Below are 56611 nucleotides of genomic sequence, written 5' to 3'. Positions count from 1 at the left end.
TCGTGCTGGCCTGGCTGCTGTCGCAGGTGGTCAAGCTCGCGCTGTCGCGCTCGCGCGAATTCCTCGCCGATGCCGGATCGGTCGAGCTGACCAAGAACCCCGACGCGATGATCTCGGCGCTGCGCAAGATCGAGAACCGCGGCGAGCTGCCGGACGCCACCTCGGCCGTGATGGAACTCTGCGTCGACAATCCGCGCGAGGGTTTTGCCGACCTGTTCGCCACCCATCCCTCGGTGAAGTCCCGGGTCGATGCCCTGGTGAAATACGCCGGCGGCCACGATCCCGGACCGCTGGCGTTGCCGGACGAGACGGAGCCGCAGGATGAGCCGTCCGCGGCGGGCGACCAGCCTCCGCCGGCGACCCACGGCCCGTGGGGCGACAAGCCGCGTGCGCCGGCGAACAATCCGCCAGCGCTGCCGGGCAACAACTCCACGCAGGGACCATTGGGTCCTCTCCAAGGCCCTTGGGGACGACACCGCTAATCGCGCCCTAGCCTACTCAGTCCATTAAGGAAATTCCCACCAAACCGATCGCGGGCGCCTTAAGGAATTGAATTCTCCCTCGTTTCTGCCATGTTCGCGCCCAAAGCAGTGTGGGGACTTGCCGATCGCCATCGCGGTCGGGAGCGCGCTTTAAGGGACTTCCATGGCAAAGCCGGTTGTGATCGTGGTGGGCGCCGACAAGGGCGGGGTCGGCAAGACCACCGTCTCGCGGACGCTCCTGGACTATTTCAGTGCCAATAACGTGCAGACCCGGGCGTTCGACACCGAATCGCCGCGCGGCACGCTGAAGCGCTTCCATCCTGACATCACCGAGATCGTCGACATGACGACGACCGCGGACCAGATGAAGATCTTCGATACGCTGAACTCGGGGCCCTCGGTCACCGTGATCGACGTCCGCGCCGGCCTGTTGTCGCCAGCGCTGGCCTCGCTGCGCGATATCGGCTTCCTCGACGCGGCGCGCTCCGGCCAGATCACCTTCGCCGTGTTCCATATCCTCGGCCCGTCGATCGCCTCGCTGGACGAGATCGCCGAAACCGCCAACTTCATGAGCGGCGCGAAGTATTTCCTGGTGAAGAACTTCATCAACGACACCCAGTTCTTCCAATGGGACCAGGCGACCTACAATTCCTACTTCCATCGCATCAAGGACGCGACCGACCTCACGATCCCTAAGCTCAACGAAATGGCCTATGAGCAGGTCGAGGTCTCCTCGGTTCCGTTCCTGAAATTCGTCGCCAACAAGGGCAAGGAAGACGAGGCCGCGAACTACTCCTTCGTGCTGCGCGGCTATGTCCGGCACTGGCTCGCCAATGTCTGGAGCGAGTTCGACCGGATCAAGCTGACCGACTTGGTCGGCGCCAAGTCGGCCAAAGGCGAAAAATAGTCAGACCTTCGACCTTGATGGGGCTGGATTAGGCGAAAATTTGGCCTGATATAGCGGGCGATGTCGTCCACGCCCGTTTACATCATCTGCTCGCCCCGCCCGCAGGTCGGCAAGACGCTGATCGCGCGGCTGCTCGGCGAATTCCTGCTGCTCAAGAACGGCGACGTGGTCTGCTACGACATCAATCTGAAGGAGCCGTCGCTGCTCGACTACCTGCCGCGGATCACCGAAACCGCAGATGTGATCGACACCTACGGCAAGATGCAGCTGATGGACCGCGTCATCGCCAATGACGGCATCGGCAAGGTGATCGACCTCGGCTACCACGCCTTCGACGAATTCTTCAAAATGTGCGACGAGATCGGGCTGATCAAGGAGGCGCTGCGCCGCCGCGTCGCGCCTGTGATCCTGTACGTCGCCGATACCGACCGCGCCTCGGTGCGCGCCTACCAGACGCTGCACGGCATGATCCCGCCGAATGCGCTGATCGTCATCGACAACGAGTTCGTGGTGCGCGGCGAGTTGCCGCCTGTCATGACCGCCAGCCGGGTGCTGCGCTTCCGCGCGCTGCCGGTGTTCCTGAAGACCTATATCGACCGGTTGAACTTCTCCTTCACCGGCTATCTGCGCCAGGAAAAGGATTCATCGACCGAGCTGCATCAATGGATCCGGCGGAATTACACCACGTTCCGCGATCTTGAATTGAGCGTGCTGTTGCAGCGGGGATGACTCTGCTCCCTCGCCCCGCTCTTGCGGGGAGAGGGTCGGGGTGAGGGGCTGGTTCCGCAAATTCGACCGAGATTGGAGTGCGCGGAGAGTCCCCCTCACCCGGAACGCATCTTCGATGCGATCCGGCCTCTCCCCGCGTGCGGGGCGAGGCTAAGAGATCAATGCCCCTCGAACGCCATCAGCGTGCGCACCGGAACGTCCATCGCGCGCAGCTTGGCGGCGCCGCCGAGATCGGGGAGGTCGACGATGAAGCAGGCGGCGACCACATTGGCGCCGATCTGGCGCAGCAGCTTCACCGCGCCCTCCGCAGTGCCGCCGGTCGCGATCAGATCGTCGACCAGGATCACGCGCTCGCCCGGCTGCACGGCGTCGGCATGCATTTCCATCTCGTCGATGCCGTATTCCAGCGAGTAGGCGATCCGCACTGTGGTGTGCGGAAGCTTGCCCTTCTTGCGGATCGGCACGAAGCCGGCGGAGAGCTGATGCGCCACCGCGCCGCCGAGGATGAAGCCGCGGGCCTCGATGCCCGCAACCTTGTCGACCTTCGCCCCCGCCCAGGGATGCACCAGCTCGTCGACAGCGCGGCGGAAGGCCCTCGCATCCGCGAGCAGCGTCGTGATGTCGCGAAACAGGATGCCCTTCTTCGGGTAGTCCGGGATGGTGCGAACGGTCGCCTTGATGTCGTGGTCGAAGGTCATTGGTCTCGCAATCCTCAATTGGCCGGCGGATTAAGCCGGAATGCATTCTCGACAATGCGCAGGCCGACGTCGTTGCCGAGCGACATCAGCGATTCCGGATGGAATTGCACGCCGCCGACCGGCAGGGTCTTGTGCTCGATCACCATCGCGACGCCGTCTTCGGTGGTCGCGGTCACCGCCAGCACCTCGGGCACGCTGTCGCGCTCGACAAACAGCGAGTGGTAGCGGCCGATCACGATCTCATTGGGCAGGTTCCGCATCAGCCGGCCGCCGCGCACCTGGACCCGCGACGGACGGCCATGCGCGGGCTGACCGAGCTGGCCGAGCTGGCCGCCGAAATACTCGCCGATCGCCTGCACGCCGAGGCAGACGCCGAAGATCGGCAGCTGCTTCTCGAGCGCGGTATCGATGGTTTTCGCGATGCCGAAATCCTCCGGCCGACCCGGTCCGGGCGACAGCACCAGGAGGTCCCAGCCCTTCTTCTTGAGCATGTCCTGGGCATGGACGTGCCTGACCACGGTGACGTTGGCACCGACCTGGCGGAAGTAATCGGCCAGCATGTGCACGAAGCTGTCGTCGTGATCGATCAAGAGCACGTTCTTGCCGGAGCCGGTGGCGTCGGGCGCGAAATCCGACAGCGGCTTCGGCGGATCGCCGCGCAGCGCCTGGAACAGCGCCGCGGCCTTGACCTGGCACTCGCGGTCCTCGGCGGCGGGATCGGAGTCAAACAGGCAGGTCGCGCCGACGCGCACCTCGGCGAGACCGTCCTTCATGCGGATGGTGCGGATGGTGAGCCCGGTGTTGATGCTGCCGTCGAAATTGACGCAGCCGATCGCGCCGGCATACCAGCGACGCGGCGACCGCTCATGGTCCTCGACGAACTGCATCGCCCACAGTTTCGGCGCGCCGGTCACGGTGACCGCCCAGGCATGGGTCAGGAAGGCGTCGAGCGAATCGAAGCCCGGCCGCAGCATGCCCTCGACGTGATCGACGGTGTGGAACAGCTTTGAGTAGGTCTCGATCTGACGCCGCGCCAGCACCTTGATGGTGCCGGGCACGCAGACGCGCGCCTTGTCGTTGCGGTCGACGTCGGTGCACATGTTGAGCTCGAACTCGTCCTTCTCCGAGTTCAGCAGCTTGCGGATCTGCTCGGCATCGCCGATCGAGTCCGAGCCGCGTGCGATCGTGCCCGAGATCGGGCAGGTCTCGACCCGGCGGCCGTCGGAACGCACGAACATCTCCGGCGACGCGGAGACCAGGAATTCACCGTCGCCGAGATTCATCAACGCACCATAGGGCGACGGATTGATCCGGCAGAGCCGCTGGAACACTTCCGCCGGCGAGCGCTCGCAGGGCTCGGCAAACAGCTGCCCGGGCACCGCCTCGAACAGGTCGCCGCGGGCAAACGCCGCGCGCGCGACCTCGACAGTCGCCTGATATTCGCCGGGAGCGTGATCGGCAAAGCCCTGCCGCCCCGCCTTGGCGTAGAGGCTCGGCGCGGTCTCCTGCGACTGGCTAGCGGTGGATTTGCCCTTCCACGCGAACTCGTAATTGAGCGCCACGCCGCGGCCGGTGGCGCGGTCGTAGGCCAGCAGCCGGTCCGGCACGTAGAGCACGATGTCGCGCTGGTCGGCCTCGCGGGTCCGCTTCTGCACCAGGTCCTCGATCTGGAACACGAGGTCGTAGGCGAAGGCGCCGAACAGGCCGAGCAGCGGATCGGCATTGGAGGTAAACGCCGCCACCATGTCGCGCACCAGCGACATCACGCTGGCGCGGCGGGTACGTTGGTCTTCTTCGACCGGCGCGGCGCCGCGGATGATATGGCCGGCGAGCCGTGTTGGGGTCCGCTCCGATATCACGACGCAGGGCTCGCGCAGCACGTCGCCGAGGAAAGCGATCAGGACCTCGCCGCGCGGGTTCAGCGCCTGCAACGAGAAATCGGTGCCTGACGTCTCCAGCACCAGCGGCGGATCGGCAAAGCCGAGGTCAAAGCTCTCGTAGCGGCCCGGTACCGTCGTGCCCGAGGACAGCACCACGCCGCGGCGGCGGTCCAGCAGCGCGATCAAATCGTCGAGGCGGTTGGCGCCGCCGGTGAACTGCTCGACCACGCGCGCGACCGCAAGGCCGCCATTGGTCAGATATTCGCTCTTGGCCGGCAGGGAGAAGACTGTCCTGTTCATGTGATCCTCTTACGAGACTTGCCGAGAGAGCGCCACACAGGACAAACGAAGGGCAAATAAACTAACCATCGGTCGCACTGAGATGGCGACCTTCGACGTTTGTGAAAAAAGAAAACGCACCGGCCACCTATGAGAAGGTGGGCCACCAACGACGGGATGGGCTGGCAACGGTGCTCATGCCCGTTACTCACCACCCGGCGCGGGCCGTGTCAAGAGATGGCCCGGCACCCCTGCCCCAAGGCGGGACGCCCCTCTGGGCGGCATTTTCGGGGTTTGAAGGGGCAAGAAACCGCGTAGCATTTGCCGAAATGGCGGCCGGCCGGCCGCCCAAAAAACAGACAGATGGCGGAGGCGCAGATGACGATTTTGGGTCTCGGATATGCCGGCTTCGGCTCCGACGCGCTCGACGACTGGCGGCAGTTCGGCACTGGCCTCGTCGGGCTGCAGGCGGTCGAGCGCGGCAACTCGTTGCTCGCGTTCCGGATGGACGACCGCAAGCAGCGCATCGTGATCGACCGCGCCCAGGGCGAAGGCACCCGGTTCTTCGGCTGGGAGGTGGCTGACCGTGCGGCCCTCGACGCGCTGGCGGCACGGCTGGAACGTGCCGGCGTCGCCGTGACCGCGGAGCCGCAGGCGCTCGCTGACGCAAGGCGGGTGCGCGGCCTGATCTCGTTTCGGGATCCCGCCGGCAATCGTCTCGAGGCGTTTCACGGCGCCGAGATCGACGACACGCCGTTCAGGCCTGGGCGCTCGATCTCCGGCTTCCGTACCGGGCCGCTCGGCCTCGGCCACGCCGTGCTGACGGTCGAGCACATCGCCCCCGTGATGAGCTTCTATGTCGACGTGCTCGGCTTCGGCTTAAGCGACTACATCGAGAAGCCGTTCCGCGCCTATTTCTTCCACGTCAATGCCCGCCATCACTCACTGGCGCTGATCGAGACCGGCACGAACGGCATGCATCATCTGATGGTCGAGCTGTTCTCGCTCGACGATGTCGGCCAAGCCTATGACGCCGCCCAGCAGGAAGACCGGGTCAACGTCACGCTCGGCCGTCACACCAATGATCTGATGACGTCGTTCTACGCCAGGTCGCCGTCCGCCTTCATGGTCGAGTGCGGCTGGGGCGGCCGCGAGATCGATCCGGTGAACTGGACACCGTTCGAGATGCATGACGGCCCGAGCCTGTGGGGCCACGAGCGGGTCTGGCTGTCGCCGGAGGACCGCGCCGTCGCACGCGAGATGCGGATGCGCGCCGCCGCCGAGGGCAAGCGCGCACCGGTGCAGGTGATGGAAGGCAATTTCAGGCTGATGTCGGGGACCTGCCCGTGGTGGGACGGGGTGAAGAAGAGTTAAGTCTCGCCGCCGTCCCTGCGAAAGCAGGGACCCATAACCACCGGATGCAGTCATTTAGCGAGATCACTGCCCGAGTGCCTGTTACGACAGCCGTAGCGTATGGGTCCCTGCTTTCGCAGGGACGACATCTAGCTTGAGGATGCCTCTACCCCAGATGCTTCTTGAAGAAGTCCGTGGCGCGGCCCCAGGCGAGTTCGGCGGCCTCGCGGTCGTGCACCGACTGGCGCTGCTCGTTGACGAAGGCGTGCTCGGCGTCGTAGCGGAACAGCTCGAGCGACTTGCCGGCGGCCTTCATCGCCTTCTCGAAATTGCTGACAAGCTCGGGCGTGCACCAATCGTCCTTGTTGGCGAAGTGCGCCTGCAGCGGAATCCTGACGTCGGCGGGCTTGGCGGCCTGCTCCGGCGGGATGCCGTAGAACACGACGCCCGCGGTCAATTCCGGCACATGCACCGAGCCGATGATGGTCACCGCGCCGCCGAGGCAGAAGCCGGTCAGGCCGACCTTGGCGCCGTTCTTGGCGAGATACTGCGCAGCGCCCCGCACCGTCTGCGTGGTGGCGTCCATGAAGTCGAGCGAGTTCATCTCTTTGCCCGCGGCATCGGTGTCGTGATACGGCACCACCTTGCCCTTGTAGAGATCTGGCGCCAGCGCATCGAAGCCGGCCACCGCGAAGCGGTCGCACAGGCCCTTGATCTGGTCCGACAGGCCCCACCATTCCTGGATCACGACGACGCCGGGTGCGTTGCCGCGCGCCGCATTGGCGAGATAGCCCGACGCTTCCTTGCCGTCCGGACGCTTGAAGCTGATGCTGGTACCCATGAGTTCCTCCGCAATGTTTGCCGGCTGATTGGCCGGCATCTTGTCCGCACTCGGCGGCCGACGCAATTGACGACACTGTCATTCCGGGTTCGATGCTACCGCGTCACCCCGGAATGACGGAGAGATTGCAAACAAAAAAGCCCCCGAAGGGGCTTTTTCAAACTCGCTATACCGTACCCGAGATCAGTGGGCGTTGGCCCAGACCTTGCGCTTGGTGAAGTACATCAGGAAGGCGAAGACGACCAGGAAGAAGAACACCTGCATGCCGATCCGCTTGCGCTCCTCCATGTGCGGCTCGGCGGCCCACATCAGGAACGTGGTGACGTCATGCGCGTACTGCTTGACCGTCGCCGGCGAACCGTCGTCGAAGGTCACCTGTCCGTCGGACAGCGGCTTCGGCATCTTGATGGCGTGGCCGGGGAAGTACTTGTTGTAGTAGGATCCCTCCGGGATCGTGACGCCTGCCGGAGCCTTGTCCTCGAAGCCCTGCAGGATGGCGTCGACGTAATCAGGTCCCTGCTCCTGGTACTGGGTGAAGAAGTCGATCGCGAACTGCGGGAAGCCGCGCTTGTAGGACCGCGCCTTGGTGATCAGCGAGAGGTCGGGCGGCGCCGCGCCGCCATTGGCCGCGCGCGCGGCCTGCTCGTTCGGGAACGGCGACGGGAAGTAATCCGCCGGACGGCCCGGACGCTCGAACATCTCGCCCTGGTCGTTCGGACCGTCCTTGATCTTGTACTCGGACGCGAACGCCGCCGCCTGCGCCGGCGAATAGCCGGGGCCGCCGGGATCGGCGAGGTTGCGGAACGCGACATAGGACAGGCCGTGACAGGCGGCACAGACTTCCTTGTAGACCTTCAAGCCGCGCTGCAGCGAGCCACGGTCATAGGTGCCGAAAGGACCGGAGAACGACCACTTCTGGGCCGGCGGCGCGTTGCCACCCTCCTCGGCCTTGGCGTTCTGGGAGCCGCCGACGAGTAGGCTGCCGGCCACCACCATCGCGAGCATCACAGAGGCCGCGGTCGCGGCCCTGCCCTTGCTCTTCGCCAGCACGTCGTCGGCGATCGAGTTCGGCACCGGACGCGGGGTCTCGATGCGGGCGAGCAGCGGCAGCACGATCAGGAAGTAGGCGAAGTAGCAGACCGTCAGGATGCGGCCGGCGATTACATAGATGCCTTCCGGCGGCTGCGAGCCGAGGTAGCCGAGCAGGATGCAGACCACCACGAAGATCCAGAAGAACTGCTTGGCCAGCGGACGATACTTCGACGAACGGGTCCGTGCGCTGTCGAGCCAGGGCAGGAAGCACAGGATGATGATCGCCGAGAACATCGCCACGACACCGGCGAGCTTGTTCGGGATCGAACGCAGGATCGCGTAGAACGGCAGGTAGTACCATTCAGGCACGATGTGCGCCGGCGTCACGCCCGGGTTCGCCGGGATGTAGTTGTCGGCGTCGCCGAGATAGTTCGGCATGTAGAAGATGAACCAGGCGAAGAAGATCAGGAAGCAGGACACGCCGAACATGTCCTTGATCGTCGCATACGGCGTGAACGCAACGGTGTCCTTCTCGGTCTTGGCCTCGACGCCGGCCGGGTTGTTCTGACCCGCGACGTGCAGCGCCCAGACGTGCAGCACGACCACGCCGGCGATCACGAACGGCAGCAGATAGTGCAGCGAGAAGAAGCGGTTCAGCGTCGGGTTGCCGACCGAATAGCCGCCCCACAGCAGGGTCACGATGCTCTCGCCGAAATAGGGCACGGCCGAGAACAGATTGGTGATGACGGTGGCGCCCCAGAAGCTCATCTGGCCCCACGGCAGCACGTAGCCCATGAAGCCCGTCGCCATCATCAGGAGGTAGATGATGACGCCGAGGATCCACAGCACCTCACGCGGCTCCTTGTACGACCCGTAATAGAGGCCGCGGAACATATGGATGTAGACGGCGAAGAAGAACATCGACGCGCCGCACGCATGCATGTTGCGCAGCAGCCAGCCGTAATTGACGTCGCGGACGATCAGCTCGACCGACTTGAAGGCGAGGTCGGCGTGCGGCGTGTAGTGCATCGCCAGGATCACGCCGGTCAGGATCTGCAGCGCCAGCATCATCGAAAGGATGGCGCCGAAGGTCCACCAGTAATTCAGGTTGCGCGGCGTCGGATAGGCCACGAACGAGGAGTGGATCAGGCCGAAGATCGGAAGGCGCCGTTCGATCCACTTCAAGGCGGGGTTGCTCGGTTGGAAATCAGATGGTCCGCTCATTGATGCGATCCTGAAGAAGAAAAACGACGCGATGGGTCCAAGTGGAAGCCGAAATCCCGGAGGGGCCGGGACTTAGCCGATCTGGATTTTGGTGTCGGAAAGGAAGGCGTAGGGCGGCACCGCCAGGTTGGCGGGCGCCGGCCCCTGGCGGATACGACCGGAGGAGTCGTACTGCGAGCCATGGCAGGGGCAGAAGAAGCCGTCGTAATTGCCTTCATGGGCGATCGGGATGCAGCCGAGATGGGTGCAGATGCCAATCACAACCAGCCACTGGTCGTGGCCGGCCTTGACGCGGGCCGAGTCGGGCTGCGGATCGGGCAGGCTCGAGAGCGCCACGCTCTGGGCCTCCTGGATCTGCTTCTTGGTGCGATGGCTGATGTAGATCGGCTTGCCGCGCCAGAAGACCTTGACGTCCTGGCCCTCGGCGATCGGCGTCAGATCGACCTCGATCGGCGCGCCGGCCGCGATCGTCGCGGCATCCGGGTTCATCTGGGCAACCAGCGGCCAGACGGTGGCGGCTGCGCCGACCGCGGCGGCAGCTCCGGTTGCAACAAAGAGAAAATCACGGCGTGTCGGATGGTCCGCCGAAGACGCTGTCGTCACGATTCCTAGCCCTTTCTTTTCTGCAGCCGGTGGAACCGCCCTGGAGACGCAGGACGCGCCCCAAGAAAGGCTGCCGGCGCCCGCGGCCCCCGCGGCGGCAGAAAACCGCTATTCCCCACCCCAAATGGCGGAACAGCAGTCCAGAATCGTTCTATTGGCACCCTTGCCGGACGAGCGCAAGCCCGCTATCGGCTCGCACACGTGCAATGCACGAAATCCGCGCCGAGCGATGTTTTATTGAGACAATTTCATCCGGATTTCACAGGCCGCCCGCACCATGCAGATCGCGCTGTTCCAGCCCGACATCCCCCAGAATACAGGGACGATTCTGCGCCTCTGCGCCTGCCTGGACGTGGCGGCCCATATCATCGAACCGGCGGGATTCGACACCTCGGATCGGAATTTCCGCCGGGCGGGTATGGACTATCTCGACCATGTGCGGTTGAAGCGTCACGACTCATGGTCGAAATTCGAGGAATGGCGGGCCGAGGCCGGATGCCGGCTGGTGCTGTTCACGACCAAGGCGGCGAAATCCTACCTTGATTTCGCGTATACGGCCTCCGATGTCCTGCTGTTCGGGCGCGAGACGGCAGGGGTGACCGACGCGGTGGTGGCCGCAGCGGATGCGCGGCTGGTAATTCCGATCCGGCCGACCATGCGTTCGCTCAATGTGGCCGTCACGGCGGCCATGGCCGTCGGCGAGGCGCTGCGGCAGACCGGTTCAGGAATTGCCGGTTCGGCAACTTAAGGGATTTTTGGTGAGCTACGCGGTCAAGGAGATATTTCTCACCCTGCAGGGCGAAGGCGCCCATGCGGGCCGGGCCTCCGTGTTCTGCCGCTTCGCCGGCTGCAACCTCTGGAGCGGCCGCGAGCAGGACCGCGCCGGCGCCGTCTGCAAATTCTGCGACACCGATTTCGTCGGCACCGACGGCACGCTGGGCGGCCGTTATGCGACCGCGGAAGAGCTTGCCGGCACCATTGCCGCGCAATGGACCGGAGGCGAGGCCGCCCGCTACGTCGTCCTGACCGGCGGCGAGCCGCTGCTGCAGGTCGACGCGGCCCTGATCGAGGCCCTGCACGATCACGGCTTTGCGATCGCGATCGAGACCAACGGCACCATCGCCCCGCCCGACGGGCTCGACTGGATCTGCGTCAGTCCCAAGGCTGCATCCGAACTCGTGGTGCGCAAGGGGCACGAGCTCAAACTGGTCTATCCGCAAATGGAGAACACTCCGGAGGATTTCGCGGGCCTCGCCTTCGAGCGCTTCTCGCTGCAGCCGATGGACGGCCCCGATGTGATCGAGAATACCGAGCGGGCAATCGCCTATTGCCTGAAGCACCCGCAATGGCGCCTTAGCGTGCAGACGCACAAGACACTCGGGATTAGATGAACTAACAGAATCGGATTGTTGAACGAGATGTGGGAATTGACGAAAGCGTTTCGGTTCGAGGCTGCGCATGCGCTGTCCGGAACGACATTTGGCACCGCCAGCGAGGAGATTCACGGCCACTCCTTCCGCGCCGAAGTCACGGTGCGCGGCACGCCCGACCCGAAAACCGGCATGGTGATCGATCTCGGCCTGCTCGAACGCGCGATGGCCGAGGTGCAGAAGACGCTCGACCATAAGTTCCTGAACAAGATCGAGGCGATCGGCGTGCCGACGCTGGAGAATCTGTCGCGCTTCATCTGGGAGCGGCTGCAACACGCAGGCAAGCTGAGCCGCGTCAGCGTCCATCGCGACAGCTGCAACGAGAGCTGCACATACTTCGGCCCGCAAGGTTAGTCATGCTGCCAACAGACCCCGCCATCATCGAGGACCGCAAGGCGCGTGCGCGCGGCTGGTTCGAGGCGCTGCGCAACGACATCTGCGCGGTCTTCGAGAAGCTCGAGGACGACGCCCCATCCAGGCTTTATCCCGGCGCCGCCGGCCGGTTCGCGCGCACCCCCTGGGACCGCACCGACCACACCGGCAAGCCGGGCGGCGGCGGCGTGATGTCGATCATGAAGGGCCGGCTGTTCGAAAAGGTCGGCGTGCACTGCTCGACCGTGCACGGCGAGTTCGCCCCCGAATTCCGCGCGCAGATTCCAGGTGCCGCCGACGATCCACGATTTTGGGCGTCGGGCATTTCGCTGATCGCGCATTTGCGCAATCCGAACGTGCCTGCCGTGCACATGAACACCCGCTTCGTCGTCACCACCAAGGCCTGGTTCGGCGGCGGCGCCGACCTGACGCCGGTGCTGAACCGCAGGCGCACCCAGGAGGACCCCGACACGGTCGCCTTCCACGCCGCGATGAAGGAGGCGTGCAACGGGCCGAACGGCGTCGCCGACTACGACAAGTACAAGAAATGGTGCGATGACTATTTCTACCTGCCGCACCGCAAGGAAGCGCGCGGCATCGGCGGCATCTTCTATGACTGGCACGACAGCGGCGACTGGGAGGCCGATCTCGCCTTCACCCAGGACGTCGGGCGCAGCTTCCTGAAAATCTATCCCGACCTGGTGCGGCGCAATTTCGAGGCCGCCTGGAGCGCGGAGGATCGCGACGAGCAGCTGGTCCGCCGCGGTCGCTATGTCGAGTTCAACCTGCTCTATGATCGCGGCACCATCTTCGGCCTGAAGACCGGCGGCAATGTGGATTCGATCCTGTCGTCGCTGCCGCCGGAGGTGAAATGGCCGTGATGAACCTGCCGCGCGCGATGCTGATCGACATGGACGACACCATCCTGTCGGCCTATGGACGCCCCGAGATCGCCTGGAACACGATCACCACGGAGTTCGCCGCGGAGCTGGCTCCCCTGCCCCCGGATCAGGTCGCGACGGCGCTGTTGGCCTATGCGCGGCAATTCTGGTCAACCGCCGAGCCGATCTGGCGGATCAAGCTCGGCGAGGCGCGACGGCTCACCGTGAAGGGCGGCTTCGCGGCGCTTGCGGCGGCCGGTCACCGCGCGCTGCCGGACGATCTCGCGGACCGCATCGCCGATCGCTTCACCGCCTATCGCGAGGAGGAGATGTTCGTCTTCCCCGGCGCGCATGAAGCGATCGATGCCTTGAAGGCGCTCGGCATCAAGCTCGCGCTGGTCACCAACGGCGCCGCCGACATGCAGCGCGCCAAGGTCGAGCGCTTCGCGCTCGGCCATCGCTTCGATCACATCCAGATCGAGGGCGAGCACGGCTTCGGCAAGCCGGAGGAGCGCGCCTACCTGCACGCGATGGAAGCACTCGGCGTCACCGCATCCGACACCTGGATGATCGGCGACAATCTCGAGTGGGAAGTCGTGGCGCCGCAGCGGCTTGGCATCTATGCGATCTGGATGGACGTGCACGGTGTCGGGCTGCCGCCGGGATCGACCATCAAGCCCGACCGCATCATCCGCTCGCTGAGCGAACTGGTTCCTGCCGCGCGCAAATAGCGCATCGCGGCCGTTTTCCACGTCAATTCCATTCAAGCTGCCGCCGGCCGTGATTTGACTGTCATCACCGGTCGCTAGCCTGCCGTCCGCGTCATCCAGCGCGGAGGGAAAATCATGGAACTGAAACCAGGCGATGTTGTCATGCTGAAGTCCGGCGGCCATCCGATCACGGTCGTCGAAATCGACGAGGACAAGGTCGCGTGTCTGTGGATGGGCACGGACGGCGACCTGTTTCGCGAAACCTTGCCGCTCGTCGCACTCGAATCGACCGAGCTCGATCCGGAGGACGATGAAGAGGAAGACGACGAAGACGAGGACGACGAGGAAGAAGACGACGAGGACGAAGACGACGACGGCGACCGCAAGAAGAAGCGCAAGGCGGCGTGAGATCCGTTGGCGCGATGCTGACTGGCAGGCGCCGGCAGCATCGCCTCCGCCTCCCGTCAGAGCGCGCGCAGCGCGCTTGCAATCATCACCACGCCGCCGGTGACCACGGCGGCATCGAGGATCGCGGTGTGGATATGCACCGGCATCCGCTCGACAAAGGCCTTGGCCAGGAACGCGCCGGGTATGGCGACCAGGCCGATCAGCAGCGCAAGCGCCAGCACCTGCGCGGTGATGACGCCGGTCAAGCCGAACACCGAAATCTTGACCGCGGCACTTGTCAGTGAAATCACCGCATCGGTCGCGACCACCGCGGCGCCTTCGAGCCCAGCCGCCATCAGCAGCGACAGCAGGATGACGCCCGAGCCCGCGGTGCCGCCGACCACGACGCCATAACCGATGGCACCGGCCGCAAGGCCCCGCTCACCGATCCTGACGCTGTGCTTGCGCAACAGCCGCCTGAGCGGCACACTCAGGATCAGCATGCTCCCGATCACGAGCGAGGCGCCGGCACTGGTCAGCCTTGTATAGCCGTATGCGCCGAGCGCCGTGGAGCATAGCGCCGCCGCGATCACGATGATTGCCTTGCGGCGGTCGGCAAACCTGACAAAGGCAATGAAGCGGCTGGAATTGGTGAAGATCGATGAGATCGCGATGATCGGCACGACCGGCTCGGCGCCAACCATCGGCACCAGCACCAGCGGCATCAAGGCGCCGGTGCCATAGCCGGCAAGACCACCGATCACGGAAGCAAACAGCGCGACGGCTGCGACAAGCAGAATTTGAAAGAGCGAGATATCTGCGAGGCCGGAGAGGAAATTCAAAGCCGATGATCGCGGGTGAAGCGGGAAACGGTCTGGTCGGCGATGCCAGACAACACCTGCGGATCCAGCGGGAAATCCGCGGCTAGCCAAGCATCCTCGGCCAAGGTCAGTACATGCCCCAGTGCCGGTCCCTCGGCAATGCCGCGCGCGACGAAATCCGACGCCCTCAAGGGAAAGTGAGGCGCGCGCCAGCGCTCTGGCAGCGTGGCGAGCGCGCGCCATTGATCGACATCCTGGCCCGCGCCGGTGCGCGCCCAGGCGAGCAGCAGCCGGTCGCGATAGGGCTCCTCGTCGAGCCGGTAGAGCCTGCGCTTGGCATGGGCCTCGTCCATGCCGGGCAGACGCCACCAGCGATGGCCCATCGAATCGAGCGCCTTGGCCTCGGCGTTGGAGAGCCGCAGCCGGCCGGCGATGCGACGCGCGTCCTCGGTCACGGCGACCGTCAGCGCGGCCAGCCTTCGCATCGCGCTCGGCGCGAGCTTCATCAGTTGCTCGATCTCGATCATCGCCGCGAACGGGCCGGTATAGGCGACGCCGCCGAACAGCGGCTGCAGCAAGCCGCCGTCACTCATCGCGACCACTGCACTCGCGGCGCCGTTCGCGACCACGAGCTTGAGCATCTCCATGCGAATCCGCTCGGCCGAGAGGCCGGCCAATCCGGCGCGCCCGCTGACGCAGGCGAGATAGCCGGCGCGATCGACCTCGTCCGCGCCATAGGCGGCATGGAAACGGAAGAAGCGCAGGATGCGCAGATAGTCCTCGGCAATCCGCTGCGCGGGATCGCCGATGAAGCGCACGCGCCTCGCCTCGATGTCGGCGAGGCCGCCGACGTGATCGTGCACGACGCCGGAGGCGTCGACCGACAGGCCGTTGATGGTGAAGTCGCGCCGCTCGGCGTCGCGCACCCAGTCGCGCCCGAACGCCACCCTGGCCTTGCGGCCGTAGGTCTCGGTATCCTCGCGCAGCGTCGTCACCTCGAAGGGGTGGCTGTCGACGACCAGGGTCACCGTGCCGTGCTCGATGCCGGTCGGCACGCTCTTGATGCCCGCCCGCTTGGCGCGGCGGATCACCTCCTCCGGCAGCGCCGTGGTGGCGATGTCGATGTCGGCGAGCGGAATCTGCATCAAGGCGTTGCGCACGGCCCCGCCGATCACCCGCGCTTCCTCGCCGTCGGCATTGAGCAGGCCGAGCACGTGCGCCGCGGGCCCGGAAGCGAGCCATGGCGCGTCGGACAACAGGCGCACCTCGCTCATTTCTCAACTCCCGGCACCAGCTTGCCGTTCTCGATATGGGCGGGAACGTAGGTCGAGTTCGGCGGCGCGCCGGTCAATTCGGCCAGCAGCACGAAGCTCACGATGACCATCACCAGCGCCACCAGCGTCAGCTTCGCCAGCATGTCGAGCGGCCATGACGCCGGCAGCGTCACGCCGGACCGCGTCGCGATGAGGAAGATGGCATAGACCGCGAACGGGACCAGAAAGATTCCGATCTCGGTCAATACCGTGCGGATCATGACAGATAGATCCGCTCATACAACACGCGCAGGATGCCCGCGGTCGCGCCCCAGATGTAGCGCTCGGCGAACGGCATCGCGTAATAGGACCGGTCCATGCCGCGGAATTCCTTGGTGTGGATCTGATGATTCTCGGGATTCATCAGGAAGGCGAGCGGCACCTCGAACGCATCGACCACCTCCGCCTCGTTGATCGCAAGCGTGAATCCCGGCTTCACCTTGGCGACTGTCGGCAGGATACGGAAGCCGAACGCGGTACCATAAAGGTCGAGATAGCCGACCGGGTCGATGAATTCCCGCTTCAGCCCGACTTCCTCGCAGGCCTCGCGCAGCGCGGCATCGAGCGGCGAGGCGTCGGTGGCGTCGATCTTGCCGCCGGGAAACGAAATCTGGCCGGCATGGCTCGACAGATTGGGCGAGCGCTGCGTCAACAGCACGGTCGGCTCGAGGTGATCGACCACCGGGATCAGCACCGCGGCCGGCCGCACCGGCTGCTCCTGCGCCACGATCTCGAGCATGCGGTCGTTGCCGGAGTCTCCGGTGCGCGGAATGATATGCGGATCGACCAGGCCCGGCGGCACATCGAAAGTGAGCCGCGTGCGGGCCCGCGCGAAGAATTCCGTCGAGCTGATCGTCGCCGGCTCCACCTTCAGCAACGGCTCGTTCAAAGTGCGTCCCTCACCTGACTGGCATCGGCCATCGCGAAGAACTCGCCGCCGGACTCGATGCCGAACATCTCTTGACCATCGACCATCCGCTGCTCGCCCATGTCAACCAGATCGTAATAGAGCGCGCGGGTGACCTTGGCCCACAAATCGGCGCGGACATGCAGATAGGGCGTCAATCCGCCGTCCTCGGCAGCCTCGAATCTGAGGCCGTGGCCTTTCTCGCAATCGACCCAATCGTCGACATTGGTGCGGAACCTGAGCAGGCGGCCGCGCGCGTCTTCCCCGGTCTGCATTTCCACGGCAAGGAACGGCGCGTCGTCGACGCGGATGCCGACCTTCTCCACCGGTGTCACGAGAAAGTGCTTGCCGTCCTCACGCTTCAGGATCGTGGAGAACAGCCGCACCAGCGCGGGGCGGCCGATCGGCGTTCCCATGTAGAACCAGGTGCCGTCAGGCGCGATTCGCATGTCGAGATCGCCGCAGAATGGCGGATTCCACAGGTGAACCGGCGGCAGGCCCTTGCGTCCGGCCGCACCGGATGTCGCAGCTTGATTGGCGGCCGTGGTGAGCCCTTCGAGACCCTTGCTCCCGAGGCCCGTAGTTTCCCTGCCGGAATCGCTCTGCCCTTGCTTCGCCATTGTTTGCCTTAAGGTTTCCTACCTTCAATCTGGCACGTTTGGTGCACATATCCTGAGATGTGGTCGGGATGTCATTCTCGCCACATCGTGATGCCGTTCATACCCTGAAACACCGATAAGGTGGGGATAGTTTAATTCAACGAATACATGGCCTTCGCTGAGGTTTAGCATGAGGGCCAAGATGACGACAGATGACGACGACAGATGACGGCGCGCCAATGTGCGCGCATCGTCAAGAAGGAGCGGATCGAATGGCTGGTGCAGACAGCGTCGAGAAACTGGAGGATGTGATCGTCCGTTCGGCCGAGCAGGTCGCGGGGCAGATCAAGGCCGCCAAGGAAGCGGTCTCCACCGTCATCTTCGGCCAGGAGCAGGTGATCGAAAACACTCTGGTGACGATCCTGTCCGGCGGCCACGCGCTGTTGATCGGCGTGCCCGGCCTCGCCAAGACCAAGCTGGTCGAAACGCTCGGCGTCACGCTCGGCCTCGATGCCAAGCGCATTCAGTTCACGCCGGACCTGATGCCGTCGGATATTCTCGGCGCCGAAGTGCTCGACGAGAGCTCGGCCGGCAAGCGTTCGTTTCGCTTCATCGCAGGTCCCGTGTTCGCGCAGCTGCTGATGGCCGACGAGATCAACCGCGCCAGCCCGCGCACCCAGTCGGCGCTGCTGCAAGCCATGCAGGAGCAGCACATCACCATTGCCGGCGCGCGGCATGATTTGCCAAAGCCGTTCCACGTGCTCGCGACCCAGAACCCGCTCGAGCAGGAAGGCACCTACCCGCTGCCCGAAGCGCAGCTCGACCGCTTCCTGATGGAAATCGACGTCGACTATCCCGATCGCGACGCCGAGCGGCGCATCCTGTTCGAAACCACCGGCGCCGAAGAAGCGCGTGCCACGCCGTCGATGGACGCGGAAACGCTGCTCACCGCACAACGCCTGGTGCGGCGCCTGCCGGTCGGCGATTCCGTGGTCGAGGCGATCCTGACGCTGGTCCGCGCCGCGCGCCCCGGCACCGAGGGCGGCGAGGCCGGCAAGCTGATCGCATGGGGACCGGGTCCCCGCGCCAGCCAGGCCTTGATGCTCGCGGTGCGCGCCCGTGCATTGCTCGATGGAAGACTCGCGCCGTCGATCGACGATGTGCTCGATCTCGCCGAGCCCGTGCTCAAGCACCGCATGGCGCTGACCTTCTCGGCACGCGCCGAGGGCCGCACCATTCCCGACGTGATCAAGCAACTGAAGACCCGGATCGGTTGATGGCCGCAGACAACAGGCACCAGAACGAGGAGATCCTTGCGGTTCGACGTGCCGATGGCGAAAGCCGAACGCTCGCCGCGTCGCTGCCACGTCTGGTGCTTGAGGCCCGCCGTGTCGCCGCCAACGTCATCCATGGCCTGCACGGCCGCCGCCGCGCCGGCTCGGGCGAAAATTTTTGGCAATACCGCCGCTTCGTCTCCGGCGAGCCGTCGCAGCGCGTCGACTGGCGCCGCTCGGCACGCGACGACCATCTCTATGTCCGCGAGCAGGAGTGGGAAGCCGCGCACACGGTGTGGATCTGGCCCGACCGCTCGCCGTCGATGGCCTTTGCCTCGCGCGAGGCGCGCGACAGCAAACTGGAGCGCGGACTGATCGTAGCCTTCGCGCTCGCCGAGTTGCTCGTTGCGGGCGGAGAACGCGTCGGCATTCCCGGCCTGATGAACCCGACCGCAAGCCTCAACGTGATCGACAAGATGGCGGAAGCGATGTTGCACGACGAGAAGACGCGCGCGAGCCTGCCGCCGTCCTTCGTGCCGTCGTCGCTGGCCGAAGTCGTCGTGTTGTCGGATTTCTGGTCGCCGATAGCAGAAATCACGACGATGCTGGCCGGGCTTTCCTCCTCCGGCGCGCACGGCGCCATGATCCAGGTCGTCGATCCGGCCGAAGAGACCTTCCCTTATTCCGGCCGTGTCGAATTCGTCGAGCCGGAGGCCGGCAGCGTCATCACCGCAGGCCGCGCGGAAAGCTGGGCGAACGACTATGTCGCGCGCGTCGCGCTGCATCGCGACCAGATCCGCAATGAGACCAACCGGCTCGACTGGCTGTTCTCGACCCACACCACCAGCCGCTCCGCGGCCGAGCTGCTGTTGTTCCTGCATGCCGGCATGATGGTGAGCAAGGGCGGCGGCCGCTCAACAGTCAAGGCGGGACGCAGCGCATGATCGCAGGCCTCCCCCTCTCCTTTGCCGAACCGCTGCTGCTGCTGGGGCTGGTCAGCCTGCCGGTGCTGTGGTGGCTCTTGCGCGTGATGCCGCCGCGGCCGCGCCGGATCGAATTCCCGCCGACGCGGCTATTGTTCGACATCGCGCCCAAGGAGGAGACGCCGTCGCGCACGCCGTGGTGGCTGACGTTGCTGCGGCTCGCCGCCGCCGCGCTCGTCATCTTCGCCGCCGCCGGCCCGATCTGGAATCCGCAGACCGGCGTCGCCGCCGGTAAATTGCCGCTGGTGATCCTGCTCGACGACGGCTGGAGCGCGGCCTCGAGTTGGGATGCGCGGATCAGGGCCGCGGACGAACTGGTCGCCAACGCCGACAGCGACCGTCGCGGTGTCGCGCTGGTGCCGCTGTCCGAGCCCGCGCGCGACATCACGCTGATGCCGGCCGGCGCCGCGCGCGTCGCGCTGCGCCAGCTCGCGCCAAAGCCCTACTCGGTCGATCGGGTTGAAACCCTCAGCGCGCTGGAACGTTTCCTCAAATCGACCGGCGACTGCGACATCGCCTGGCTGTCCGACGGCGTCGACACCGGCCGCGGCAGCGAGTTCACCGAGGGGCTCGGCAAGGTGATCGAGAGCCGCAATCTGACGATCTATGCGGGCGGAGCGCAGTCGGCGCAGGCGCTGGTCGCGGCCGAGAACGCCGCCGCCAAGATGACGGTGAAGGTGCTGCGCACCGAGAGCGGCATCGCGGCGGGAACGGTGCGTGCGGTCGACGCCAAGGGCTCGCCGATCGGCGAGGCCCGCTACACATTCGGACCGCAGGATCGCGAGACCGACGCCGCCTTCGATCTTCCGGTCGAGTTGCGCAATGACATCGCACGACTCGAAATCTCCGGCGAGCATTCGGCCGGCGCCGTGCAGCTGCTCGACCGGCGCTGGCGCCGCCGCGCCATCGGCGTGGTCTCGGGTGCGAGCAACGACACCGCGCAGCCGCTCTTGGCGTCGACCTTCTATCTCTCCCGCGCGCTGTCGCCATTCGCCGATGTCAGGCTCGGCGATCGCGGCGCGCCGCAGCAGGTGATCGGGCAATTCCTCGACCAGCGGCTGCCGATGATCGTGATGGCCGACGTCGGCACGCTCTCGCCGGAGATCCGCGACCGCCTCAATGCCTGGATCGAGCAAGGCGGCGTGCTGGTGCGCTTCGCAGGTCCCCGCCTCGCCCAGGCCGATGACGACCTCGTTCCCGTCAAGCTGCGCCGCGGCGGACGCACGCTCGGCGGCAGCCTGACCTGGGAGAAGCCGCAGCACATGGCCTCGTTCGCCGCCGATGGCCCGTTCTCGGGCCTCACCGTGCCGAAGGATATTACCGTCAACCGCCAGGTGCTGGCCGAGCCCGACGCCGTGCTCTCGACCAAGAGCTGGGCCTCGCTGGAGGACGGCACGCCGCTGGTCACCGGCGAGCGTCGCGGCAAGGGCGTGGTCAGCCTGTTCCATGTCGGCGCCGACATGCGATGGTCGGATCTGCCGATGTCCGGCACCTTCGTCGAGATGCTGCGCCGGCTGATCGACATGTCCGGCTATACCTCGAAGCCCGGCCCCGGCGTCGCCAGCGATCCTAACGCCGAGACCGTTGCGCCGCTGCGCACGCTCGACGGCTTCGGCGTCTTCGGCCCACCGCCCTCGAGCGCCAAGCCGATGTCGGCAGACTATCGCGATCGCGGCACGGCCGACCATCCGCCCGGCTTCTACGGCACGGCCGAGAGCCCGATCGCGGTCAACACGCTCGCCTCCGCCGATCGCATCGCGCCGCTCGACACCTCGGCCCTGCGCGCGACGCGTGCGAGCTACACCAACGCCGAGCCGCGCGACCTGCGCGGCATCATGCTGTCGACGGCGCTGGCGCTGTTCCTGCTCGATGCGATCGTGGTCGCCATGCTCGGCGGCGGCCTCGCCGCGCTGATCCGGCGGCGCGCGGCACCGGCCGTGCTCGCCTTCGCCTTGATACTCGTGACGTTCGCGCCGTCGTCGACACGGGCGGAGAGCAGCGACGACTTCGCCATCAAGGCGGTGTCGCAGACGCGGCTTGCCTATGTCGTCACCGGCAACGCCGACGTCGATTCCATCGTCAAGGCGGGGATGTCCGGACTGACGCTATTCCTCGGACAGCGCACCGCGCTGGAGGCCGGCGATCCGGTCGGCATCGATCCCGCGCGCGACGAGCTGGCGTTCTTCCCCTTGATCTACTGGCCGATCGTGCCGGGCGCGCCGAAGCCGCCGCAGGACGCCATCAACAAGATCGACGCCTACATGAAGCAGGGCGGCACCGTCATCTTCGATACCCGTGACGCCGTCGAAGCGCCGCCGGGTGACAACGGCTCATCGCAAACGCCCGGCATGCAGACGCTGCGCGAACTGCTGTCGACCCTCGACGTGCCCGAGCTCGAGCCGGTGCCGCGCGAGCACGTGTTGACCAAGACGTTCTATCTGCTGCGCGACTTCCCCGGCCGCTTCAACTCCGGCCAGACCTGGGTCGAGGCATTGCCGCGCGAGGACGACGACGAGACTGCACAGCGCCCGGCACGCGGCGGCGACGGCGTCTCGCCGATCATCATCACGTCGAACGACCTCGCCGGTGCCTGGGCGATCCGCCCCGACGGTCAGCCGATGCTGCCGCTGACGCCGGGCGAGCCGCGCCAGCGCGAATTCGCCTTCCGCGCCGGCGTCAACATCGTGATGTACACGCTGACCGGCAACTACAAGGCCGACCAGGTGCACGCGCCTGCTTTGATCGAGCGGCTGGGACAGTAGAGATGCGAGTGATTCAGCTGCCAACACCGTCATTCCGGGATGGTCCGAAGGACCAGACCCGGAATCTCGAGATTCCGGGTTCGATGCTTTCGCATCGCCCCGGAATGACGGAGTGACGTCATGAACTACGGCATCGCATTCACACCGCTGGTTCCTTCGCTCGTGCTGTGGCTCGCGCTCGGCGCGATCGTCGTCATCGCCGTGCTGCTCCTGGTGTCGCGCGCACGGGGCGCTGCGGTGCGAGTCGCGGCGCTGGCGCTGATCCTGCTGGCACTGGCCAATCCCTCCTTCACCCGCGAGGACCGCGAGCCGCTGTCCTCGGTCGCTGCCGTCGTGGTCGACAAGAGCCCGAGCCAGAACTTCGGCACGCGCAACCAGGAGACCGACAAGGCGCGGCAGGCGCTGGTCGACAGCCTGAAGCAGATCAAGGGCCTCGAGGTCCGCGTCGTCGAGGCCGGTCAGGCCGATGGCGAGACCGACGGTACAAAACTGTTCGGCGCGCTGACGTCGGCGCTGTCGGACGTTCCGGTCGAGCGCGTCGCCGGCGCCTTTATGATCACCGATGGCCGCGTGCACGATATTCCGGCCAACGCCCAGGCGCTCGGCTTCCAGGCGCCGGTCCACGCGCTGATCACCGGCCGCAAGGACGAGCGCGACCGCCGCATCGCGATCACAGCCGCGCCGCGCTTCGGCATCGTCGGCCAGACCCAGACCATCACCTTCCGGCTCGACGACCAGGGCGTCACCGGCGAGCGCGCCAAGGTCACGATCCGCCGCGACGGCGAAGTGATCAACGAGCGCACGCTGACCAGCGGCCAGACCTCGAGCGTCGACATCGACATCAAGCACGCCGGACCCAACATCGTCGAGATCGAGGCCTCGCCGCTCGAGAACGAGCTGACGCCGGTCAACAACCGCGCCGTGGTCGCGATCGACGGCGTCCGCGACAAGCTGCGCGTGCTGCTGGTTTCCGGCGAGCCGCATTCCGGCGAGCGCACCTGGCGCAACCTCTTGAAGTCCGACCCCAGCGTCGATCTCGTGCACTTCACCATCCTGCGTCCGCCGGAGAAGCAGGACGGCACGCCGATCAACGAGCTGTCGCTGATCGCATTTCCGACCCGCGAGCTGTTCCAGCAGAAGATCAACGAATTCCAGCTGATCATCTTCGACCGCTACGCCCGCCAGGGCGTGCTGCCGATCGCCTATTTCGACAACATCGCGCGCTACGTCCGCGCCGGCGGCGCGGTGCTGGTCTCCGCCGGCCCCGACTACGCCTCGACCACCAGCATCTGGCGCACGCCGCTGGACTCGGTGCTGCCGGCCGAACCGGTCGGTGTGACCGAGAAACCGTTCTACGCGCATCTGAGCGATGCCGGTAAGCGTCATCCGGTGACGCGCGGGCTGGAAGGCTCGAATGCCGAGCCGCCGCATTGGAGCCGGTTCTTCCGCACCGTCGATACCCGCAACGCGATCAATCCGCCGGTCATGACCGGCGCCGACGGCAAGCCGCTGCTGCTGCTGTCGCGCTTCGGCGAAGGCCGCGTCGCGCTGCTGCTCTCCGACCACATCTGGCTGTGGGCGCGCGGCTACGAGGGCGGCGGCCCGCATCTCGATTTGTTGCGGCGGGTGTCGCACTGGCTGATGAAGCAGCCCGACCTCGATGAAGAGGCGCTGCGCATGCAGGTGCAGGGCAAGGATCTCATGGTGGTGCGCCAGACCATGGCCGACACCGTCTCGCCGGTCACCGTGACCTCGCCGAGCGGCACCACGCGCGAACTGACGCTCACCGCCGGCGATACCGGCGAGTGGCGCGCGACGCTGCCCGCAAACGAGCTCGGCCTGTGGCAGGCCACCGACGGCACGCTGAAGGCGCTGATCAATGTCGGCCCGACCAACCCGAAGGAATTCTCGGAGGTCACCTCGACCACCGAGATGCTGAAGCCGCTGGCGCAGACGACCGGCGGCGATGCACGGCGCATCGTCGACGGTTCGAGCCTCGACATGCCGCGCGTCGTGCCGGTGCGCTCCTCCTCGATCTTCCGCGGCGACGGCTGGCTCGGCGTCAAGATGCGCGACGCCAGCGTCGTCAAGGGTGTCGGCGTGCTGCCGATGTTCGCCGGACTGGTCGGCCTGCTGCTGTTGCTCGGCGCATTCGCGGCAACATGGCTGCGCGAGGGACGCTGAGCCCGGCCGGGCTCACGTCTGCGTTGCATCAAGCACACACAGGCAACGCATCGACACGGTTTGTCTGAACGCTGGTTGACATCGCGTACGCCATCCGATGTTATAATGTAACATCGGGGCGCTGGGGTGTTGATGCGCTCCCGATTGGGTGGGCGTTATCGGCATGCAGTGGTTCCGGCGACACATCAAGACTGGCTCGCGGCTGGCGCTGTTCGCGCTCGCCGTCCAGTTCACGCTGTCGTTCGGGCATTTCCACCCGATCGCGGCCGCGCAAGCGGCGCCTGCGGTCCAGACCGGGCTGTCGCTGGTCGATCTCGCCTATATCGGGACCTCGGCGACGCCGGACCTCGCGGTCCAGGTGACCGGGACGCCACAGCCCGCCAATCACGACAACGACCGGCATCCGGCCGACAATTGCGCGATCTGCGCCGTCATCTCGCTTGCGAGCAGCATGCTGTTCACGGCGCCGCCGGTGCTGTTGCTGCCGGAAGCGATCGAGCTTCTGTTCCGCACCACCAATGCCGAATTCGCCCATCTGAAATCGGCGCCGGCGGCCTTCCACTCCCGCGCACCTCCCCTGTCCTGACATCGACTGATTGCTGCACGCCCTGAGCGGACGGCCGCGTCACATTTGCGGCCTGCGCCAGCGGGGCAAATCGGAATCGATCCGTTATTTCGACGGGCCTGGATCGGGACAATGACACTTCAGAAGAAACGAGCACTCCACATCGGGAGCGTGAGCTGGCTATTGCTGGGCGCGATGAGCCACAATGCGCTGGCCGACGACACGCCGACGCAACTCCCTGACATCACCGTGACGGCACCGAGCCCGATCCAACGGCACCGGACCGCGCCAACGCGCACGCCGAGCCATGTTGTCCGGGCCGCGCCGAGCCGCAACCGCGAACGCGCCGCGGCCGTGCAACCGGCGCCTGCGGCACCCGCGCCGGCACCGCAGCAGGGCGTGCTGCCTGTGGTTACCGATCAGTTCGCCACCGTCACCGTGATACCCAACGAGGAACTGCGGCGATCCGGCGCCGCCACGCTCGGCGATCTCCTGTTCTCCAAGCCCGGCATCACCGGTTCGAGCTTCGCGCCCGGCGCGTCGAGCCGGCCGATCATCCGCGGCCTCGACGTCAACCGCGTCGGCATCGTCGAAAACGGTCTTGGCGGCGGCGGCGTGTCGGATCTCGGCGAGGATCATTTCGTCCCGATCGATCCGCTCTCGACCAACCAGATCGAAGTGGTGCGCGGCCCGGCCGCGCTGCGCTACGGCTCTACCTCGATCGGCGGCGTCGTCAGCGCCACCAACAACCGGATTCCCGATGCGATGCCGACCTGCGCGGCGACGCCGTTTCAGTCCTACGGATTGCCGGTGAAGGCTCCGCTGGCCGACGCCGGCGCGCCGGGTTGCCTCAATGTCGAGACCCGCACCTCGGTCAGCTCGGTCAATCGCGGCGTCGAGGGCGGCATGCTGCTGGACGCCGGTGGCAACAATGTCGCCGTGCATGCCGATGTCTATGGCCGCACCACCAGCGACTACAGCATCCCCAGCTATCCTTATTTATTTGTGCCCGGCCAGCCATTCAACGGCCGTCAGCCGAACTCCGCGACGCAGTCGGACGGCGCGTCGGTCGGCGCCTCCTATTTCTTCCAGGGCGGCTATATCGGCGCGGCGATCACCCAGAACGACTCGCTCTACCATATCCCCGGCATCGACGGCGCCGATCATCAGACCCGGATCGACGCGCACCAGACCAAGATCGCCGTCAAGGGCGAGTACCGGCCCGACGCTGCAGCGATCGACGCCGTGCGGTTCTGGGTCGGCGCGACCGACTATCACCACAACGAGCTCGGCCTTGCCGATCCGACCGACCTGTTCAGCGACGGCGTGCGGCAGACCTTCACCAACAAGGAGCAGGAAGCCCGCGTCGAGGTGCAGATGATGCCGTTCAACGCGCGCTTCGCCACGGTGACGACCGCGTTCGGCGTGCAGGCCGGGCATCAGGAACTGACCGCGCCGAGCCCGGACGATCCGACCTCGCTGTTCAACGGCCTGTGGAGTCCGAACAACAACAACCGGGTCGCCGGTTACGTGTTCAACGAGTTCAAATTCACGGATTCGACCAAGGCGCAGATCGCCGGCCGCATCGAGCATGTCGACCTGCACGGATCGATGCCGAACTTCCCGGCGGACTATCTCCCCGACGGCGCACCGCAGAGCTCGATCGCGCGCAATCCATCCTACACGCCGGTCAGCGGCAGCATCGGGCTGCTGCAGAACCTGCCCGGCGATCTCGTCGGCAGCATCACGGCGCAATATGTCGAACGCGCGCCGAAGCCTGCGGAGTTGTTCTCGCGCGGCGCGCATGATGCGACCGCGACTTTCGACATCGGCAATCCGAACCTGACCATCGAGACCGCGAAATCGGTCGAGATCGGCCTGCGCAAGGCGACCGGACCGTTCCGCTTCGAGGCCACCGCCTACTACACCCGCTTCAGCAACTTCATCTATCGCCGCCTGACCGGGGTGATGTGCGGCGACGATTTCGACTCCTGCGGCAATGGCGATCCCAACAACGAGGCGCGGCAGGCGGTTTATTCGCAGCGTGACGCGATCTTCCGCGGCGCCGAATTCCAGAGCCAGTTCGACATCGGCCCGCTCAACGGCGGCATCTGGGGCATCGAGAACCAGTTCGACGTGGTGCGCGCCACCTTCACCGACGGCAGCAACGTGCCGCGGATTCCACCGGTGCGGCTCGGCGGCGGTTTCTATTGGCGCAACAGCAACTGGCTGACCCGCATCAATCTGGTGCACGCCTTCGCGCAGAACGACATCGCTGTCATCGGAGAGACTCCGACCGCGGGCTACAATCTCCTCAACGCGGAGATCACCTACAACACCAAGCTGAATTCGTCATGGATCGGCGCGCGCGAGATGACGCTTGGTCTGGTCGGCAACAATCTGCTCAACCAGAACATCCGCAACTCCGTCTCCTACACCAAGGACGAGGTGCTGATGCCGGGCCTCGGCGTGCGAGCGTTCGCCAACCTGAAGTTCTGAGCCAAGCGGGTCCCTCTGCCGTTCGCGGCAGAGGGATTTATCGCGTAGCCCGGATGGAGCGCAGCGCAATCCGGGAACAGCGCAATCCGGGAACACTGTGTCCGCGGTTGCCGATCCCGGATTTCGCTTCGCTTCATCCGGGCTACGAACATGTCCGATGGACGAGCGTGTGAGCCTTGCCGCCCGCGTCGACGATCAGTGGCCGACGACGACTTCGCTGATCTGGATCACCGGTTGCTGATCGGTGTAGTTCGGGATGTCGCCCATGATCTCCTGGGCGTGCTTGCCCATGCCGGCCGCGAAGGCCTCAACCGAGTCGCAGAAGATGTGGCACATTCCGACATAGGTTGCGGGTTGCCCTGGGGCGCCGCCGGCGAGCCCCTTGTCGACGGTGTAGTATTTGCATGCGTCGCCGAGGCGCGCCTTCACCAGCGGCATGTGCTTGTCGCGATAATAGTCGTGATCAAAGCGTGCGCCTGGATTGTTCGGATACATCACACTGACCTTGATCATGACGCGCACTCTCCCTGTTGATATGACATGCGCCGGTCTTGTCCCGGCGCTTGCCTCAACTGTGCTTTAGTTTCCGATAGCGCGCAACAGTTCCGGCGACGCTCGCGAGAACGTCAGATCGCCTTGCTCCAGTCAGGCTGGATCGGTCCGGACACGCCCTCGGCCGCGCCGTCGACCAGTTCCATGACAAGCAGGCGACTGTAATCGACCGGACCGGGCATGGTCATTTGCCCCTTCGGGACCGGCTTGAAGCCGACCCGCGCGTAGTATGGCTCGTCGCCGACCAGCACGATCAGCCGGTGGCCCTTGGCGCGGGCGTCGTTGATCGCACGCTCGAGCAGCGCACGGCCGACGCCGCGGCTGCGAAACGGCGGCTCGACCGTTAGCGGCCCAAGCATCAGCGCCGGCGTATCGCCGATCGTGATCGGCAGCTGGCGCACCGAGCCGACCAGCAGCGTGCCGATCCGCGCCGTGAAGGAGACATCGAGCAGATGATCGACATGCTCACGCAGCCGGTAGGCGCTGAGCACGAAGCGGCCGGGCCCGAAGGTGCGCTCGTGCAGGCGCTCGATCGCCTGGGCGTCTTTCGGGGTCTCGGGCAAGATGGTCAGGGACAATTCGGTCATTGTGGGGCGCGGGATAGCATCTGGCGCAGGCGCGGTCCATCACCGCCATGTCGCCGTCGGCGGCCTGCCTTCGAGCACCTCCGCGATCCGCAGCCGCGTGCCGGGGGTGGTCTCGTCAGGCAGATCAGCCGGATCGAAGAAGCCGCAGGCCACGATCTCGCGATTCGGCTCCGGCAGGCGGTCCTGCCGGTAGTTCCTGACGACGTAGACCGCGACATGATCGCGCGGCGAAACGTGGCTGTTGTGGAAGATGCCGTGCAGCACCGGCTCGCCCTTGAGCTCGATCCGCCCCTCCTCCTCCAATTCGCGCCGCAGCGACTCGATAAAGCTTTCGCCGACCTCGACCCCGCCGCCGGGCAGATACCAGCCATGGACGTAGCTATGCTTGACCAGGAACACCCTGTTGTCGGCATCGAGCACGACGGCGCGGACCCCGAGCGTCATGCTGCGGACCAGCCGCCAGTAGAAATGAAACACCCACCTGATCTGCGGCTCGTAGCGCTTGCGTAAATCGAGCAGGACCGTCACTGAACCCTCGACATCATCGTGTTTGATCCGTGCTTTGATCCTTGCGCGCCTGCGCAGCTCTTGCCAATACAGGGCAGGACGTTCGGGATAGCACGACATGACCGGCTGCCGGCCACTTTTCGCGGACAATCCGAAGGGAATCGCATGATGGCGGCGTTCCGCCTCGCGCATCTGTCGGACCCGCATTTGCCGCCGCTGCCGGCGGCTCGGCTGCGCGATCTGGCCGGCAAGCGCGCCTTCGGCTACCTGAACTGGACGCGCAACCGTCACAAATATCACCGCCGCGACGTGCTCGACGCGCTGGTGTCGGACATGCAGGCGCAGCAGCCGGACCATATCGCCGTGACCGGCGACCTCGTCAATCTGGCGCTGGATGCCGAGTTCAATCCGGCCCGGCAATGGCTGGAGGGCGTGGGTTCGCCTGCCGACGTCACCGTGATCCCCGGCAACCACGACGCCTATGTGCGCGCGACCCGGCATCGCTTCGTCAGTCACTTCGGCGACTATCTGCGCGGCGACGCCGATGGCGCGGCAACGCATTTTCCGTTCGTGCGCCGTCGCGGGCCGCTGGCGCTGATCGGCGTCTCCTCGGCGGTGCCGACGCCACCGCTGATGGCGACCGGCTGGCTCGGCCATCCCCAGCTCGATGCGCTTGATGCGATCCTCGCGCAGCTGTCGCGGGAGGACGCCTTCCGCGTCCTCCTGGTGCATCACCCGCTGCACTCCGACGGCCGCGCCAAGCGCCTGACCGATTCGCATCAGCTGCTCGCGCTGCTCAGGCGCCACGGCGTCGAGCTGGTGCTGCATGGCCACGACCACATCCATTCGACGATGTGGTTCGACGGCCCGGAGCGGAAGATCCCGGCGATCGGCGTGCCGTCGGCATCGGCGCTTGCGCGCAAGCACTATCCGGCGGCGGCCTACAATTTGTTCTTGATCGAGCGTGACGGCAATGCCTGGCGCTGCGAGCAGACCGTGCGCGGCCTCGGCGATCACGACGGCATTCGCGAATTGAAGCAAGTACGACTGTCCTAATCGCCGCCCCCGCCGCCGCCACACCCACCGCCGCAGCCGCCTCCGCTGTCACCGCCGCCACCATCGCCGCCGCCGTCACCGCCATCGCTGCCACCACTCCCGTCGCTGCCGGCATCGCCGAAACCCGCTGACGATCCGTCGATCGACGCGTCGGAGAAATCGCCGCCGCAATAGGGACTGCTACCGCCGATGCCGCTGCGGCGCAGCGCCTCGCAGTCGGTGTGATAGATGAAGCCGTTCGCGATGTTCAGCTTGGCGTCGAGCGCAAACAGCAGCGGCAGCCGGGTCGGCCTGACCGGATCGATGTTCTCGTATTTGCAGCAATACCACCAAACCCGCCGCAGCCCCTCATTGCTCCTGCGCCGCTCCTTCACCAGAACGACCGCGGGGGTGTGATGCAGGAAGCTGCCGAAGGCGCGGCGGCAGAACGCATCATACTCGCGGGTGTAGAGAATGAATTCGTGCCAGAGGTCGTCGGCCGCTTGCGAGGGCATCGAGACGTAACGCTTGCCGCTCATCAGATAGGCGAGCAAGAACTGCCGCAGGCCGCGCGAGACCAGCGCGCTGTCCTTGCGGGTGAAGCCGGGGTGACGCTTCTCGAGCCGCGCCAACAGGCCCGCGGGCCAGTGAAAGGTGCGGATGTATTCGGCGCGCCGCAATGTCTGCCACTTGCCGAACAGCACGGCGCTGCCGACCACCGCGGCGGCCGCCAGGACGCCGAAAAATGCCGAGGCGGGTGTTATGACCACGATGCCCCCGCCCGTTGAGCGGCTAGAAGTTTTGCAAGCTCGCAAACAGCGCGAGACCGAACAGCGCGAGCGCGCCCATGACGAAGCCGAACACGAACATGCCGATCCCGCCGCGGCGCTTCGGCGCCACCACCGGGACGGGCGGCGGCGCCGGCGGCTCGGCAACCGGAAGCGGCGTTGCCACCATCGCATGCTCGCGCTCGATCAGGCGGCGCGCGACATAATCAGTGACGGCATCGACGATCGCGGCGACGTCATGCGATTCGGCGAGCACGATGCGGCCGAACCTCGTGTCCTGCACGAAGCGGTAGATCCGCTTGTCGCGCCCCATCAACACATGCGCGACGACGTCGATCCACAGCCGCGGCGTCTCGCCCTGGCTGATGCCGCGGTCGAACAGATCGACCTTGTCCGGCACCTGCGCGAACAGCGGATCGAGCGCATCGTTGAGGATCTCGAGCCGCGCCACCTCGGCGTCGCGCAACTCGACGACGACACCGGTGCGATCGGCCGCCTCGATCCGCGCCCGCCGCAGCGCCTCTCGCAGCGTCGGCCGCATCTCGCGCGCCTCGCTGCCGGTGTTCTGCGGATCGGACATGCCTTGCGGTCTCGTGGTGACGGGTTTCCTGCGCATTAACCTATCAGCAACCAAGATGTCCGCAAAGGGCGTTGGTTCCCAAGCACTTAGACCTCCACTTATCCCCAGATCAAAGACCTGACGCTGTCCCAAAAGCGGTCGACCCCACCCGGATGAAACCGGATGGGGCCGCCGTCCTTGGACGTTTTCTCAGCTGCGTTAGGATGCGATTGCGTATCGCGACGTCATCTCTTGTTTGAGCATGATCTCCGCGCAAACGCTTGCGTTAGTCGCGAGGGAAAACCGGTTCCCACTTTTCCCGATCATGCTCGTTCAGGCCGAAACCCGCGACGGCTCCTCGACGATGGAGAAGCGCACACCAGCCTTGTGGCGGCTCTCTTCCGAGACTTCCTTCCAGCACTCTTCGGCTTCCTTGCGGGTCTTGAACGGACCCCGGACCTGGGCTGAGCCTTCGACCAGCTTGTGGAAATTCATCGACCCGAACTCGCCGCCGATCACCCAGAAATTGCTGCCCTTGCTCATCGTCAGTCTCCTTCAAAAAATCGGGCTGCCTTTGCCCAGCCGCCTGCACCTGATCCCCGCAACCTGTTCGCATCGACATTCTTGACATGGCATTGCGAACTGCGTGTCAGGAGATAAACGCGAAAACGCGAAGTTCGTACAGATGCCTTGTTTTTTATTGGTGATGTCATGTAACATCTGAACTTGTAATAAATGTCGATTTGTGAATTTTGTCACAAAATAGGTCAGGAAGCCTGCCATGCCCGGTGAGTCCGGAAAGAAGCTGTTCGTCGGTCCGCGCTTCCGGCGGATCCGCCAGCAATTGGGGCTGTCGCAGACCCAGATCGCCGAGGGGCTCGGCATCTCGCCCTCCTACATCAACCTGATCGAGCGCAACCAGCGCCCGGTAACGGCGCAGATCCTGCTGCGGCTGGCCGAGACCTACGACCTCGACTTGCGCGACCTCGCCACCGCCGACGAGGACCGCTTCTTCGCGGAACTCAACGAGATCTTCTCCGATCCCCTGTTCCGCCAGATCGACCTGCCGAAGCAGGAGCTGCGCGACCTCGCCGAGCTCTGCCCCGGCGTGACGCATGCGCTGCAGCGGCTCTATGCCGCCTACACCGAGGCGCGCCGCGGCGAGACGCTGGTGGCGGCGCAGATGGCCGACCGCGAAGGCTCGCAATTCGACGCCAATCCGATCGAGCGGGTGCGCGACCTGATCGAGGCCAACCGCAACTATTTTCCGGAGCTCGAGACCGCCGCGGAGAGTTTGCGCGACGAACTCAACGTGCCGACCGAAGGCCTGTTCACGGCGCTGACTACGCGCTTGCGCGAAAGACATTCGATCCTGACCCGCGTGATGCCGGTCGACGTGATGCGCGAGACGCTGCGCCGCTTCGATCGGCACCGCCGGCAGCTCTTGATCTCCGAACTGGTCGACAGCTCCGGCCGCAGCTTCCAGCTTGCGCTGCAGATCGGCTTTGTCGAGTGCGGCGCCGCGATCGACGCCATCGTCAGCCGCGCCGGCCCGCTCGACGACACCGCGCGCCGGCTCTACCGCATCACGCTCGCCAATTACTTCGCAGCCGCCGCGATGATGCCCTATCAGGCGTTTCATTCCGCAGCTGAAGCCTTGAGCTACGACGTCCATGTGCTGGCGCAGCGCTTCAACGCCGGCTTCGAGCAGGTCTGCCACCGCCTCACCACGCTGCAACGGCCGAACGCGCGCGGCGTGCCGTTCTTCCTGCTCCGCGTCGACAATGCCGGCAACGTGTCGAAGCGGTTTTCCTCGGGCACCTTCCCGTTCTCCAAGTTCGGCGGCACCTGCCCGCTCTGGAACGTGCACTCGACCTTCGACATGCCGGATCGCCTGCTCAGCCAGGTGATCGAATTGCCGGATGGCACGCGCTACTTCTCGATCGCGCAGATGGTGCGCCGGCCGGTGGCGCCCTACCCGCAGCCGCAGCCGCGCTTTGCGATCGGGCTCGGCTGCGAAATCCGTCATGCGGCAAAACTCGTCTATGCCACCGGCATGGATCTGGAAAAGGTCGAGGGCACCCCGATCGGCGTCAACTGCCGGCTTTGCGAGCGCGAGAATTGCAGCCAGCGCGCCGAGCCGCCGATCACGCGCACCCTGATCCTGGACGAGACCACGCGGCGGGTGTCTTCGTTCGCGTTCTCGAATGCGCGGGAGTTGTGAGCCAAGGCTCAATCCATCGCGGCAAAGGCCCTGCACCAGCCGTCCTTGCTGATCGCGCCCTCGACCACCTTTGCAGCCATCGGGCGCGACGAACAGCGTGCACATCGCCTGCACGAGGCGCTGGTCCGGCGCGGCGCCTGGCCGCCGAAAACGGAGGAGGATTCGACCGAGGACGACGTGCGCTAAAGCAGGATCCGGAAAAGTGCGAAGCGGCTTTCCCTCGCGACAACGCGTTTGCGCGAATCACACACCAAACTAAAGCGCGATGACGATTCGACCCAGCGCGTGTACTCGACGCGACTAATCCGTTGACGTCGTGACCTGACCGCAGGTTCACCCAATGAAAACGGCGGGAGGAACTTTCGGTTCCGCTGCGAGTCATATTTGTGACGCGATGTGGCCTGGGCCGCCAAGGGAGAGACCGAGGGAGAGATCATGTCAAAGTCCCGCCTTGGAATGGCTGCGGCCGGCGTTGCAATTGGCGTTCTGGGAGCGCTGCCGAGCGCGGCCGACGCGGGTTTCCGCCTGCGCGTTGGCGGCCCCGTGAGTGTCGCGCGCTTCGCGATGGCCGGCGTGCTGTCGGTCGCAGGTCTCCGCCACGCACGCATGGCGGCGCGCCACAGCCGCGTCCGCATGGCTGCTCTAAGACCGCAAGATCTTCGCCCCGCCGCCGAGTCGATCGGCCCGAGTGAGCGCGCGCAGCTCACTGCCGTCGCCGCGCTGGCCGGCTGGCAGGGCGGCCGAGCTGCGCAAGGCTGGTGGCAGCACTCCGACGGTTCATACGGCTGGGTCGGTCCGCTCTTCTGGCCGTTTGCCTATAGCGATCTCTATGACTACGTGCTTCTCAATGATGGCAGCGGCTTCTGGGCCTATGGCTACGGCGATCTCTACGCCGCGATCTTCTCGCCTTACGCTGCGAGCGATCTCTCAGCGTTTGCGGCCGAGCGCCCCGCCGGGAGGCGGCATCGCAAAGCGCCCTCGGTGCAGGAATTCTGTAGCGGCGACACCGCCGAGACGACCGGCCTTCCCCTCGAGCGGATCGGCCTGGCGGTCGCGGCGAACGAGGCGCAGCGCGCAGCCTTCGACGAGCTCGCGAGCGCCTGGATTTCCGCCGGCAACACCATCCGCGCTTCCTGTCCAGCACAGACCGCAACCACCGCGCTGGAGCGACTCGCGGCCATGCAGAGCCGCGTCAACGCGATGCTGAGCGCAGTTGCGACCGTTATGCCGCCATTTCAAAAATTCTACGATCTCCTAAGCGATGAACAGAAGGCCCAGCTCAACACGCCCGAACGCGACCGCCGCGCTAACGCTGCGGCCGCGAAGCTGAAGGAGATGCAGGACGCCGCCTGCCAGGCGAGCCGTGAACCGCAAGACGAGCAACAGGCCGAAAAGCAATACCGCCAGCTCGTCGCCCAGCAATGGCCCCTCGACGACATCGTCGCCAGCCTGAAACTGAACGATACGCAACGGGCCGCGCTCGAAGTGGTGCAGGATACCACGATGGGCACCATGGAAGCCTTAAACCCATGCCCGCCAAAGGACGCGCTCACCCCGCCGGCCCGCCTTAAGGCCGCAAAGGCGCGGTTGGAAGCGATGAGAGAGGCGATCATCAGCGTGAACGACGCGGTCGACGATTTCCGTTGGAACCTGAGTGACGAGCAGAAGACGCAGTTCGAGGGGCTCGGTCTGAAGAAGCGGGGGGTGTGATTTTTCCATCCCCAAGCGGCGCTGGTCGGCCAAGGCGATACTTCGCATCCCCTGTCGCATTTGCTAGTCGTCCGCTAAGAAGGGCTGTACATGCGGGCATGCGTTATAGGGGCGGGCTCTAAGTAGTTCGGTCGCGCGACCGAGACGCCGTTCAACATGAACTTTGAGGCCCGCACATAGTCAACTGAACTTCTTTGGATGTTGCTTATTGGCCCAAGGCCGACATGCGGCGATGTCGGCCTCAACCTCAGCTTCCGAGATCAAAGCGGACGCGAAGAATTCATGAGTACACGCCCTGATCTCATCGCGCCTTAGCGCGTACCGCGCTCGACTTGCCCAAGCGGAGGCCGAGCGAGGCGGCGGACGTCATGCGACGGCACAACCAGCCGGGGCTTGCGAGCCGGCATGCGCGCAGGACATCCGCCTGAGCGACTGCCCATCCGTCGACCGCGCCCCGGATCTGTGGCGCGCAACGGCCCTCGCCTTCGCGCGGCGCGCCGGAAAGCGCAGCCGCGCGAGAGAGACGACAGCGTCAGATCAATCTGCGCCGTTTTGGATCGCTCGGCCTGCTAACCGCCGGGCGGCGTGTAGGCGGCCTTGAGCTTGGTCGCGTGCTGACGCACCACCTTGATCTCGTCCTGGGTAAAGAGCCGGATCAGCCGCACATTCTGCATGGCGCCGGCCGCGACGACCACGCCGCTGACCGCAGGCGCGAAGCTCGGATCCGGCACGTCGAAGATCACCATCACGCCGGGGCCATCGGTCGCCGTGCTGTACATCGAAATCAGTTTCCCGCCGGCGGCCTCGATCAACTTCTTCGCGGCCTCGTATCGATTGGTCGTCGGGTTTTCCATGATGTTGTTCAGGGAACGCGGGGTGTATTCACCAGAGAAGCAGAAATGCATGGCAATCGCTCCGTTTGGTTGGAATGAAAAAAACATTCACCCAGGCACGCGGCCCGGGCAGAGCATTTCGTACTGAAAAATGGGAAGAAATGGCCTGCCGATGGCCAGTCGCGCTGCCGCTCATTCTCCGGATTTCGGCGCAACCGGTGGCAGCTCACTGCGCAATCTACATCAAATAGCCGGCAAATGAAATCGCGCTCTATCGAGACCGCCTGTAGGGCAGCCTGCCTGACACACGAGCGAGCATGGTGTGTCCACGACCAACCCCGACCTCACCCGCACCCTTTGCCTCACATCATGCGACAGGCACAACGCCTTGCAAACAAGGGCGATCTGCCTCAGTGTCCGGCGCCCGCCACCAAGAACAAGCGAAAGAAAACTCATGAAGCATCGCGCGCTCGGCCGCTCCGGCCTCACTGTTCCTCCCCTGTGCTTCGGCTGCAATGTATTCGGCTGGACCGTGGACGAGACGTCGTCGTTTCGCCTGCTCGACACCGTGCTCGATCAGGGGCTGACCTTCCTGGATACGGCGGATGTCTATTCACGCTGGGTGCCGGGCCACAGCGGCGGCGAATCCGAGACCATCATCGGCAAATGGATGAAGGCGCGCGGCAACCGCAACCGCGTCATCCTCGCCACCAAGGTCGGCATGGACATGGGAGACGGCAATGTCGGGCTGAAGCCGGACTACATCGCGCGCGCCGTCGAGGATTCGCTGCGGCGGCTGCAGACCGATTTCATCGATCTCTACCAGTCCCACAAGGACGATGAGACGACACCGCAGGAAGAGACGCTCGCGGCCTACGACAGACTGATCAAGGCCGGCAAGGTCAGGGCGATCGGCGCCTCGAACTTCTCGGCGGAGCGGCTCCAAAGTGCGCTCGACATTGCCAAGGCGAACGGGTTGCCGCGCTACGAGAGCATGCAGCCCGAATACAGCCTGGCGGAGCGCTCGAGCTACGAAGGCGCGCTGCAACGTGTCTGCGAGGCGAACGACGTCGGCGTGATCACGTTCTTCTCGCTCGCCGCAGGATTTTTGACCGGCAAATATCGCTCGGAGAGCGACTTCGCCAAGAGCCCGCGCGGTGCACGCAGCATTCCGAAATACATGAACCCGCGCGGCATGCGCATCCTGGCCGGTCTCGACGAGGTCGCCGCGGAAACCCGCGCCGAGCCGGCCGCGGTCGCGCTCGCCTGGCTGATGGCAAAACCCTCGGTCACCGCGCCGATTGCCAGCGCCACCAGGCCCGAGCAGGTCGCAACGCTGGTCGCGGCGACCAAACTTGAGTTGAGCAAGGACCAGGTCGAACGGCTGGACGCCGCGAGCGCGTAGCGCGGCTCCACTTCACCTCGCCCCGCGTGCGGGGAGAGGTCGGAACGCATCGCTAGATGCGTTCCGGGTGAGGGTGAGCCTCCGCGAATGCAGCTATCGCCGGATCTGCGGAGACAGCCCCTCACCCCAACCCTCTCCCCGTAAGAACGAGGCGAGGGAGCACACCGCCTTCGCGGCTGCCGTTCAATCCCGCCTCACCTCGCCTATCCCCACGGGCCGCGCTGGCTCGACGATCCGCCCCACGGGCTGCGCGGCGGATAGCTTCCACCGGCCGGGCGCGGCGCGGTTTGGGTGCCGAGCTCGGCGGCGAGCTGCTGCAGCGCGGCGATGCGGTTCGCGGTCGAGGGGTGGGTCGCGAACAGGTTGTCGACGCCGTGGCCCGACAGCGGGTTGATGATGAACATATGCGCGGTGGCCGGATTGCGCTCGGCTTCCATGTTCGGCACCTGGTGAGCGGCGTTTTCGATTTTCGCGAGCGCCGAAGCCAACCACATCGGCTGGCCGACGATGCGCGCGCCGTAATTGTCGGCGGCGTATTCGCGGGTGCGGCTGATCGCCATCTGCACCAGCATGGCGCCGAGCGGCGCCAGGATCATCATCGCGATCGAGCCGACGATGCCGGGGCCGTTGTTATTGCGGTTGCCGCCGAAGAACATGCCGAACTGTGCCAGCATCGAGATCGCACCGGCGATCGTCGCCGTGATCGTCATGGTCAGCGTGTCGTGGTGCTTGATATGCGCAAGCTCATGCGCGATCACGCCGGCAAGCTCCTCGCGGCTGAGCTGCTGCATCAGGCCTGTGGTGACGGCGACCGCCGCGTTCTCCGGATTGCGGCCGGTCGCGAACGCATTCGGCTGCGCCTCGTCCATCACGAACACGCGCGGCATCGGGAGCGCGGCGCGCTGCGCCAGCTCGGCGACGAGATTGTAGAGTTCGGGCGCCGAGCCCGCATCGACCTGATGGGCGCCGTACATCGACAGCACCATGCGATCGGAATTCCAGTAGGCGAACAGATTTGTCGCAGCCGCGACCATCAGCGCGATCACGGCGCCGGTGCCGCCGCCGATCAGATAGCCGACCCCCATGAACAGGGCGGTGAGGCCGGCAAGCAGGAGCGCGGTGCGGAAATAGTTCATCGTGGTTCCCTGACGGCAGACGGAATGCTGCCACAACTGACGCCGCTCAGGTAGGGATTTTGACGCTGAAGCCGCAAGGGGAACCAGTGCGTCGCAGCGACGCGGCGCGGGTTAACAATCGGTCACCTGCAAGCAGTCACCCGCAGTTCGTAGCCCGCATGAGCGAAGCGACATGCGGGGGGCACCGCCCCGGATATCGCTTCGCTCATCCGGGCTACGAGATCGTGCCTCCGCCGCCGGTTCGGAAGCACGCTACGCCGCCGGCTCCTGCGCGATCACCGCTTCGTCCTCGCGCAGTGCGATGCGCAACATGCGGGCGAGCTCGGCGCGGCTGTAGGGTTTTGCCAGGAACAGGATGCCCTGTTCGAGCTTGCCGTCCTGGTCGATGGCGTCATCGGTATAGCCCGACGTGAACAGTACGCGGAGACCCGGGCGGCGCTTCCGCGCCTCGGTGGCAAGGTCGCGCCCGTTCATCGCGCCCGGCATGATGACGTCGGTGAACAAGAGATCGATCGGCGCGCCGCTGTCGAGCACGGCAAGGGCTTCGCGGCCATTATTGGCCGACAGCGTGGTGTAGCCGAGGCTCTCGATCTGGGTCAGCACATAAGAGCGCACCAGCTTGTCGTCCTCGACGACGAGCACGATTTCCCGCGCGCCGCGCGCGTCCGGCTGCCGCCGCTCGGGCACTGCTGCCGGCGAGACCACCGCCGCGCGCGGCAGATAGAGCATCACCCTGGTGCCGCGGCCGACCTCGCTGTCGAGCACGACGTGGCCGTTGGATTGCCTGACGAAGCCGTAGACCATGCTCAGCCCGAGCCCGGTGCCCTTGCCGACGTCCTTGGTGGTGAAGAACGGCTCGAACACCTTGGCCAGGTCGGCTTCCGCAATGCCCCGGCCGTTGTCGGTCAGCGCGATCGCGACATAATCGCCGGCGGCAAGCCCGTCATGGCCGTTCACGTCCGATGGCTTGAGCTCGGCGGTGCGGGTCTCGATCGTCAGCCGGCCGCCCTTCGGCATCGCGTCGCGCGCGTTGAGCGCAAGGTTGATGATCGCGGTGACGAGCTGGTTGCCATCGACCAGTGCGCGCGGCAGATCGGGTGCGGAGCGAAAATCGATGTCGACATGGTCGCCGATCGTGGGCCGCAGCAGCTCGATGGTGTCGACCATCAACGCGTTGACGTCGACGTCGCTCGGCTGCAGCGGCTGCTTGCGCGCGAAGGCGAGCAGATGCCGCGTCAGCGATGCGCCGCGCTCGGCGGCGTCGCGGATCAGCGAGGTGATCTCGGTGAGCTGACGGTTGTGGGTGACTGCCTCGGCCAGGATGTCGATGGTGCCGGTGATGACGGTGAGGATGTTGTTGAAGTCGTGCGCGATGCCACCGGTGAGCTGGCCGACCGCTTCCATCTTCTGCGCCTGGCGGGTCTTGTTCTCATTGGCCTCGGCCTCGCGGAAACGCTCGAGCAGGAATTCCGAGCGCTGGCGCTGCCGTCCCTCCTCGGCGAGCGCGACATGCGCCTCGCGCAACTGCTCTTCGGTCGGGATCGCGAGGATCCGCGGGATCAGCGGCCAGAGCAGCACGGCGGTGAAGATCGAGGCGACAGCGGTGAGCGCCTTGAGCAGGCCCTCGATACCGTAGATCGGCACCCACAGCGTGTAGATCGAGAACACATGGGTGAGGCCGCAGGCGAGGATGAACGCGGCGAACGGCCAGGCCATCCAGCCGAACTGGAAATCGCGCCGCTTGGAGACGAGGATCGCCAGCGCAAACGGGATCGAAAAATACGAAGCGGCAATGATTGCGTCTGAAATCACGTGGAGCCAGATCAGCTCCGGTTCCCACAACAGGCAGATGCCGTGCGGCGAAAACGTCGACGAATCCAAGAGACGCTCGAGAAAACTCCACATGGGTCCCTCCGGGCGTGATCGATCCGCCGACACCCCTGCCCGCGAATCACCGGCCGATCATAGCGGCGGCGGCTGAACCTACCTCAGCTCAATTGGTCTAAGAGCGGCACCCCCGTTGTTGCCCGGTGTCGCCCTGGTGTATGCAGATTGGGCTTCAATTCCCCTTTTTCCAGCCGGTGACATCGATGCCAGCCTCTCCCCTCCGTGCCCCGATCATGATCGCAGCGATCGCGGGGGCGCTGGCGCTCTCCACCCTCGCCTCGGCTCAGCAGCCGCTGCCCAGCCCCTTGAATCCCGCGCCAGTCAGGCCGCGCCCTGCCGCCGTCGCCACGCCGAGGGCTGCGTCCTGCCACAACGGGCAAAACTTCGATCGCTTCCTCGCCGAGCTGAAGCAGAAGGCGATCGCCGCCGGCGTCTCGCAGCGCACGATCGCGGAGGCCGCGCCCTACCTGATCTACGATCAGGGCATCGTCAACCGCGACCGCGGCCAGCGCGTGTTTGGGCAGATCTTCACCCAGTTCGCGGGCCGCATGGCCGCGAACTATCGCATGCAGCAGGGCCAGCAATACATCCGGACCTATGCGGCCGCGTTCGCGCGCGCCGAGAAGGAGTATGGCGTGCCGCCGGCGGTGATCGCCGCGTTCTGGGGACTGGAGAGCGATTTCGGCGTCCAGATGGGCAATCTGCCGACGCTGAAATCGCTGGTGTCGCTGGCCTATGATTGCCGCCGCTCCGAGATGTTCCAGGGCGAGACCATCGCCGCGCTGAAGATCATCGAGCGCGGCGATCTGACGCCCGACGAGATGATCGGCTCATGGGCCGGCGAGCTCGGCCAGACGCAATTCTTGCCGACGCATTATTTCAACTACGCTGTCGACTATGACGGCGACGGCCACCGCAATCTCCTGCAAAGCGGCCCCGACGTGATCGGCTCGACCGCGAACTACATCGCCACCGGATTGAAGTGGCGGCGCGGCGAGCCGTGGCTGCAGGAGGTGCGCGTGCCGCAAGCCGCGAATTTCGCAAATTTCCCTTGGGACCAGGCCGACCTCACCATCAAGCTGCCGCGCTCGAAATGGGCGTCGCTCGGCGTCACCTCGACCGACGGCAAGCCATTGCCGAATGACGAGATGCCGGCCTCGCTGCTGCTGCCGATGGGCCGGATGGGTCCGGCGTTCCTGGCCTATGCGAATTTCGCCGCCTACACCGAGTGGAACAACTCGCTGATCTATTCCACCACCGCCGGCTATCTCGCCGGCCGCATCGCGGGCGCACCACCGATGCAGCGGCCGCACGCGCCGGTCGCGCAACTGCCGTTCGGCGAGATCAAGGAGCTGCAGGGACTGCTCGCGCGCGCCGGCTACGACGTCGGCAAGATCGACGGCGTGCTCGGACAGGCAAGCCGCAGCGCGGTGAAGGCGATGCAGATGAAGTACGGGCTGCCGGCGGATTCCTGGCCGACCGCGGAGCTCCTGGCGCGGATGCGCGGCGGGCCCCGCACACAGCCTGCCGCGGACGCCGCGGCACCGGGGATGCGGTAGAGCAAGTGCCGCTCGCTCTTCCCGTCACCCTGAGGTGCGAGCGGAGCGAGCCTCGAAGGGTCGACGGCCACCAGCCGGGCCGTACATCCTTCGAGGCTCGCTGTGCTCGCACCTCAGGATGACGGGTCCAAGACAGGTGCTGCGCGAAATATTTGACCAAGTGTTACAGCCTCCCGCAGTTGTATTCTTCCCCTTGCCGCCCCACTTGCAGCATCGCCGTTCGGTAACATCCGGATTTCATCAAAACAGGGAGCATCACATGTCCTTTCATGACGCCGTCGTCCCCGCCTACCTGCAGATCCTCAACAGCCTCACCGGCGAGCTGACCAAGGCCGAGGCGCATTGCGAGGCCAAGAAGATCGCGCCCGAGGTGCTGCTGGGATCGCGGCTCTATCCCGACATGCTGCCGCTGACCAAGCAGGTGCAGCTGGTCTGCGACCACGCCGCACGGGGCTGTGCGCGGCTGACCCATAGCGAGGTGCCGTCGACGCCCGACACCGAGAAGAGCATCAGTGAACTGAAGCAGCGGCTCGCCAAGACCATCGACTATGTGAAGTCGTTCAAGCCGGCGCAGTTCGACGGCGCCGACGCCCGGGACGTCACCTTCCCGATCGGCCCCGATCGCACCATGACCCTGAAGGGCCAGCAATTCCTCAGCGCGTTCTCGTTCCCGAACTTCTACTTCCACGCCGTGACCGCGCACGACATCCTGCGCCACAACGGTGTCGAGATCGGCAAGCGCGATTTCCTCGGCGTGAGCTGACGCGCTTCGTTCCCTCATGGTGAGGAGCGCGTCTTCGCGCGTCTCGAACCATGAGGCCCACTCGGGCCACATCCTTCGAGACGCCGCTTCGCGGCTCCTCAGGATGAGGACCTACAAGGGCCGGGGTGATCGATATTCCCCGGTGCGGGATTTTCCGCTTTAGCCAAGGCTTCGGCGCGACACGTCGCCTCACATGCTCAGCCGTGCTACTGCTCCCTGACAACAACAAGATGTCAGGGAGCACGCCATGTCGACCACAACCCACGCACCGAAAGCCATCGATCCGTCCGCCTCGCTGCATGCCGAAGCGCTGGGACTGGCGAAGAACCACGGCCGCCTCGCCGGGCGGCGCATCATTGTGGTCGGCGCGGGACAGCGCACGACGGTGGATGAAGCGCCGCCGATCGGCAATGGCCGCGCGATGAGCGTGCTGTTCGCGCGCGAGGGCGCTGCGGTCGCCTGCCTCGACGTCAACAAGGACGCTGCCGACGACACCGTCGCGCAGATCACAGGCGAAGGCGGCAAGGCCTTCACCGATGTGGTCGATGTCTCCGACGTCGCGGCGATCGCACCCGCGGTCGAACGCTGCGCGCAAAGGCTCGGCGGGCTCGACGGGCTGGCGCTCAACGTCGGCATCTCCTCCGGCCTGTCGCTGCCCAAGATGACGGCCGAAGCCTGGGACCGCGACTACGCCGTCAATGTGCGCAGCCACATGCTGTTCGCGCAGAAGGCGCTGGAGGTGATGGCGCCGGGTGGCACGATCATCCTGATCTCCTCGATGGCGAGCCAGCGCGCCGGCGGCCGCAACCCGGCCTATGAATCCTCCAAGGCGGCGCAGATCGCGCTGGGCCGGGCGATCGCGCGGGCCGGCGAGGACAAGGGAATTCGCTGCAATGTGATCGCGCCCGGCTTCATGGACACGCCGATGGGCCGCGACGCCAGCCGCAGGCGATCGGACCGCGCCGTGACAGTGCCTTTCGGCCGCCAGGGCACCGGCTGGGAGGTTGCCTATACTGCGCTGTTCCTGGTTTCGAATGAATCCTCCTACGTGAACGCGCACACCCTGTTCCTCGATGCCGGCCACATGGGCGGAATTGTGCGCAGCTAGCCTGCGGAGCGCGAATACCTCGGGCATTGCGCTCGTCGCGGCAATGCACAATTCTCCTCCATCAGTCATCCTCTGGAACATTTACATGAGCCAATCGACCAAACTTCTCGAGCCCTACAAGCTCGGCGCGCTGACGCTGCCGAACCGCCTGGTGATGGCGCCACTGACGCGCAACCGCGCGGTGCCGCCCGGCATGGTGCCGAGCCCGCTCGCGGTGGACTATTACAGCCAGCGCGCCTCCGCCGGCCTTCTGATCACCGAGGCGAGCCAGGTCTCGCAGCAGGGCCAGGGTTACCAGGACACGCCCGGCATCTATTCGAAGGAACAGGTCGAGGGCTGGCGCAAGGTCACCGATCGCGTGCATGAGCGCGGCGGCCGCATCTTCATCCAGCTCTGGCATGTCGGCCGCATCTCGCATGTCGCACTGCAGCCGAACGGCGGCGCACCGGTGGCGCCGAGCGCCATCAAGGCCAAGACCAAGACCTTCGTAAACGGCACGTTTGCCGATGTCTCCGAGCCGCGCGCGCTCGAGCTGTCGGAAATTCCCGGGATCATCGAGGACTTCAAGCGCGGCACGGCGAATGCGCTGGCGGCCGGCTTTGACGGCGTCGAGATCCACGGCGCCAACGGCTATTTGCTCGACCAGTTCGCCCGCGACGGCACCAACAAGCGCACCGACGCTTATGGCGGCGGAATCGAGAACCGCGCCAAGCTGATGCTGGACGTGTCCAAGGCGGTCGCCATCGAGGCCGGCGCCGATCGCACCGGCATCCGGATCTCGCCGGTGACGCCGGCCAACGACATCACCGACTCCAATCCGCAAGCGCTGTTCGACTACATCGTCGACCAGCTCAGTGCGCTGAAGCTGACCTATCTCCACGTCGTCGAGGGCGCGACCGGCGGCCCGCGCGATATCGCGCCGTTCGACTACGCCTCGCTGCGCAAGCGCTTCAAGCAGGCCTATGTCGCCAACAACGGCTACGATTTCGCGCTGGCGGAGAAAGTGCTGGAGGCCGGCGCGGCCGACCTGATCGCGTTCGGCAAGCCGTTCATCTCCAACCCCGATCTGGTCGAGCGGCTCAAGACCGGCGCGACGCTCAACGAGTGGGACAAGGCGACCTTCTACGGCGGCGGCGCCAAGGGCTACACCGACTATCCGACGCTGAAGGCGACCGAGGCGGCGGAGTAGGGAGCGCTCCTCTCTCCACATCGTCATTCCGGGGCGATGCGAAGCATCGAACCCGGAATCTCGAGATTCCGGGTCTGGTGCTTGCGCACCATCCCGGAATGACCTGGCAAACAACAAAAAGGCCGGGATCGCTCCCGGCCTTTCGTCGTTCTCGGATGGCGTGGGCTGGTACGCCTTACTTCGCTTCGGCGCGCTTCGGCGGGTTGGCCGGCCACGACTTGATCAGCGTGTCGTAGTCGATCGTCTCGCCCTTCGGCTTCTCGTTCGCGAGCTTGCGCTGCGGAGCGATGGTGCCGTCCTTCTCGGCCTTCTTGTACCAGAACTCGGCGGATTCCTTCTTGTTCAGCTTCGGTCCGCAGGCGCCCTGCACACCGGACTTCTCAAGACGCTCCATCACCGAATCCTGGGCCGCGGCCAGCGCGTCCATCGCCTGCTGCGGCGTCTTGGTACCGGACGACGCATCGCCGATGTTCTGCCACCACAGCTGCGCGAGCTTCGGATAGTCGGGCACGTTGTTGCCGGTCGGGGTCCACTGCACGCGCGCGGGCGAGCGGTAGAACTCGATCAGGCCGCCGAGCTTCGGCGCACGCTCGGTGAACGACTTGTCCCAAATATCGGACTCACGGATGAAGGTGAGACCGACATGGCTCTTCTTCAGCGACACCGACTTGGAGATGATGAACTGCAGATAGAGCCAAGCTGCCTTGCGGCGATCCGGCGGGGTCGACTTCAACAGCGTCACGGAGCCGGCGTCCTGATAGCCGAGCTTCATGCCTTCCTTCCAGTAAGAGCCGTGAGGCGACGGAGCCATACGCCACTTCGGCGTACCGTCCGCGTTCATCACGGCGATGCCCGGCTTCACCATGTCGGCGGTGAAGGCGGTGTACCAGAACATCTGCTGGGCGATGTTGCCTTGCGCCGGCACAGGCCCTGCTTCCGAGAAGGTCATGCCCTGGGCCTGCGGCGGGGCATACTTCTTCAGCCAGTCGAGATATTTGGTGATCGAGTAGACCGCGGCCGGGCCGTTGGTGTCGCCACCACGTTCGACCGAGGAGCCGACCGGGCGGCAGCCTTCCATGCGGATGCCCCACTCGTCGACCGGCAGGCCGTTCGGGATACCCTTGTCGCCGTTGCCGGCCATCGACAGCCAGGCGTCGGTGAACCGCCAGCCGAGCGAGGGATCCTTCTTGCCGTAGTCCATATGGCCGTAGATCTTGACGCCGTTGATCTCCTTGATGTCGTTGGTGAAGAACTCGGCGATGTCTTCATAGGCCGACCAGTTCACGGGCACGCCGAGCTCATAGCCATACTTGGCCTTGAACTTGGCCTTGTACTCGGGGTTGGTGAACCAGTCGTAGCGGAACCAATAGAGGTTCGCGAACTGCTGGTCGGGCAGCTGGTAGAGCTTGCCGTCCGGCGCCGTGGTGAACGACTTGCCGATGAAGTCATCGACGTCGAGCATCGGGTCGGTGACCTCCTTGCCCTCACCCTTCATGTAGTCCGACAGGATGATGGTCTGACCGTAGCGGAAGTGGGTGCCGATCAGGTCGGAGTCGTTGATCCAGCCGTCATAGACGTTCTTGCCCGACTGCATCTGGGTCTGCAGCTTCTCGACGACGTCACCTTCCTGGATGATGTCGTGCTTGAGCTTGATGCCGGTCAGTTCGGAGAACGCCTTGGCCAGCGTCTGCGATTCATATTCATGCGTCGTGATCGTTTCCGAGACGACGTTGATCTCCATGCCCTTGAAGGGTTCGGCGGCCTTGGCGAACCACTCGAGCTCCTTCTTCTGGTCTTCCTTCGACAGCGTCGAGGGCTGGAATTCCGCGATCCACTTCTGGATCACGGCATCGTCGGCGGCGCGGGCCGGCGTGGCGACCGCGAGCGAGGCTGCGATCAGCGCGGCGGCGCTGGTCATAGTCAAAAGACTATCCTTTGTCGTTCTCAAATGTCGCATTATGATTCCTCCGGTTGCAGCGACAAACAAAACCCCAGGCCCGGGTTGACCCCGGATCTGCTCTTCTTCGCTTTCGTCAGACGGTGCGAAAGATCGCCACGGCTGAAAGAAGCGAAATCAGCGTTGCGAGCCACAGGCTCGAAATTTCCACGCCCTCGCCGATCGGCAGGGTGAGGATCGGATCGGTGCCGACGAGGCCGATCCACACCAGGTGGATCACCGCCGCCAGCACCAGCGAAATGAACAAACGATCGCCGCGCGTGGTCGGGATGCGCAGCACGCCGACCCGCTCGGCCTCGGGATAGACCGCCGCGAGCCAGGTCATCACGCCGAGCGTCGAGGCCAGCAGCACGAAGAAGATCGCGGTCGGCAGCGTCCAGGCCATCCATGCGATGCTTTCCATGATCGCCTCCTAGACCCGGCCGAGCGCGAAGCCGCGCGCGATGTAGTTGCGGACGAACCAGATCACCAGCGCGCCCGGAATGATGGTGAGCACGCCGGCGGCGGCAAGCAAGCCCCAGTCCATGCCGGCCGCCGAGACCGTGCGCGTCATGATCGCCGCGATCGGCTTGGCCTGCACCGAGGTCAGCGTGCGCGCCAGCAGCAGCTCGACCCAGGAGAACATGAAGCAGAAGAAGGCGGCGACGCCGATGCCGCTCGCGATCAGCGGCACCAGGATCTTGATGAAGAAGCGCGGGAACGAATAGCCGTCGAGGAAGGCGGTCTCGTCGATCTCGCGCGGCACGCCGGAGACGAAGCCTTCGAGGATCCACACCGCCAACGGCACGTTGAAGATGCAGTGCGCGAGCGCGACCGCCCACGGCGTATCGAACAGGCCGATTGCCGAATAGAGGTTGAAGAACGGCAGCGCGTAGACCGCCGCCGGCGCCATGCGGTTCGACAGCAGCCAGAAGAACAGGTGCTTGTCGCCGAGGAAGCGGTAGCGCGAGAACGCATAGGCCGCCGGCAACGCCACCGCGATCGAGATGATGGTGTTGAGCACGACGTATTCGAGCGAATTGATGTAGCCCGAATACCAGCTCTCGTCGGTGAAGATGCGCTTGTAGTGCTGCAGCGTCGGCGTGTGCGGCCACAGCGTCATCGTCGAGACGATCTCGGCGTTGGTCTTGAAGCTCATGTTGACGAGCCAGTAGATCGGCAACAGCAGGAAGATCAGGAACAGCGCCATGATCAGGCGGCGGCCGGGGATCGAATGCATCACGCCGCTCCTTCCTTGGCCGGACGCTCGGAGCCGGCATTGACCATCACGGTGTAGAACACCCAGCACACGATCAGGATGATCAAATTGTAGACCAGCGACAGCGCCGCGGCCTTTCCGAGGTCGAACTGGCCGAGCGCGATCTTGACGAGCTCGATCGAGACGAAGGTCGTCGAATTGCCGGGGCCGCCGCCGGTGACCACGAACGGCTCGGTGTAGATCATGAAGCTGTCCATGAAGCGCAGCAGCACCGCGATCAGCAGCACGCGGTTCATCTTCGGCAGCTGGATCGCCTTGAACACCGCCCAGCGCGAGGCGCCGTCGATCTGCGCGGCCTGGTAATAGGCGTCGGGGATCGACTTCAGGCCGGCATAGCAGAGCAGCGCGACGAGGCTGGTCCAGTGCCAGACGTCCATCACGATGACCGTGACCCAGGCGTCGACCTCGTTGGACACGTAATTGTAGTTGAGGCCGAGGTGGTTCAGCACATAGCCGAGCAGGCCGATATCGGGCCGGCCGAATATCTGCCAGATGGTGCCGACCACGTTCCACGGAATCAGCAGCGGCAAGGCGAGGATGACGAGGCAGGCCGCGACGCTCCAGCCCTCGCGCGGCATCGACAGCGCGACGATGATGCCGAGCGGCACCTCGATCGCGAGGATCACGGCAGAGAAGAACAGGTTGCGGCCGAGCGAGGCCAGGAAGCGCCCGCCGAGATCGGTCGATGGATCGAGCAGCTCCTTGAACCAGCCGACGCCGTTCCAGAAGAACTGGTTGTTGCCGAAGGTGTCCTGCATCGAATAGTTCACGACGGTCATCAGCGGCAGCACCGCCGAGAACGCGACCACCAGGAACACCGGCAGCACCAGGAACCAGGCTTTTTGGTTGATCGTCTTGTCCATCAGGCGACCCCCTCCACCAAATGGCTGTCGGCATAGACGTGGACATGCGCGGGATTGAAGATCAGCCCGGCGGTATCGCCGGAGACCGAGAAGCCCGGCGGCACGCGCGCGGCGAATTTGGTATCGCCGACCCGCACGCGGGCGAACTGGATGCGGCCGAGATCGTCGATCCGCTCGATGGTGGCCGACAGCAACCCTGACGCCGGCGCCGCGACATCGACGAACTCCGGCCGCACGCCGATCTCGATCTTCTTGCCCGCAGGCAGCACACCATAGTTTCGATGCAGGCCGATGACATGGCCGTCGACCCGCGCCTGGTGACCACTGACCTCGGCGGGCACGATGTTCATGCCGGGCGAGCCGATGAAATACCCGACGAAGGTGTGCGCCGGCTTGTCGAACAATTCGGCCGGCGTGCCGCTCTGCACCACGCGGCCGTCATGCATCACGACGACGGTGTCGGCGAAGGTCAGCGCCTCGGTCTGGTCGTGGGTGACGTAGATCATCGTGAGGTCGAGCTCGCGGTGCAGCGCCTTCAGCTTGGAGCGAAGCTGCCACTTGAGCTCGGGATCGATCACCGTCAGCGGTTCGTCGAACAGGACGGCCGCGACGTCGGAGCGCACCAGGCCGCGGCCGAGCGAGATCTTCTGCTTGGCGTCGGCGGTGAGCCGCGTCGCCTTGCGTTTGAGATAGGGCTTGAGGTCGAGCAGATCGGCGATCTGCCTGACCCGCGCGTCGACCTCGGCCTTCGCGACGCCGCGATTCTTCAGCGGGAAGGCCAGGTTCTGGCCGACCGTCATGGTGTCGTAGATCACCGGGAACTGGAACACCTGCGCGATGTTGCGCTTTTGCGTCGACAGCGGCGTGATGTCGCGGCCGTCGAACAGAATCTTTCCCCGAGACGGCGTCACGATGCCGGAGATCAGGTTGAGCAGCGTGGTCTTGCCGCAACCGGACGGCCCGAGCAGCGCATAGGCGCCGCCCTGCCGCCAGGTCATGGTGACCGGCTTCAGTGCAAAGGATTCCTGCGGCGCGTCGTTGCCGCCGTAGGAGTGCGCGAGATCGACGAGGTCAATGCGGGCCATGGAGCATCTCCCTCACTTGCCGTTGCCGGCTGACGCGTTTGCCGCACGCGCACTGCGATGCACGTTGCCCGAAAACGCGGTCGCGGGCGACGCGACGAGGCGGTCGGCCGCGTCGAACACGAAGATGTTGTCGGGATCGAGCGCGGCGTCGAGCACCTGCCCGGGTTCATATTCGTGCACGCCGTGCAGCACCGCAACCCAGTTCGAGCCGTGGACATGGACGTGCACAAAGCTCTCCGACCCGGTGATCTCGGTCACCGTCACCGCGGCGGAAAATTTGTGACGGCCGGCCGCGACATTCCCGACCTCGAGCTGGTGCGCACGGAAGCCGGTCCGGTAGATGCCGTCGGGCAGATTGGCGTAGAGGCCGGCCGCGGGCGCCTGCTCGCCGCCGGCATAGATCACTTGCGCGCCCTTCTTCTCGATGCCGATGATGTTGAGCGGCGGATCGGAAAACACCTGCGCGACGCGCAGCGTGTCGGGATGGCGGTAGACCTTGGGCGTCGCGCCGGTTTGCAGCGCCCGGCCCTGCCACATGCAGACCGTGTCGCCGCCGAGCAGCAGCGCTTCCGACGGTTCGGTGGTGGCATAGACGAAGATCGCGCCGGAGGCCTCGAAGATGCGCGGCAGCTCGGCGCGCAGCTCCTCGCGCAGCTTGTAGTCGAGATTGGCGAGCGGCTCGTCGAGCAGCACGAGGTCGGCGCCCTTGACCAGCGCCCGCGCGATCGCGGTGCGCTGCTGCTGGCCGCCGGAGAGTTGCAGCGGCGTGCGCTTCAGGAACGGCTCGAGCCGCAACAGGCTGGCCGCTTCCGCCACCCGCCGCTCGATCTCGACGCGCGGCTTGCCCTGCACGCGCAGCGGCGAGGCGATGTTCTCATAGACCGTCAGCGAGGGATAGTTGATGAACTGCTGATAGACCATCGCGACCGAACGCTGCCGCACGTCGGCGCCGGTGACGTCCTTGCCATCGACCAGCACGCGGCCGGTGGTCGGCTTGTCGAGGCCGGCGAGCAGCCGCATGATCGAGGTCTTGCCCGACAGCGTCGGCCCGAGCAGCACGCTGAGCGTGCCACGCTCCAGCGTCAGCGACACATCGCGGATGGTCGGAATGCCATCCACGGTTCGCGTGACATTCTGCAGTGTGACGCTCATGCCCGTCCTCCCGCTTCGCGGAGGGGACGTTCACCGGACACGCGGTTGGCGAGCATCCACTCGTCGAGCGCGGCGATTTCACCCGCCGTCATCCGCAAGCCCAGCTTGGATCGTCGCCAGACGACATCGTCCGCGGTCCGAGCCCATTCGTTCGCCATCAGGTACCTGACTTCGCTTTCCGTCAAGGTGGCGCCGAAGGAGCGGCCGAGATCGGCCGTCGATGTTGCGTTGCCCAAGACTTTGCTGGCGCGCGTGCCATAGGCATGGGCGAGACGATTGGCGTGCGATTGCGCGAGAAACGGATAGTTGCGGATCAATTCGGCGCTCAGCGCCGCGACCGCAGATACATCCATGTCGCCGCCGGGCAGCGGCGCCTTGCCGGTCCAGCCCTCCTGCGCCTTTGTGCCGCGGAGATAAGGCGACAGCCGCTCCAGCGCCTCTTCGGAGAGGCGGCGATAGGTCGTGATCTTGCCGCCATAGATCGACAGTAGCGGCGCACCACCGGGCGTATCGAGCTCGAACACATAGTCGCGGGTCGCGGCCTTGGCTTCGCTCGCGCCGTCGTCATAGAGCGGACGCACGCCGGAGTAATTCCAGACCACGTCCTCGGGCTTCACCGGCTTGGCGAGATAGGCGCTGGCGGACGCGCAGAGATATTCGATCTCCTCCTGCGTCGCCTTCACCTTGGCCGGATCGCCGTCATAGTCGCGATCGGTGGTACCGATCAGCGAGAAGTCGTCCTGATAGGGAATGACGAAGATGATGCGGCCGTCGGCATTCTGGAAGATGTAGGCACGGCCGTGGTCGTAGAGCTTCGGCACCACGATGTGCGAGCCCTGCACCAGGCGCACCTTGGCGCGCGCGTTGACGCCGGCGCCTGACGCCAGGACCTGTTCGACCCAGGGACCGCCGGCATTGACCAGCACGCGTGACTGGATCGTGTCGCGGGCACCCGTGACGCTGTCTTCGACCGTAACGTGCCAGACGCCGTCGACCTGCCTGATCTCGACCGCGCGGGTGCGGGTGCGGATCTCGGCGCCGCGATCGGCGGCATCGCGCGCGGTCAGCGCAACCAGCCGGGCGTCGTCGACGAAGCAGTCGGAATATTCGAAGCCCTTGGTGTAGCGGCCCGGAATCAGCGGCTTGCCGACCACGTCGCGGGTCAGATCGACCGAGCGCGTCGCCGGCAGCAAATGCCGGCCGCCGATATGGTCGTAGAGGAAGAGGCCGAGCCGCAGCAGCCAGGCCGGGCGCAGGCCGGCGTGGTGCGGCAAAACGAAACGCAGCGGCCGAATGATGTGGGGCGCGATCTGCCAGAGGATTTCGCGCTCGATCAGCGCCTCGCGCACCAGACGAAACTCGTAATATTCGAGATAGCGCAGACCACCATGCACGAGCTTGGTCGACCAGGACGACGTCCCGCTGGCCAAGTCATTCATTTCACAGAGGAAAACAGAGTTACCCCGGCCCGCTGCATCGCGCGCGATGCCGCAGCCATTAACGCCGCCTCCAATGATGGCGAGGTCGTAAATCTGATCCAAAGAACGCTTCCCCCGGCAACCGCCTTCGCTTTGACGGTTTTACTTTCGGATTGAAGTAAATCACAACCAAAAACGAAAGCAAAGTGAAAACAGGGAACTTTCGCTGGGGATTTTTTGGGCGGAGTGCTCGCGGTCAGGGCTTTTGGGGAGGACGGGACGAGAAACGCTTGGGGTGACGCCAGGCAAGGCGGTGGTGGGCGATCAGGGACGCTGTGGCGATCGTCCGACGCGCAATTCCGGCAGAGCCTTTTCGGGATAGTAGGTACGGCGAACTTCACCGCCTACCCGCTTGGCGCAAGCTCGGCTGTCGCGCACAAAGTAGGCCGCGAGCAAAAGCACACCGGTCGACGCGACGAATGTATGACGGCTGGCGAACAGGACGTAAAAGACCAACGATGCGACGAAAAGGATCGCATACCATTTGAGCGCGAAGCGGAGATAGATTCGCCCGATCGAGCGATCCCTGTTCATCGGATCGCCCGATTGCCTGGCAGCGACGCCGACAGCACGAGAAAGAAGAGCGGAAAGAACACGAAGACCGCGGCATAGGCCCAGAGGTGTCCGCCGCCGAGCGCGACTTGCAGGGCGCTATATCCCGATGATTTTCGGTGCGCCAGGAGTGCCCAGAATGCAAAGCAGAACAGCGGCATCGTGAGATACTTCCACTGCTCTCGCCAGTCGCGGAGGATGGTCGCGAGATCGCCAAGCAATGCAATCAGGAACAGGGAAAACGTGACGGCGTAGAGCGAGACCAGCGGCAGGAAGAGGTGCTCGAACCTCATTTGCGCGGCTGCTTCAGCCGACACCGGGATGCCGTCCGCAAACAGGCTGCCGAACGGCGGGATTGCGAACAGCCGCATGTCAAAGCCCATCGCCTGGCCAAGCCAGAACAGGACGATCGCCACCAGGCCGATTACCGACTGCGCGAGGAAGGCCCCGCTCGCGATGCGCTGACACAGCGATCCCGAAAAGAAGATCCGCGACAGTCCGTAAAGCAGTTTCCCGCCACGGCCGTTCTGCTGTTCCAGTTCCGAAAGCCAAGCCGGGCGGCTCCCGCTGCCGAAGCGAAAGATGTCGACACGGACGCTCTTCGATGGCGGCTGGGTCTCACCATCGAACGCGCGCATGACCACAAGCGCAGAAACACCGCCGGCCAGCGCCGTTGCGCACGCGGATGCGACGTTAAAGCCGAGGACAAACGAGACGACGCCGAACATCGCCGCCATGCCCAATGCCGTGACGATCTTGAATTGCGTGCTGACCAACGAACCGCTCCACCTCAGGCAGGCTACAGCAGCGGCCGAAAGGCATCCGAAACAGGTTCGCTAAAACTTGAGCGATCAAGCGCCTTGCGCGCTGCGCAGCGCCGCGGGTGCCGCGTCGGCACCGTTGTCGTCGAGATCGACTTGCGGCTTGTCCATCGCGACGACCACCTCGATGCCGCGGCTATGGCAGATATTGGCGAGGCCCGCGGGGAGCGGTGAATCGGTGACGAAGGTCTGGATCTGGCTCATATGGGCGATCCGCACCGGCGCGCTGCGGCGGAGCTTGGTCGAGTCAGAGACCAGCATCACGTTGCGCGCATTGGCGATGATCGCCTGCGCGACCTGCACCTCGCGATAGTCGAAGTCGAGCAGCGCGCCCTCCTCGTCGATCGCGGATGCGCCGATGATGGCGTAGTCGACCTTGAACTGGCCGATCAGCTGCGTCGCGGTGGAGCCGACCACGGCGCCGTCGGCGCGGCGCACCGTGCCGCCCGCCACCACCACCTCGATGCGCGGATGGCGGTACAGCAGCATCGCGACGTTGAGGTTGTTGGTGATGACCAGCAGATCCTCATGCGAGGTCAGCGCGCTCGCGACCTCTTCCGTGGTGGTGCCGATATTGATGAACAGCGAGCAGCCGTTCGGAATCCGTGCCGCCGCGGCAGCGCCGATCGCCTTCTTCTCCTCGGCGGCGACGAAGCGACGCGCCTCGTAGGCGAGGTTCTCGACGCCCGAGGCGATGATCGCGCCGCCATGGATGCGGGTCAGCGAGCGCTGGTCGCAGAGATCGTTGAGGTCCTTGCGGATGGTCTGCGCCGACACCTCGAATCGCTTGGCGAGGTCTTCGACCATGACCCGGCCGAACGCGCGCGCGATGTTGAGAATTTCAGTCTGGCGATGGGAGAGTCCGGCCACGGCGGCCCCCTTGAAACGGCGAGTCGCCCATGGTGCGACCGTTCGGCACGGAGGTCAACGTGCAGTGCCGTGTCAGGGACGGCCGGGCGAAGGTGGACGCTTCGCCCGGGCCACGCGCTATCGCGCAAAGGTGTTCTACGACGCCACCTGCATGGATTGACCGGTGAGCAGCCGGCGCGCCGCGCGCTCGGCCTCGCGGGCATTGCGGAAGATCTGGCCTTCAAGGCGGTCGAAAAGGTGCGATGCAGCAAAGAACTGATAACCACGCGTATCGCGCACCACGATACCCGCCGTCTGCGAACTCACTTCGATCACGTAACTGTCGGACATTGTAAGCCTCGGTTTGACTCCGGCCCGACAACGGAGTCGCTGGCTGTTTGTTCCTCAGTTATTTTGCGAGGCAAAGCGCCGGAATCCGATGCTTTTTGCAATCAAACCACGCTCCGGACTCAGTTTCGACGCGTTTGCTCCCGCGCCGAATCAGCGGCACTGGCGCGACGAATGTCAGGTCTCGATCGTGGCGCCATCGCGCTGGATCGGTTGCGGATGGCCCTGCTCGTCGATCGAGACATAAGTGAAATTGCCGTCGGTCACGAGGATCGACTGCTGCTCGCGACGGCGCAGCACCCAGGCCTCGAGATGTACCGTGATCGAGGTGCGGCCGATGCGCACGAGATTGGCATGGACGGAGACCAGATCGCCGACATTGACCGCCTTGCGAAAATTCATCGCGTCGATCGCGACCGTCACGGTGCGCGACTTCGCCACCTTTGAGGCGAACACACCGCCGCCGAGATCCATCTGGCTGAGCAGCCAGCCGCCGAAGATGTCGCCATTGGCATTGGTGTCGGCCGGCATCGCCAGCGTGCGGATGCAGAGATCGCCCTTCGGCTCAGCATCGTTGCTCAGCGGCGCGTGAACATGGGTGTCGGTCACTTGCGAGGTGGTCACCTGCGAATCGGTCACTTGAAGGCCTCCCAGCCGGGATCCGGCGCAAATCGTCCGCCGAACTTGCGCA

At 65.2% G+C, this 56611-nt stretch carries 57 protein-coding genes (2 of these 57 only partly in view); 25 read left to right on the top strand and 32 right to left on the bottom strand.

Annotated features, from left to right (window positions below):
- The 3 genes from IF803_RS08430 to IF803_RS08420 all read left to right on the top strand — a co-directional run.
- Positions 1-482, top strand: the 3' end of a protein-coding gene (locus tag IF803_RS08430) for a M48 family metallopeptidase (protein WP_461191856.1). 733 nt of this gene lie to the left of the window's left edge; the window shows 482 of its 1215 coding nt (coding positions 734-1215); its start codon lies off the left edge, out of view; it ends in the stop codon at positions 480-482.
- 163 nt (positions 483-645) lie between these two features.
- Positions 646-1389 carry a P-loop NTPase family protein gene (locus IF803_RS08425; RefSeq protein ID WP_028338646.1) on the top strand — a complete coding sequence of 248 codons (744 nt, stop codon included), beginning with the start codon at positions 646-648 and terminating at the stop codon, positions 1387-1389.
- A 60-nt stretch (positions 1390-1449) separates the two neighbouring features.
- On the top strand, positions 1450-2118 hold the full coding sequence (locus IF803_RS08420) for a P-loop NTPase family protein (protein ID WP_461191855.1): 669 nt from the start codon (positions 1450-1452) through the stop codon (positions 2116-2118).
- A gap of 158 nt (positions 2119-2276) precedes the next feature.
- Here the strand turns inward: IF803_RS08420 and IF803_RS08415 are convergent, their stop codons facing one another.
- Together IF803_RS08415 and IF803_RS08410 are read right to left on the bottom strand one after the other, a co-directional pair.
- Positions 2277-2816 carry an adenine phosphoribosyltransferase gene (locus tag IF803_RS08415; protein WP_018273383.1) on the bottom strand — a complete coding sequence of 180 codons (540 nt, stop codon included), beginning with the start codon at positions 2814-2816 and terminating at the stop codon, positions 2277-2279.
- A 14-nt stretch (positions 2817-2830) separates the two neighbouring features.
- Positions 2831-4996, bottom strand: coding sequence for an anthranilate synthase component I (locus tag IF803_RS08410; protein ID WP_461191854.1), 2166 nt, complete (start codon positions 4994-4996; stop codon positions 2831-2833).
- A 357-nt stretch (positions 4997-5353) separates the two neighbouring features.
- On the opposite strand from IF803_RS08410, the gene IF803_RS08405 reads away from it, so the two are divergent.
- Positions 5354-6349, top strand: coding sequence for a VOC family protein (locus tag IF803_RS08405; RefSeq protein ID WP_461191853.1), 996 nt, complete (start codon positions 5354-5356; stop codon positions 6347-6349).
- A gap of 145 nt (positions 6350-6494) precedes the next feature.
- Here IF803_RS08405 and IF803_RS08400 read toward each other — a convergent pair whose 3' ends face one another.
- The 3 genes from IF803_RS08400 to petA all read right to left on the bottom strand — a co-directional run bounded on the left by IF803_RS08400 (position 6495) and on the right by petA (position 10028).
- Complete coding sequence (locus IF803_RS08400) at positions 6495-7169, bottom strand: dienelactone hydrolase family protein (protein WP_026193257.1); 675 nt, start codon at positions 7167-7169, stop codon at positions 6495-6497.
- 183 nt (positions 7170-7352) lie between these two features.
- Complete coding sequence (locus IF803_RS08395) at positions 7353-9425, bottom strand: cytochrome c1 (protein WP_461191852.1); 2073 nt, start codon at positions 9423-9425, stop codon at positions 7353-7355.
- 72 nt (positions 9426-9497) lie between these two features.
- Positions 9498-10028 (bottom strand): ubiquinol-cytochrome c reductase iron-sulfur subunit, encoded by a 531-nt coding sequence (petA, locus tag IF803_RS08390; protein WP_028338640.1) that lies wholly within the window; start codon positions 10026-10028, stop codon positions 9498-9500.
- A gap of 277 nt (positions 10029-10305) precedes the next feature.
- On the opposite strand from petA, the gene IF803_RS08385 reads away from it, so the two are divergent.
- From IF803_RS08385 to IF803_RS08360, 6 genes are all read left to right on the top strand, one after another.
- Positions 10306-10776 (top strand): tRNA (cytidine(34)-2'-O)-methyltransferase, encoded by a 471-nt coding sequence (locus IF803_RS08385; protein ID WP_057016985.1) that lies wholly within the window; start codon positions 10306-10308, stop codon positions 10774-10776.
- Positions 10777-10786: 10 nt separating this feature from the next.
- Entirely contained in the window at positions 10787-11419 is a 633-nt protein-coding gene (gene queE / locus IF803_RS08380) for a 7-carboxy-7-deazaguanine synthase (RefSeq protein WP_461191851.1), read from the top strand.
- A 27-nt stretch (positions 11420-11446) separates the two neighbouring features.
- Positions 11447-11812 (top strand): 6-pyruvoyl trahydropterin synthase family protein, encoded by a 366-nt coding sequence (locus tag IF803_RS08375; RefSeq protein ID WP_028338637.1) that lies wholly within the window; start codon positions 11447-11449, stop codon positions 11810-11812.
- Between the two features lie 2 nt (positions 11813-11814).
- Positions 11815-12711, top strand: coding sequence for an oxygen-dependent coproporphyrinogen oxidase (gene hemF, locus IF803_RS08370; RefSeq protein ID WP_461191850.1), 897 nt, complete (start codon positions 11815-11817; stop codon positions 12709-12711).
- Positions 12702-13442, top strand: a complete 741-nt coding sequence (locus tag IF803_RS08365) for an HAD family hydrolase (RefSeq protein ID WP_028338635.1) — start codon at positions 12702-12704, stop codon at positions 13440-13442. The genes hemF and IF803_RS08365 overlap by 10 nt, the downstream gene beginning before the upstream one ends.
- A 114-nt stretch (positions 13443-13556) precedes the next feature.
- Complete coding sequence (locus tag IF803_RS08360) at positions 13557-13829, top strand: DUF2158 domain-containing protein (RefSeq protein WP_304496903.1); 273 nt, start codon at positions 13557-13559, stop codon at positions 13827-13829.
- Positions 13830-13885: 56 nt separating this feature from the next.
- On the opposite strand, the gene IF803_RS08355 is transcribed toward IF803_RS08360, so the two are convergent.
- The 5 genes from IF803_RS08355 to IF803_RS08335 are packed head-to-tail and all read right to left on the bottom strand — an operon-like array spanning position 13886 to position 17469.
- Complete coding sequence (locus tag IF803_RS08355; protein ID WP_461191849.1) at positions 13886-14650, bottom strand: TSUP family transporter; 765 nt, start codon at positions 14648-14650, stop codon at positions 13886-13888.
- Complete coding sequence (locus IF803_RS08350; protein ID WP_461191848.1) at positions 14647-15903, bottom strand: CCA tRNA nucleotidyltransferase; 1257 nt, start codon at positions 15901-15903, stop codon at positions 14647-14649. The genes IF803_RS08355 and IF803_RS08350 overlap by 4 nt, the downstream gene beginning before the upstream one ends.
- Positions 15900-16163: a DUF6111 family protein gene (locus IF803_RS08345; protein ID WP_028338631.1), complete on the bottom strand. Its 264-nt coding sequence runs from the start codon at positions 16161-16163 to the stop codon at positions 15900-15902. Before IF803_RS08345 ends, IF803_RS08350 begins: the two co-directional genes overlap by 4 nt.
- Positions 16160-16795 (bottom strand): CoA pyrophosphatase, encoded by a 636-nt coding sequence (locus tag IF803_RS08340; protein ID WP_461191907.1) that lies wholly within the window; start codon positions 16793-16795, stop codon positions 16160-16162. The genes IF803_RS08345 and IF803_RS08340 overlap by 4 nt, the downstream gene beginning before the upstream one ends.
- Before the next feature lie 32 nt (positions 16796-16827).
- Positions 16828-17469, bottom strand: coding sequence for a DUF1285 domain-containing protein (locus IF803_RS08335; protein WP_461191847.1), 642 nt, complete (start codon positions 17467-17469; stop codon positions 16828-16830).
- Between the two features lie 251 nt (positions 17470-17720).
- On the opposite strand from IF803_RS08335, the gene IF803_RS08330 reads away from it, so the two are divergent.
- From IF803_RS08330 to IF803_RS08305, 6 genes are all read left to right on the top strand, one after another.
- Positions 17721-18725: an AAA family ATPase gene (locus IF803_RS08330; protein WP_028338630.1), complete on the top strand. Its 1005-nt coding sequence runs from the start codon at positions 17721-17723 to the stop codon at positions 18723-18725.
- Positions 18725-19666 carry a DUF58 domain-containing protein gene (locus IF803_RS08325; protein WP_461191846.1) on the top strand — a complete coding sequence of 314 codons (942 nt, stop codon included), beginning with the start codon at positions 18725-18727 and terminating at the stop codon, positions 19664-19666. The genes IF803_RS08330 and IF803_RS08325 overlap by 1 nt, the downstream gene beginning before the upstream one ends.
- Positions 19666-22467 (top strand): DUF4159 domain-containing protein, encoded by a 2802-nt coding sequence (locus tag IF803_RS08320; RefSeq protein ID WP_461191906.1) that lies wholly within the window; start codon positions 19666-19668, stop codon positions 22465-22467. Before IF803_RS08325 ends, IF803_RS08320 begins: the two co-directional genes overlap by 1 nt.
- 120 nt (positions 22468-22587) lie before the next feature.
- On the top strand, positions 22588-24651 hold the full coding sequence (locus tag IF803_RS08315; protein ID WP_461191845.1) for a hypothetical protein: 2064 nt from the start codon (positions 22588-22590) through the stop codon (positions 24649-24651).
- Between the two features lie 163 nt (positions 24652-24814).
- Positions 24815-25237, top strand: coding sequence for a DUF2946 family protein (locus IF803_RS08310; RefSeq protein WP_461191844.1), 423 nt, complete (start codon positions 24815-24817; stop codon positions 25235-25237).
- A 111-nt stretch (positions 25238-25348) separates the two neighbouring features.
- Entirely contained in the window at positions 25349-27715 is a 2367-nt protein-coding gene (locus IF803_RS08305; RefSeq protein WP_461191843.1) for a TonB-dependent receptor, read from the top strand.
- Positions 27716-27910: 195 nt separating this feature from the next.
- On the opposite strand, the gene IF803_RS08300 is transcribed toward IF803_RS08305, so the two are convergent.
- The 3 genes from IF803_RS08300 to IF803_RS08290 all read right to left on the bottom strand — a co-directional run bounded on the left by IF803_RS08300 (position 27911) and on the right by IF803_RS08290 (position 29382).
- Positions 27911-28228, bottom strand: coding sequence for an EthD family reductase (locus tag IF803_RS08300; protein WP_225158578.1), 318 nt, complete (start codon positions 28226-28228; stop codon positions 27911-27913).
- 113 nt (positions 28229-28341) lie between these two features.
- Positions 28342-28854 carry a GNAT family N-acetyltransferase gene (locus IF803_RS08295; RefSeq protein ID WP_028338623.1) on the bottom strand — a complete coding sequence of 171 codons (513 nt, stop codon included), beginning with the start codon at positions 28852-28854 and terminating at the stop codon, positions 28342-28344.
- Between the two features lie 39 nt (positions 28855-28893).
- Positions 28894-29382 (bottom strand): NUDIX domain-containing protein, encoded by a 489-nt coding sequence (locus tag IF803_RS08290; RefSeq protein ID WP_212057488.1) that lies wholly within the window; start codon positions 29380-29382, stop codon positions 28894-28896.
- A gap of 147 nt (positions 29383-29529) precedes the next feature.
- On the opposite strand from IF803_RS08290, the gene IF803_RS08285 reads away from it, so the two are divergent.
- Positions 29530-30417 carry a metallophosphoesterase family protein gene (locus IF803_RS08285; protein WP_304500377.1) on the top strand — a complete coding sequence of 296 codons (888 nt, stop codon included), beginning with the start codon at positions 29530-29532 and terminating at the stop codon, positions 30415-30417.
- Here the strand turns inward: IF803_RS08285 and IF803_RS08280 are convergent.
- The 3 genes from IF803_RS08280 to IF803_RS08270 all read right to left on the bottom strand — a co-directional run bounded on the left by IF803_RS08280 (position 30414) and on the right by IF803_RS08270 (position 32286).
- On the bottom strand, positions 30414-31166 hold the full coding sequence (locus IF803_RS08280) for a glycine-rich domain-containing protein (RefSeq protein ID WP_304496909.1): 753 nt from the start codon (positions 31164-31166) through the stop codon (positions 30414-30416). The genes IF803_RS08285 and IF803_RS08280 overlap by 4 nt on opposite strands.
- A gap of 22 nt (positions 31167-31188) precedes the next feature.
- Positions 31189-31764, bottom strand: a complete 576-nt coding sequence (locus tag IF803_RS08275) for a hypothetical protein (RefSeq protein ID WP_411780235.1) — start codon at positions 31762-31764, stop codon at positions 31189-31191.
- Positions 31765-32076: 312 nt separating this feature from the next.
- Positions 32077-32286 carry a DUF4170 domain-containing protein gene (locus IF803_RS08270; RefSeq protein WP_016839740.1) on the bottom strand — a complete coding sequence of 70 codons (210 nt, stop codon included), beginning with the start codon at positions 32284-32286 and terminating at the stop codon, positions 32077-32079.
- 238 nt (positions 32287-32524) lie between these two features.
- Here IF803_RS08270 and IF803_RS08265 point away from each other — a divergent pair, with 238 nt between their 5' ends.
- The 3 genes from IF803_RS08265 (at position 32525) to IF803_RS08255 (ending at position 35677) form a co-directional block, all read left to right on the top strand.
- Entirely contained in the window at positions 32525-33967 is a 1443-nt protein-coding gene (locus tag IF803_RS08265) for a helix-turn-helix domain-containing protein (RefSeq protein WP_028338619.1), read from the top strand.
- 45 nt (positions 33968-34012) lie between these two features.
- Positions 34013-34153, top strand: coding sequence for a hypothetical protein (locus IF803_RS08260; RefSeq protein ID WP_304496910.1), 141 nt, complete (start codon positions 34013-34015; stop codon positions 34151-34153).
- Between the two features lie 270 nt (positions 34154-34423).
- The gene (locus tag IF803_RS08255) at positions 34424-35677 is read left to right on the top strand and encodes a Spy/CpxP family protein refolding chaperone (protein WP_304500379.1); all 1254 of its coding nucleotides are present in this window, start codon (positions 34424-34426) and stop codon (positions 35675-35677) included.
- A gap of 569 nt (positions 35678-36246) precedes the next feature.
- Here the strand turns inward: IF803_RS08255 and IF803_RS08250 are convergent.
- Positions 36247-36582: a GYD domain-containing protein gene (locus IF803_RS08250; protein ID WP_028338617.1), complete on the bottom strand. Its 336-nt coding sequence runs from the start codon at positions 36580-36582 to the stop codon at positions 36247-36249.
- A 382-nt stretch (positions 36583-36964) separates the two neighbouring features.
- Here IF803_RS08250 and IF803_RS08245 point away from each other — a divergent pair, with 382 nt between their 5' ends.
- Positions 36965-37915, top strand: a complete 951-nt coding sequence (locus IF803_RS08245) for an aldo/keto reductase (RefSeq protein WP_304496911.1) — start codon at positions 36965-36967, stop codon at positions 37913-37915.
- Positions 37916-38118: 203 nt separating this feature from the next.
- On the opposite strand, the gene htpX is transcribed toward IF803_RS08245, so the two are convergent.
- Positions 38119-39051 (bottom strand): zinc metalloprotease HtpX, encoded by a 933-nt coding sequence (gene htpX / locus IF803_RS08240; protein WP_304496912.1) that lies wholly within the window; start codon positions 39049-39051, stop codon positions 38119-38121.
- A gap of 252 nt (positions 39052-39303) precedes the next feature.
- Positions 39304-40956: an ATP-binding protein gene (locus tag IF803_RS08235; protein WP_304496913.1), complete on the bottom strand. Its 1653-nt coding sequence runs from the start codon at positions 40954-40956 to the stop codon at positions 39304-39306.
- 185 nt (positions 40957-41141) lie between these two features.
- On the opposite strand from IF803_RS08235, the gene IF803_RS08230 reads away from it, so the two are divergent.
- The 4 genes from IF803_RS08230 (at position 41142) to IF803_RS08215 (ending at position 45557) form a co-directional block, all read left to right on the top strand.
- Positions 41142-42497 (top strand): lytic murein transglycosylase, encoded by a 1356-nt coding sequence (locus IF803_RS08230; RefSeq protein ID WP_461191842.1) that lies wholly within the window; start codon positions 41142-41144, stop codon positions 42495-42497.
- Positions 42498-42756: 259 nt separating this feature from the next.
- Entirely contained in the window at positions 42757-43260 is a 504-nt protein-coding gene (locus IF803_RS08225; RefSeq protein WP_038388800.1) for a DUF1993 domain-containing protein, read from the top strand.
- A 247-nt stretch (positions 43261-43507) separates the two neighbouring features.
- Positions 43508-44368, top strand: coding sequence for an SDR family NAD(P)-dependent oxidoreductase (locus IF803_RS08220; RefSeq protein ID WP_461191841.1), 861 nt, complete (start codon positions 43508-43510; stop codon positions 44366-44368).
- An 85-nt stretch (positions 44369-44453) separates the two neighbouring features.
- Complete coding sequence (locus IF803_RS08215; protein ID WP_461191840.1) at positions 44454-45557, top strand: alkene reductase; 1104 nt, start codon at positions 44454-44456, stop codon at positions 45555-45557.
- Positions 45558-45732: 175 nt separating this feature from the next.
- Here IF803_RS08215 and IF803_RS08210 read toward each other — a convergent pair whose 3' ends face one another.
- From IF803_RS08210 to IF803_RS08150, 13 genes are all read right to left on the bottom strand, one after another.
- Positions 45733-47475: an ABC transporter substrate-binding protein gene (locus IF803_RS08210; RefSeq protein WP_028338610.1), complete on the bottom strand. Its 1743-nt coding sequence runs from the start codon at positions 47473-47475 to the stop codon at positions 45733-45735.
- Between the two features lie 115 nt (positions 47476-47590).
- A complete protein-coding gene (locus IF803_RS08205; RefSeq protein WP_016846242.1) occupies positions 47591-47917 on the bottom strand; it encodes a DUF2160 domain-containing protein in 327 nt (108 codons plus the stop codon).
- 9 nt (positions 47918-47926) lie between these two features.
- A complete protein-coding gene (locus IF803_RS08200) occupies positions 47927-48733 on the bottom strand; it encodes a carbohydrate ABC transporter permease (RefSeq protein ID WP_028333212.1) in 807 nt (268 codons plus the stop codon).
- Positions 48733-49635 carry a carbohydrate ABC transporter permease gene (locus tag IF803_RS08195; protein ID WP_028338609.1) on the bottom strand — a complete coding sequence of 301 codons (903 nt, stop codon included), beginning with the start codon at positions 49633-49635 and terminating at the stop codon, positions 48733-48735. The genes IF803_RS08200 and IF803_RS08195 overlap by 1 nt, the downstream gene beginning before the upstream one ends.
- The gene (locus tag IF803_RS08190; RefSeq protein WP_461191839.1) at positions 49635-50720 is read right to left on the bottom strand and encodes an ABC transporter ATP-binding protein; all 1086 of its coding nucleotides are present in this window, start codon (positions 50718-50720) and stop codon (positions 49635-49637) included. Before IF803_RS08190 ends, IF803_RS08195 begins: the two co-directional genes overlap by 1 nt.
- Before the next feature lie 12 nt (positions 50721-50732).
- Positions 50733-51872: an ABC transporter ATP-binding protein gene (locus IF803_RS08185; protein ID WP_461191838.1), complete on the bottom strand. Its 1140-nt coding sequence runs from the start codon at positions 51870-51872 to the stop codon at positions 50733-50735.
- Complete coding sequence (gene glpD, locus IF803_RS08180) at positions 51869-53413, bottom strand: glycerol-3-phosphate dehydrogenase (protein WP_461191837.1); 1545 nt, start codon at positions 53411-53413, stop codon at positions 51869-51871. The genes IF803_RS08185 and glpD overlap by 4 nt, the downstream gene beginning before the upstream one ends.
- A gap of 201 nt (positions 53414-53614) precedes the next feature.
- Positions 53615-53884: a hypothetical protein gene (locus tag IF803_RS08175; RefSeq protein WP_281489605.1), complete on the bottom strand. Its 270-nt coding sequence runs from the start codon at positions 53882-53884 to the stop codon at positions 53615-53617.
- Positions 53881-54678 (bottom strand): hypothetical protein, encoded by a 798-nt coding sequence (locus IF803_RS08170; protein ID WP_461191836.1) that lies wholly within the window; start codon positions 54676-54678, stop codon positions 53881-53883. The genes IF803_RS08175 and IF803_RS08170 overlap by 4 nt, the downstream gene beginning before the upstream one ends.
- A 75-nt stretch (positions 54679-54753) precedes the next feature.
- On the bottom strand, positions 54754-55593 hold the full coding sequence (locus IF803_RS08165; protein ID WP_411780537.1) for a DeoR/GlpR family DNA-binding transcription regulator: 840 nt from the start codon (positions 55591-55593) through the stop codon (positions 54754-54756).
- A 135-nt stretch (positions 55594-55728) separates the two neighbouring features.
- On the bottom strand, positions 55729-55923 hold the full coding sequence (locus tag IF803_RS08160) for a hypothetical protein (RefSeq protein ID WP_028338602.1): 195 nt from the start codon (positions 55921-55923) through the stop codon (positions 55729-55731).
- Positions 55924-56097: 174 nt separating this feature from the next.
- Positions 56098-56559, bottom strand: a complete 462-nt coding sequence (locus IF803_RS08155) for an acyl-CoA thioesterase (protein ID WP_461191835.1) — start codon at positions 56557-56559, stop codon at positions 56098-56100.
- Positions 56556-56611: the 3' end of a 3-hydroxyacyl-CoA dehydrogenase NAD-binding domain-containing protein gene (locus IF803_RS08150; RefSeq protein WP_461191834.1), read on the bottom strand. 2041 nt of this gene lie beyond the right edge of the window; 56 of the gene's 2097 nt are visible here — the last part of the coding sequence; the start codon falls outside the window, past its right edge; the stop codon is at positions 56556-56558. Before IF803_RS08150 ends, IF803_RS08155 begins: the two co-directional genes overlap by 4 nt.

The sequence above is a fragment of the Bradyrhizobium sp. UFLA06-06 genome (assembly GCF_054820065.1).
This window is presented reverse-complemented; position numbering and strand designations above follow the sequence as displayed.

What these genes read in the sequence shown, in the direction of transcription:
- IF803_RS08425 (WP_028338646.1), top strand. Translation starts at nt 646, where the DNA reads ATGGCAAAGCCGGTTGTGATCGTGGTGGGCGCCGACAAGGGCGGGGTC.
- IF803_RS08420 (WP_461191855.1), top strand. Translation starts at nt 1,450, where the DNA reads ATGTCGTCCACGCCCGTTTACATCATCTGCTCGCCCCGCCCGCAGGTC.
- IF803_RS08415 (WP_018273383.1), bottom strand. Translation starts at nt 2,816, where the DNA reads ATGACCTTCGACCACGACATCAAGGCGACCGTTCGCACCATCCCGGAC.
- IF803_RS08410 (WP_461191854.1), bottom strand. Translation starts at nt 4,996, where the DNA reads ATGAACAGGACAGTCTTCTCCCTGCCGGCCAAGAGCGAATATCTGACC.
- IF803_RS08405 (WP_461191853.1), top strand. Translation starts at nt 5,354, where the DNA reads ATGACGATTTTGGGTCTCGGATATGCCGGCTTCGGCTCCGACGCGCTC.
- IF803_RS08400 (WP_026193257.1), bottom strand. Translation starts at nt 7,169, where the DNA reads ATGGGTACCAGCATCAGCTTCAAGCGTCCGGACGGCAAGGAAGCGTCG.
- IF803_RS08395 (WP_461191852.1), bottom strand. Translation starts at nt 9,425, where the DNA reads ATGAGCGGACCATCTGATTTCCAACCGAGCAACCCCGCCTTGAAGTGG.
- IF803_RS08385 (WP_057016985.1), top strand. Translation starts at nt 10,306, where the DNA reads ATGCAGATCGCGCTGTTCCAGCCCGACATCCCCCAGAATACAGGGACG.
- IF803_RS08375 (WP_028338637.1), top strand. Translation starts at nt 11,447, where the DNA reads ATGTGGGAATTGACGAAAGCGTTTCGGTTCGAGGCTGCGCATGCGCTG.
- hemF (WP_461191850.1), top strand. Translation starts at nt 11,815, where the DNA reads ATGCTGCCAACAGACCCCGCCATCATCGAGGACCGCAAGGCGCGTGCG.
- IF803_RS08365 (WP_028338635.1), top strand. Translation starts at nt 12,702, where the DNA reads ATGGCCGTGATGAACCTGCCGCGCGCGATGCTGATCGACATGGACGAC.
- IF803_RS08360 (WP_304496903.1), top strand. Translation starts at nt 13,557, where the DNA reads ATGGAACTGAAACCAGGCGATGTTGTCATGCTGAAGTCCGGCGGCCAT.
- IF803_RS08350 (WP_461191848.1), bottom strand. Translation starts at nt 15,903, where the DNA reads ATGAGCGAGGTGCGCCTGTTGTCCGACGCGCCATGGCTCGCTTCCGGG.
- IF803_RS08345 (WP_028338631.1), bottom strand. Translation starts at nt 16,163, where the DNA reads ATGATCCGCACGGTATTGACCGAGATCGGAATCTTTCTGGTCCCGTTC.
- IF803_RS08335 (WP_461191847.1), bottom strand. Translation starts at nt 17,469, where the DNA reads ATGGCGAAGCAAGGGCAGAGCGATTCCGGCAGGGAAACTACGGGCCTC.
- IF803_RS08330 (WP_028338630.1), top strand. Translation starts at nt 17,721, where the DNA reads ATGGCTGGTGCAGACAGCGTCGAGAAACTGGAGGATGTGATCGTCCGT.
- IF803_RS08325 (WP_461191846.1), top strand. Translation starts at nt 18,725, where the DNA reads ATGGCCGCAGACAACAGGCACCAGAACGAGGAGATCCTTGCGGTTCGA.
- IF803_RS08315 (WP_461191845.1), top strand. Translation starts at nt 22,588, where the DNA reads ATGAACTACGGCATCGCATTCACACCGCTGGTTCCTTCGCTCGTGCTG.
- IF803_RS08310 (WP_461191844.1), top strand. Translation starts at nt 24,815, where the DNA reads ATGCAGTGGTTCCGGCGACACATCAAGACTGGCTCGCGGCTGGCGCTG.
- IF803_RS08305 (WP_461191843.1), top strand. Translation starts at nt 25,349, where the DNA reads ATGACACTTCAGAAGAAACGAGCACTCCACATCGGGAGCGTGAGCTGG.
- IF803_RS08300 (WP_225158578.1), bottom strand. Translation starts at nt 28,228, where the DNA reads ATGATCAAGGTCAGTGTGATGTATCCGAACAATCCAGGCGCACGCTTT.
- IF803_RS08295 (WP_028338623.1), bottom strand. Translation starts at nt 28,854, where the DNA reads ATGACCGAATTGTCCCTGACCATCTTGCCCGAGACCCCGAAAGACGCC.
- IF803_RS08285 (WP_304500377.1), top strand. Translation starts at nt 29,530, where the DNA reads ATGGCGGCGTTCCGCCTCGCGCATCTGTCGGACCCGCATTTGCCGCCG.
- IF803_RS08275 (WP_411780235.1), bottom strand. Translation starts at nt 31,764, where the DNA reads ATGTCCGATCCGCAGAACACCGGCAGCGAGGCGCGCGAGATGCGGCCG.
- IF803_RS08270 (WP_016839740.1), bottom strand. Translation starts at nt 32,286, where the DNA reads ATGAGCAAGGGCAGCAATTTCTGGGTGATCGGCGGCGAGTTCGGGTCG.
- IF803_RS08265 (WP_028338619.1), top strand. Translation starts at nt 32,525, where the DNA reads ATGCCCGGTGAGTCCGGAAAGAAGCTGTTCGTCGGTCCGCGCTTCCGG.
- IF803_RS08255 (WP_304500379.1), top strand. Translation starts at nt 34,424, where the DNA reads ATGGCTGCGGCCGGCGTTGCAATTGGCGTTCTGGGAGCGCTGCCGAGC.
- IF803_RS08250 (WP_028338617.1), bottom strand. Translation starts at nt 36,582, where the DNA reads ATGCATTTCTGCTTCTCTGGTGAATACACCCCGCGTTCCCTGAACAAC.
- IF803_RS08245 (WP_304496911.1), top strand. Translation starts at nt 36,965, where the DNA reads ATGAAGCATCGCGCGCTCGGCCGCTCCGGCCTCACTGTTCCTCCCCTG.
- htpX (WP_304496912.1), bottom strand. Translation starts at nt 39,051, where the DNA reads ATGAACTATTTCCGCACCGCGCTCCTGCTTGCCGGCCTCACCGCCCTG.
- IF803_RS08235 (WP_304496913.1), bottom strand. Translation starts at nt 40,956, where the DNA reads ATGTGGAGTTTTCTCGAGCGTCTCTTGGATTCGTCGACGTTTTCGCCG.
- IF803_RS08230 (WP_461191842.1), top strand. Translation starts at nt 41,142, where the DNA reads ATGCCAGCCTCTCCCCTCCGTGCCCCGATCATGATCGCAGCGATCGCG.
- IF803_RS08225 (WP_038388800.1), top strand. Translation starts at nt 42,757, where the DNA reads ATGTCCTTTCATGACGCCGTCGTCCCCGCCTACCTGCAGATCCTCAAC.
- IF803_RS08220 (WP_461191841.1), top strand. Translation starts at nt 43,508, where the DNA reads ATGTCGACCACAACCCACGCACCGAAAGCCATCGATCCGTCCGCCTCG.
- IF803_RS08215 (WP_461191840.1), top strand. Translation starts at nt 44,454, where the DNA reads ATGAGCCAATCGACCAAACTTCTCGAGCCCTACAAGCTCGGCGCGCTG.
- IF803_RS08210 (WP_028338610.1), bottom strand. Translation starts at nt 47,475, where the DNA reads ATGACCAGCGCCGCCGCGCTGATCGCAGCCTCGCTCGCGGTCGCCACG.
- IF803_RS08205 (WP_016846242.1), bottom strand. Translation starts at nt 47,917, where the DNA reads ATGGAAAGCATCGCATGGATGGCCTGGACGCTGCCGACCGCGATCTTC.
- IF803_RS08200 (WP_028333212.1), bottom strand. Translation starts at nt 48,733, where the DNA reads ATGCATTCGATCCCCGGCCGCCGCCTGATCATGGCGCTGTTCCTGATC.
- IF803_RS08195 (WP_028338609.1), bottom strand. Translation starts at nt 49,635, where the DNA reads ATGGACAAGACGATCAACCAAAAAGCCTGGTTCCTGGTGCTGCCGGTG.
- IF803_RS08190 (WP_461191839.1), bottom strand. Translation starts at nt 50,720, where the DNA reads ATGGCCCGCATTGACCTCGTCGATCTCGCGCACTCCTACGGCGGCAAC.
- IF803_RS08185 (WP_461191838.1), bottom strand. Translation starts at nt 51,872, where the DNA reads ATGAGCGTCACACTGCAGAATGTCACGCGAACCGTGGATGGCATTCCG.
- IF803_RS08175 (WP_281489605.1), bottom strand. Translation starts at nt 53,884, where the DNA reads ATGAACAGGGATCGCTCGATCGGGCGAATCTATCTCCGCTTCGCGCTC.
- IF803_RS08160 (WP_028338602.1), bottom strand. Translation starts at nt 55,923, where the DNA reads ATGTCCGACAGTTACGTGATCGAAGTGAGTTCGCAGACGGCGGGTATC.